Source organism: Paenibacillus sp. J22R3 (genome assembly GCF_056269305.1).
This window is the reverse complement of record NZ_JBWDNS010000002.1, coordinates 1,153,429-1,211,099: the sequence shown is the minus strand read 5'-3', so window position 1 is coordinate 1,211,099 and position 57,671 is coordinate 1,153,429. Positions and strand designations below refer to the sequence as shown.

54 protein-coding genes (1 of these 54 running past the window's edge) are annotated in these 57,671 nt (G+C 50.9%); 12 read left to right on the top strand and 42 right to left on the bottom strand.

Annotation, left to right across the window (positions count from 1 at the left end; all coding sequences use genetic code 11):
* The 3 genes in view from AC0YN4_RS13375 to AC0YN4_RS13365 are tightly spaced (at most 40 nt apart) and all read left to right on the top strand, a layout consistent with a single transcriptional unit that may run on beyond the window.
* Positions 1 to 396, top strand: partial view of a hypothetical protein gene (locus AC0YN4_RS13375; protein WP_475835988.1) — the 3' end only. It extends 1,350 nt beyond the left edge of the window; 396 of the gene's 1,746 nt are visible here — the last part of the coding sequence; its start codon lies beyond the left edge, outside the window; its stop codon occupies positions 394 to 396.
* Between the two features lie 18 nt (positions 397 to 414).
* Complete coding sequence (locus tag AC0YN4_RS13370; protein ID WP_475780206.1) at positions 415 to 939, top strand: hypothetical protein; 525 nt, start codon at positions 415 to 417, stop codon at positions 937 to 939.
* 40 nt (positions 940 to 979) lie between these two features.
* Positions 980 to 1,858, top strand: a complete 879-nt coding sequence (locus AC0YN4_RS13365; RefSeq protein ID WP_475780205.1) for an SDR family oxidoreductase — start codon at positions 980 to 982, stop codon at positions 1,856 to 1,858.
* A gap of 76 nt (positions 1,859 to 1,934) precedes the next feature.
* Here the strand turns inward: AC0YN4_RS13365 and AC0YN4_RS13360 are convergent, their stop codons facing one another.
* The 3 genes from AC0YN4_RS13360 to AC0YN4_RS13350 form a co-directional block, all read right to left on the bottom strand.
* Positions 1,935 to 3,269 (bottom strand): 5'-deoxyadenosine deaminase, encoded by a 1,335-nt coding sequence (locus AC0YN4_RS13360; RefSeq protein ID WP_475780204.1) that lies wholly within the window; start codon positions 3,267 to 3,269, stop codon positions 1,935 to 1,937.
* A gap of 113 nt (positions 3,270 to 3,382) precedes the next feature.
* Positions 3,383 to 3,730: a hypothetical protein gene (locus AC0YN4_RS13355; protein ID WP_475780203.1), complete on the bottom strand. Its 348-nt coding sequence runs from the start codon at positions 3,728 to 3,730 to the stop codon at positions 3,383 to 3,385.
* Positions 3,727 to 4,080 (bottom strand): hypothetical protein, encoded by a 354-nt coding sequence (locus AC0YN4_RS13350; protein ID WP_475835987.1) that lies wholly within the window; start codon positions 4,078 to 4,080, stop codon positions 3,727 to 3,729. The genes AC0YN4_RS13355 and AC0YN4_RS13350 overlap by 4 nt, the downstream gene beginning before the upstream one ends.
* A gap of 120 nt (positions 4,081 to 4,200) precedes the next feature.
* Between AC0YN4_RS13350 and asnB the strand changes: the two genes are divergently transcribed.
* Positions 4,201 to 6,045, top strand: coding sequence for an asparagine synthase (glutamine-hydrolyzing) (gene asnB, locus AC0YN4_RS13345; RefSeq protein WP_475780990.1), 1,845 nt, complete (start codon positions 4,201 to 4,203; stop codon positions 6,043 to 6,045).
* Positions 6,046 to 6,197: 152 nt separating this feature from the next.
* Here the strand turns inward: asnB and AC0YN4_RS13340 are convergent, their stop codons facing one another.
* The 10 genes from AC0YN4_RS13340 to AC0YN4_RS13295 all read right to left on the bottom strand — a co-directional run bounded on the left by AC0YN4_RS13340 (position 6,198) and on the right by AC0YN4_RS13295 (position 16,661).
* Complete coding sequence (locus AC0YN4_RS13340; RefSeq protein ID WP_475780989.1) at positions 6,198 to 7,652, bottom strand: S-layer homology domain-containing protein; 1,455 nt, start codon at positions 7,650 to 7,652, stop codon at positions 6,198 to 6,200.
* A gap of 30 nt (positions 7,653 to 7,682) precedes the next feature.
* Positions 7,683 to 8,387 carry a stalk domain-containing protein gene (locus tag AC0YN4_RS13335; protein ID WP_475780201.1) on the bottom strand — a complete coding sequence of 235 codons (705 nt, stop codon included), beginning with the start codon at positions 8,385 to 8,387 and terminating at the stop codon, positions 7,683 to 7,685.
* 117 nt (positions 8,388 to 8,504) lie between these two features.
* A complete protein-coding gene (locus tag AC0YN4_RS13330; protein WP_475780200.1) occupies positions 8,505 to 10,547 on the bottom strand; it encodes a LuxR C-terminal-related transcriptional regulator in 2,043 nt (680 codons plus the stop codon).
* Between the two features lie 170 nt (positions 10,548 to 10,717).
* Positions 10,718 to 11,365: an XTP/dITP diphosphatase gene (locus AC0YN4_RS13325; RefSeq protein ID WP_475780199.1), complete on the bottom strand. Its 648-nt coding sequence runs from the start codon at positions 11,363 to 11,365 to the stop codon at positions 10,718 to 10,720.
* On the bottom strand, positions 11,362 to 12,108 hold the full coding sequence (rph, locus tag AC0YN4_RS13320) for a ribonuclease PH (RefSeq protein WP_475780198.1): 747 nt from the start codon (positions 12,106 to 12,108) through the stop codon (positions 11,362 to 11,364). The genes AC0YN4_RS13325 and rph overlap by 4 nt, the downstream gene beginning before the upstream one ends.
* Before the next feature lie 209 nt (positions 12,109 to 12,317).
* Positions 12,318 to 13,085: an ABC transporter permease gene (locus tag AC0YN4_RS13315; protein WP_475780197.1), complete on the bottom strand. Its 768-nt coding sequence runs from the start codon at positions 13,083 to 13,085 to the stop codon at positions 12,318 to 12,320.
* Positions 13,086 to 13,847: an ABC transporter ATP-binding protein gene (locus tag AC0YN4_RS13310; protein ID WP_475835986.1), complete on the bottom strand. Its 762-nt coding sequence runs from the start codon at positions 13,845 to 13,847 to the stop codon at positions 13,086 to 13,088.
* A gap of 13 nt (positions 13,848 to 13,860) precedes the next feature.
* Positions 13,861 to 14,727 (bottom strand): pentapeptide repeat-containing protein, encoded by an 867-nt coding sequence (locus tag AC0YN4_RS13305; protein ID WP_475780195.1) that lies wholly within the window; start codon positions 14,725 to 14,727, stop codon positions 13,861 to 13,863.
* 13 nt (positions 14,728 to 14,740) lie between these two features.
* Positions 14,741 to 15,070: a PadR family transcriptional regulator gene (locus tag AC0YN4_RS13300; RefSeq protein WP_475780194.1), complete on the bottom strand. Its 330-nt coding sequence runs from the start codon at positions 15,068 to 15,070 to the stop codon at positions 14,741 to 14,743.
* A gap of 538 nt (positions 15,071 to 15,608) precedes the next feature.
* Entirely contained in the window at positions 15,609 to 16,661 is a 1,053-nt protein-coding gene (locus tag AC0YN4_RS13295) for a GerMN domain-containing protein (RefSeq protein ID WP_475780193.1), read from the bottom strand.
* 132 nt (positions 16,662 to 16,793) lie between these two features.
* Between AC0YN4_RS13295 and AC0YN4_RS13290 the strand changes: the two genes are divergently transcribed.
* Positions 16,794 to 17,333: a phosphatidylglycerophosphatase A family protein gene (locus AC0YN4_RS13290; protein ID WP_475780192.1), complete on the top strand. Its 540-nt coding sequence runs from the start codon at positions 16,794 to 16,796 to the stop codon at positions 17,331 to 17,333.
* 91 nt (positions 17,334 to 17,424) lie between these two features.
* Here AC0YN4_RS13290 and AC0YN4_RS13285 read toward each other — a convergent pair whose 3' ends face one another.
* The 6 genes from AC0YN4_RS13285 to hemE all read right to left on the bottom strand — a co-directional run bounded on the left by AC0YN4_RS13285 (position 17,425) and on the right by hemE (position 24,796).
* A complete protein-coding gene (locus AC0YN4_RS13285; RefSeq protein ID WP_475780988.1) occupies positions 17,425 to 18,561 on the bottom strand; it encodes a Ger(x)C family spore germination protein in 1,137 nt (378 codons plus the stop codon).
* Positions 18,562 to 18,584: 23 nt separating this feature from the next.
* Positions 18,585 to 20,036 carry a spore germination protein gene (locus AC0YN4_RS13280; protein WP_475780191.1) on the bottom strand — a complete coding sequence of 484 codons (1,452 nt, stop codon included), beginning with the start codon at positions 20,034 to 20,036 and terminating at the stop codon, positions 18,585 to 18,587.
* Positions 20,036 to 21,127: an endospore germination permease gene (locus tag AC0YN4_RS13275; RefSeq protein WP_475780190.1), complete on the bottom strand. Its 1,092-nt coding sequence runs from the start codon at positions 21,125 to 21,127 to the stop codon at positions 20,036 to 20,038. The genes AC0YN4_RS13280 and AC0YN4_RS13275 overlap by 1 nt, the downstream gene beginning before the upstream one ends.
* Before the next feature lie 162 nt (positions 21,128 to 21,289).
* Positions 21,290 to 22,765: a protoporphyrinogen oxidase gene (gene hemG, locus AC0YN4_RS13270; protein WP_475780189.1), complete on the bottom strand. Its 1,476-nt coding sequence runs from the start codon at positions 22,763 to 22,765 to the stop codon at positions 21,290 to 21,292.
* A gap of 32 nt (positions 22,766 to 22,797) precedes the next feature.
* The gene (hemH, locus tag AC0YN4_RS13265) at positions 22,798 to 23,727 is read right to left on the bottom strand and encodes a ferrochelatase (protein WP_475780188.1); all 930 of its coding nucleotides are present in this window, start codon (positions 23,725 to 23,727) and stop codon (positions 22,798 to 22,800) included.
* Positions 23,720 to 24,796: a uroporphyrinogen decarboxylase gene (hemE, locus tag AC0YN4_RS13260; protein ID WP_475780187.1), complete on the bottom strand. Its 1,077-nt coding sequence runs from the start codon at positions 24,794 to 24,796 to the stop codon at positions 23,720 to 23,722. The genes hemH and hemE overlap by 8 nt, the downstream gene beginning before the upstream one ends.
* A gap of 184 nt (positions 24,797 to 24,980) precedes the next feature.
* Between hemE and AC0YN4_RS13255 the strand changes: the two genes are divergently transcribed.
* Complete coding sequence (locus AC0YN4_RS13255; protein ID WP_475780186.1) at positions 24,981 to 26,201, top strand: MFS transporter; 1,221 nt, start codon at positions 24,981 to 24,983, stop codon at positions 26,199 to 26,201.
* A gap of 301 nt (positions 26,202 to 26,502) precedes the next feature.
* On the opposite strand, the gene AC0YN4_RS13250 is transcribed toward AC0YN4_RS13255, so the two are convergent.
* Positions 26,503 to 27,129: an O-methyltransferase gene (locus AC0YN4_RS13250; protein WP_475780185.1), complete on the bottom strand. Its 627-nt coding sequence runs from the start codon at positions 27,127 to 27,129 to the stop codon at positions 26,503 to 26,505.
* 141 nt (positions 27,130 to 27,270) lie between these two features.
* Between AC0YN4_RS13250 and AC0YN4_RS13245 the strand changes: the two genes are divergently transcribed.
* On the top strand, positions 27,271 to 28,434 hold the full coding sequence (locus AC0YN4_RS13245) for a THUMP domain-containing class I SAM-dependent RNA methyltransferase (protein WP_475780184.1): 1,164 nt from the start codon (positions 27,271 to 27,273) through the stop codon (positions 28,432 to 28,434).
* Positions 28,435 to 28,460: 26 nt separating this feature from the next.
* A complete protein-coding gene (locus tag AC0YN4_RS13240; protein WP_475835985.1) occupies positions 28,461 to 30,464 on the top strand; it encodes an LTA synthase family protein in 2,004 nt (667 codons plus the stop codon).
* A 65-nt stretch (positions 30,465 to 30,529) separates the two neighbouring features.
* Here the strand turns inward: AC0YN4_RS13240 and AC0YN4_RS13235 are convergent, their stop codons facing one another.
* The 6 genes from AC0YN4_RS13235 to melA form a co-directional block, all read right to left on the bottom strand.
* Positions 30,530 to 30,754, bottom strand: a complete 225-nt coding sequence (locus AC0YN4_RS13235; protein WP_090982961.1) for a YuzB family protein — start codon at positions 30,752 to 30,754, stop codon at positions 30,530 to 30,532.
* Between the two features lie 25 nt (positions 30,755 to 30,779).
* Positions 30,780 to 31,082 carry an iron-sulfur cluster assembly accessory protein gene (locus tag AC0YN4_RS13230; RefSeq protein WP_475780182.1) on the bottom strand — a complete coding sequence of 101 codons (303 nt, stop codon included), beginning with the start codon at positions 31,080 to 31,082 and terminating at the stop codon, positions 30,780 to 30,782.
* Positions 31,083 to 31,189: 107 nt separating this feature from the next.
* Entirely contained in the window at positions 31,190 to 31,429 is a 240-nt protein-coding gene (locus tag AC0YN4_RS13225) for a hypothetical protein (protein WP_090982957.1), read from the bottom strand.
* Positions 31,430 to 31,454: 25 nt separating this feature from the next.
* Positions 31,455 to 32,675, bottom strand: coding sequence for a M14 family zinc carboxypeptidase (locus AC0YN4_RS13220; RefSeq protein WP_475780181.1), 1,221 nt, complete (start codon positions 32,673 to 32,675; stop codon positions 31,455 to 31,457).
* Positions 32,676 to 32,803: 128 nt separating this feature from the next.
* A complete protein-coding gene (gene racE / locus AC0YN4_RS13215) occupies positions 32,804 to 33,613 on the bottom strand; it encodes a glutamate racemase (protein WP_475780180.1) in 810 nt (269 codons plus the stop codon).
* Between the two features lie 214 nt (positions 33,614 to 33,827).
* Positions 33,828 to 35,126 (bottom strand): alpha-galactosidase, encoded by a 1,299-nt coding sequence (gene melA, locus AC0YN4_RS13210; RefSeq protein ID WP_475780179.1) that lies wholly within the window; start codon positions 35,124 to 35,126, stop codon positions 33,828 to 33,830.
* 175 nt (positions 35,127 to 35,301) lie between these two features.
* Here melA and AC0YN4_RS13205 point away from each other — a divergent pair, with 175 nt between their 5' ends.
* Positions 35,302 to 36,207: an AraC family transcriptional regulator gene (locus tag AC0YN4_RS13205; protein WP_475780178.1), complete on the top strand. Its 906-nt coding sequence runs from the start codon at positions 35,302 to 35,304 to the stop codon at positions 36,205 to 36,207.
* A gap of 78 nt (positions 36,208 to 36,285) precedes the next feature.
* Here AC0YN4_RS13205 and AC0YN4_RS13200 read toward each other — a convergent pair whose 3' ends face one another.
* The 5 genes from AC0YN4_RS13200 to AC0YN4_RS13180 form a co-directional block, all read right to left on the bottom strand.
* Positions 36,286 to 36,705, bottom strand: a complete 420-nt coding sequence (locus tag AC0YN4_RS13200; protein WP_475835984.1) for a YtxH domain-containing protein — start codon at positions 36,703 to 36,705, stop codon at positions 36,286 to 36,288.
* Positions 36,706 to 36,775: 70 nt separating this feature from the next.
* Positions 36,776 to 37,261: a hypothetical protein gene (locus AC0YN4_RS13195; protein ID WP_475780176.1), complete on the bottom strand. Its 486-nt coding sequence runs from the start codon at positions 37,259 to 37,261 to the stop codon at positions 36,776 to 36,778.
* 139 nt (positions 37,262 to 37,400) lie between these two features.
* Positions 37,401 to 38,069, bottom strand: coding sequence for a helix-turn-helix transcriptional regulator (locus AC0YN4_RS13190; RefSeq protein WP_475835983.1), 669 nt, complete (start codon positions 38,067 to 38,069; stop codon positions 37,401 to 37,403).
* A gap of 91 nt (positions 38,070 to 38,160) precedes the next feature.
* On the bottom strand, positions 38,161 to 38,586 hold the full coding sequence (locus AC0YN4_RS13185) for a DUF86 domain-containing protein (protein WP_475835982.1): 426 nt from the start codon (positions 38,584 to 38,586) through the stop codon (positions 38,161 to 38,163).
* Positions 38,587 to 38,741: 155 nt separating this feature from the next.
* Complete coding sequence (locus AC0YN4_RS13180) at positions 38,742 to 39,029, bottom strand: Dabb family protein (protein WP_475780173.1); 288 nt, start codon at positions 39,027 to 39,029, stop codon at positions 38,742 to 38,744.
* Positions 39,030 to 39,126: 97 nt separating this feature from the next.
* On the opposite strand from AC0YN4_RS13180, the gene AC0YN4_RS13175 reads away from it, so the two are divergent.
* Positions 39,127 to 39,387, top strand: coding sequence for a hypothetical protein (locus AC0YN4_RS13175; protein ID WP_090982943.1), 261 nt, complete (start codon positions 39,127 to 39,129; stop codon positions 39,385 to 39,387).
* Positions 39,388 to 39,437: 50 nt separating this feature from the next.
* Here the strand turns inward: AC0YN4_RS13175 and AC0YN4_RS13170 are convergent, their stop codons facing one another.
* The 9 genes from AC0YN4_RS13170 to AC0YN4_RS13130 form a co-directional block, all read right to left on the bottom strand.
* Positions 39,438 to 39,821, bottom strand: coding sequence for a cupredoxin domain-containing protein (locus AC0YN4_RS13170; RefSeq protein ID WP_090982941.1), 384 nt, complete (start codon positions 39,819 to 39,821; stop codon positions 39,438 to 39,440).
* 124 nt (positions 39,822 to 39,945) lie between these two features.
* Positions 39,946 to 40,323, bottom strand: a complete 378-nt coding sequence (locus AC0YN4_RS13165; protein ID WP_090982939.1) for a YhjD family protein — start codon at positions 40,321 to 40,323, stop codon at positions 39,946 to 39,948.
* A 145-nt stretch (positions 40,324 to 40,468) separates the two neighbouring features.
* Complete coding sequence (locus tag AC0YN4_RS13160; RefSeq protein WP_091214630.1) at positions 40,469 to 40,858, bottom strand: phage holin family protein; 390 nt, start codon at positions 40,856 to 40,858, stop codon at positions 40,469 to 40,471.
* 135 nt (positions 40,859 to 40,993) lie between these two features.
* The gene (locus AC0YN4_RS13155; protein ID WP_475835981.1) at positions 40,994 to 43,183 is read right to left on the bottom strand and encodes an alpha-galactosidase; all 2,190 of its coding nucleotides are present in this window, start codon (positions 43,181 to 43,183) and stop codon (positions 40,994 to 40,996) included.
* A gap of 161 nt (positions 43,184 to 43,344) precedes the next feature.
* Positions 43,345 to 44,487 carry a Ger(x)C family spore germination protein gene (locus tag AC0YN4_RS13150; protein ID WP_475780170.1) on the bottom strand — a complete coding sequence of 381 codons (1,143 nt, stop codon included), beginning with the start codon at positions 44,485 to 44,487 and terminating at the stop codon, positions 43,345 to 43,347.
* Positions 44,484 to 45,908, bottom strand: coding sequence for a spore germination protein (locus tag AC0YN4_RS13145; protein ID WP_475780169.1), 1,425 nt, complete (start codon positions 45,906 to 45,908; stop codon positions 44,484 to 44,486). Before AC0YN4_RS13145 ends, AC0YN4_RS13150 begins: the two co-directional genes overlap by 4 nt.
* Complete coding sequence (locus AC0YN4_RS13140) at positions 45,859 to 46,995, bottom strand: GerAB/ArcD/ProY family transporter (RefSeq protein WP_475780168.1); 1,137 nt, start codon at positions 46,993 to 46,995, stop codon at positions 45,859 to 45,861. Before AC0YN4_RS13140 ends, AC0YN4_RS13145 begins: the two co-directional genes overlap by 50 nt.
* Positions 46,996 to 47,101: 106 nt before the next feature.
* Complete coding sequence (locus AC0YN4_RS13135) at positions 47,102 to 47,530, bottom strand: RbsD/FucU family protein (protein ID WP_090982927.1); 429 nt, start codon at positions 47,528 to 47,530, stop codon at positions 47,102 to 47,104.
* A 33-nt stretch (positions 47,531 to 47,563) separates the two neighbouring features.
* Positions 47,564 to 49,369, bottom strand: a complete 1,806-nt coding sequence (locus tag AC0YN4_RS13130; RefSeq protein WP_475835980.1) for an L-fucose isomerase — start codon at positions 49,367 to 49,369, stop codon at positions 47,564 to 47,566.
* Between the two features lie 119 nt (positions 49,370 to 49,488).
* Here AC0YN4_RS13130 and AC0YN4_RS13125 point away from each other — a divergent pair, with 119 nt between their 5' ends.
* Positions 49,489 to 50,508 (top strand): LacI family DNA-binding transcriptional regulator, encoded by a 1,020-nt coding sequence (locus tag AC0YN4_RS13125; protein WP_475835979.1) that lies wholly within the window; start codon positions 49,489 to 49,491, stop codon positions 50,506 to 50,508.
* 543 nt (positions 50,509 to 51,051) lie between these two features.
* Positions 51,052 to 53,730: a DUF5722 domain-containing protein gene (locus tag AC0YN4_RS13120; RefSeq protein ID WP_475835978.1), complete on the top strand. Its 2,679-nt coding sequence runs from the start codon at positions 51,052 to 51,054 to the stop codon at positions 53,728 to 53,730.
* Between the two features lie 415 nt (positions 53,731 to 54,145).
* Here AC0YN4_RS13120 and AC0YN4_RS13115 read toward each other — a convergent pair whose 3' ends face one another.
* Positions 54,146 to 56,449, bottom strand: coding sequence for an alpha/beta hydrolase (locus tag AC0YN4_RS13115; protein ID WP_475835977.1), 2,304 nt, complete (start codon positions 56,447 to 56,449; stop codon positions 54,146 to 54,148).
* A 69-nt stretch (positions 56,450 to 56,518) separates the two neighbouring features.
* Positions 56,519 to 57,658, bottom strand: a complete 1,140-nt coding sequence (locus AC0YN4_RS13110) for a metallophosphoesterase (RefSeq protein WP_475835976.1) — start codon at positions 57,656 to 57,658, stop codon at positions 56,519 to 56,521.
* Positions 57,659 to 57,671 lie beyond the last annotated feature (13 nt).

Below are 57,671 nucleotides of genomic sequence, written 5' to 3'. Positions count from 1 at the left end.
TTAATCGCAGCGGCCTCCCCTGCCGGCCCGATCCTGATCGCACTTGCTGCGATTCTTGGCGGCGTTGCGGCGATCGTGAAATTTTATAAGAAATACAAACGGAAAGAAGCGTTCGTCGATCGTGTCCTTAAGGTCGATGAAGCGATGAAGAAGCCTGAGAACGAGAAAACAGGCAAAGATAAAGTCAGGCAGCAGCTCATTGAAGAGAAAGGCTTTAACAGCGTAGGTCAGTGTTATGCCCAGATCGTGACGGATCTGGCAGGCATGCTGTTCGAATCCGGTGTACGCGGCGACGATGCGGACAGCAAAGCCATTATCGAGAGCATCGGGCTCAAAGTTGACAGCCCCAAACAGAAACCGACAAAAGAAATGATTGCAAAGAAACTGCACACCTAACAAAGGAGACTGAACCGCATGTCCTTGCAAGAAGACGTGATCAGTATCGATTACTTGAAGAGAACGCTTCGTTTCTACGAGAATATTGATATCGCTTCCCAATTAATGGAACCCACGGATGAAGCGCCTTACACGTCCCTCATCATCCGTTTTACCGAGATCGGTGAACGCGAAGCAACCATCGACTTAGAGATGAGCTTCCTGCCGGGCTTGCAGGAGCTGAATCAGGAAGGCGTGTATCTCTTCCAATCGTTCGCCGTGCTGGCTTCTCAAACGTCGAAAGAACATGAGATGGAGCTGCTCAAAGCGATTAGCATCCTCAACATCCAGCTTCCACTCGGCACATTCGGCGTCTTCCCAGATGGCGGCGCGCTGTACTTGAAGCAAACGGCGATGTTATCCCGCGAAGGCCTTGTCAGCGGAAACGCGGTTAAACTGCTGGATCAGCAGAACGGTGTGCTGCTGCATCAGCTGCATCAATTCACCGATTACTTGCTGGATGTCTCGGCAGGCAAGCAGAAAGCCGAATCAACGCTGCTGTAATGACGCAGACTACTCCTTGGAAAGGAGTGGTTTATACGATATGACATCCAACCAGCAAGCTTCACAAAGACCAACGTCATTCCCGCCGCAGCATCAGAATCGACAGCCCGGGCTTGAAAGCGAGATGACCCCTCGCCCGCAGTTTGAAGCACCCGCCTATAAGGCGGCAGGTAAACTATCGGGTAAGGTTGCCGTAATTACCGGAGGAGACAGCGGGATCGGCCGAGCCGTCGCGCTCATGTATGCCAAGGAAGGCGCAGATATTTCGATTGTCTATTTGGACGAAGACGGCGACGCCACTGAAATACAACGATTAATCCAAGGATTAGGTCGGAAATGCTTGGCCATCGCCGGTGATATCGGGGATCCCGAGTTTTGCAAGAAGGTCATCTATGATACGACCTCGCAATTGGGAGCCCTTGATATTGTCGTGAACAATGCCGCAGAACAACACCCGAAGGATTCGCTGGAGCTCATTACGCCGCAACAGCTTGAACGAACGTTCAAAACCAATGTTTTCGGCATGTTCTATCTGACTCAAGCCGCTTTGCCGCATCTATCCCAAGGCGCGACCATCATTAACACAACTTCGATCACGGCTTATCATGGCAGCGCGAATTTGCTGGACTACTCCTCCACCAAAGGAGCTCAGGTTGCTTTCACTCGCTCCCTCGCGATGAATCTCGCAGCTCAAGGCATTCGCGTTAACGCCGTAGCACCGGGGCCAATATGGACGCCGCTCATTCCATCGACGTTCGATGAGAAGACCGTTGCCAAGTTCGGTTCCGACACACCCATGAAACGTGCGGGACAACCTGAAGAGCTCGCACCTGCCTACGTCTATCTCGCTTGCGAGGACTCCTCGTACATGAGCGGACAAGTTCTCCACGTGAATGGCGGGGAGATTGTGAACGGATAAGCGATATCACTACAAACAAAGGCCGACCGCTAAGTTATCTCTCTCGAGTTAACTCAGTGGTCGGCCTTTACTTCGCTCAAATTCGTTTCAACAGTCGCGCTATGGATCGGTCCGCTTCGCGGAGCACCGTTCGTTTATCGATTGTTCTTACTTTGCCACGCTCCACAACCATCTTGCCGTCCACCCACACATCGGACACGTTGCCCCTTGAAGCCGCATAGACGATTCGTGAATACGGGTCCGCATCATAGGATGGAAAGGTATGATAATCATTCAAATCCAGCAGCACGAGATCTGCTTTCTTGCCTGGTTCAATACTGCCGATCAGATGATCAAGTCCAAGCGCCTCGGCCCCGCCCATTGTTGCCATACGCAGCACCGTTCGTGCATTCATAGACTCAGGGCCGCAACGCACCTTATGCAGCAGCGCCGTTAAGCGCATCTCCTGAAACATATCCAGCGTATTGTTGCAAGGTGCGCCATCGGCACCAATCCCCATGCCAATCCCCTGCTCCAATAGTTCAGGTACCGGGGCGATCCCGGATGACAGCTTAAGATTGGAGCCTGGGCAATGGGTCATTTTCGTTCCGGTGCGTCTGAGAATATCCTTCTCCTCATCGTCCAGCCAAATACAATGTGCAAGGACAAGTCGCGGCGAAGTCAGCCCGATATGATCCAAATACACGATGTTGCGCATACCGCGCTGGCGCATAACCAACTCGATTTCTTCGCGATTCTCTGCCGCATGCGTGTGGACGAGCACCTGATAGTGGAACGATAAATCCCGCACCTCTTTCAGCAGCTCTTCCGAACAGGAGACAACGAAACGCGGGCAGTAGGCGTATCCGATTCGGCCATTGTCATAGCCATGCCATTTCTCGAGCAGTGCCGTGCTCTCTTCAACCGAACGTTTCGTATCTTCCTGCAAACCAAGCGGCACATCACCGCCTGCATCCATCATCACTTTACCCGAGATCGCACGAATTCCGCTGCTTGCGATAGCCTGGAAAGCAAAATCGGTATGGCTCACCGTCTCCATATCGAGTATCGTCGTTGTGCCGCTGCGCAATAATTCTCCGATGCCAAGCATCGCGGAGTAATAAACCGATTCCTCGTCATGCGCCGCTTCAAGCGGCCAAACCCTCGTCCGAAGCCAGTCCATGAGCGCCATATCGTCTGCACGGCCGCGAAATAACGTCTGACACAAATGAATATGCGTTTGTACGAAACCCGGCAGCAGCAGCCTTCCTTTGGCTTCAACGACCGTCGTCGCGGCAGCATCATAGCCGCTCGTAATCTGACCGCCTACAGCGACAATGACATCGTCTTTGAACAGTACATCGCCAACTATAATTTCGTCCTGTTTATTCATGGTGACAATGGTTGCATTTCGTACCAAGGTGGTTCCCATAAGGCTGCCTCGCCTCCCTCACTCACTTGGACTACCTGATATGGTTTGTCAATTATGCTTATATTGTACCATGGGTACATGTGAAAGAGGCAGCATTTTACAGCGCAGCAGCATTAAGACCAGTCCACTAATCTTCCGATCTCCGCTCGAATCCCCGGGAACGACAGCACCTGTTCCTTGAACGACTCCCGCTCCCCCCAATCCGTCTTCATCGTCGGCGTGTCGAACAACTCGTCCGTGACGTTGGTAAAGGCGTTATGCATATTGTTGTCGTACCAATCGATTTCCGTCTTGGCATCGTTCTTCACGACCGCGATCATATCGTAATCGTTATCTCGCGAAGCTCCAAAATAAGCGAGCAGTTCAGGCGTGCCCGCGTCATCGGTATGAACTTCAACTTCACAGCTGGGATTCCCTTCGCTTCTCACCGCGCGTCTAACGCGTGCATCCGTCACGATCATCTCAGACTCCCCTCTGGAAACAACCCCATCGTGGCAATATGATTCTTCGTCTCTGCCGTGCCCAGCTCATATAATAGCCGGTAGACATCGAGAAGAATCTCATCGACACCTGCATTCATTTGCTTATCACTCGCCGAACTAAACGGCGTGGCGGCATATTCACCGACTTGCGCTTCATCCATAGTCGCATATTCTTCAAACAACTCTTGCAAACGGTTTAATTCTTCTTCATTTGCGGTGATGGCAAACTCAAACGCAGTTGCTTCTGGATCCTCTAATATTGAGCCTGCCTGTACGGACACATAATAAGGTTTGCGTGCGTAAAATGACTCATCGTGATCATTGACCATATCGAAAGCACCCTCCTTCATTGCTCTAGCATCCCCCCACGGACAGACATTTTATCCATATTTTTCGCATAACCATCATAGTATCGCTGTTTGAAGCTCTAAGAGAAAGGAATGAGCACCATGTGTGGATTCACGGGCTGGATCGACTGGACCGATGACCTGACTAAACAATCCGTTACCCTCGAGAAAATGACCGGAACGCTGGCTAACCGCGGCCCGGATGCATCGGGAACCTGGATCTCGCCGCATTGTGCGCTAGGCCACCGGAGACTATCCGTTATCGATCCTGCGAACGGTGCGCAACCGATGGTTCGTACGTCTGATGACGATGCGTATGTTCTTGTTTATAACGGAGAGCTGTATAATGCACCGGAGCTGAAGCGCGAGCTCGAAAGCCGGGGCAGACGGTTTACAACAACTTGCGACACGGAGGTATTGCTCGTTGCCTACATGGAATGGGGCCCATCATGCGTAGAGAAGTTTAACGGTATCTTTGCTTTTGCCTTATGGGATTCCAAGGAACAGCAGCTGTTCATCGCCAGAGACAGACTTGGTGTCAAACCGTTCTTCTATGCGAAACAGCTTGGACGATTCGTATTCGGATCGGAGCCGAAGGCGCTGCTCGCACATCCTTCCGTCAAACCGGAGGTTGGACCGGAAGGTTTGGCCGAAATCTTCATCGTCGGACCTGCGCGTACGCCGGGGGTCGGCGTTTACCGGGATCTCGGTGAGCTGCTGCCGGGACACTGCGCCATCTATAACCGCTCCGGGTTAAGTGTCCGTACTTATTGGAAATTAGAAAGCAAGCCTCATACCGAAACGGTGCAGGAGACGGCCAAAACAGTCGGTGATCTGCTCAAAGATACGGTGGAACGTCAGCTGGTCTCCGATGTACCGCTGTGTACGCTGCTCTCAGGCGGATTGGACTCCAGTGCACTTACATCACTTGCGGTTAATTACTACAATGAAACGGGGCAAGGTGTCGTTCATACCTTCTCCGTCGATTACGTAGATAACGATAAACATTTTAAAGCCCATGCGTTCCAGCCGAATGCCGATGCGCCTTGGATCGAACGGATGACCAATCATCTGGGCACGATTCATCATTCGATGGTTTTTGATACGCCTGAGCTTGTTGCGTCATTGCGTGAAGCCATGCACGCCCGTGATATGCCGGGGATGGCGGATGTCGACTCGTCCCTGCTGCTCTTCTGCCGCGAAATCAAGAAGGAAGCGACCGTTGCGATATCCGGTGAAGCGGCGGATGAAATCTTCGGCGGTTATCCATGGTTCCACCGCGAAGAAGCGCTGAATGCCGGCACGTTCCCTTGGTCGCTTGCAGCAGGCATGCGTGCCGATCTGCTCTCGCAGGACGTCGCTGCTTGGATTAGGCCGCTAGAATATCTTGGAGACCGTTATTCGGATGCGATTGCCGAGGTGCCTCATCTAGCCGGCGAAGATGCCGCAGCTCGCAAAATGCGTCAGATGTCGTATTTGAACATTACAAGGTTCATGCCGACATTACTTGACCGTAAAGACCGGATGAGTATGGCAGTTGGCCTTGAGGTACGCGTCCCCTATTGCGATCACAGACTCGTGGAGTATGTATACAACATTCCATGGGAGATCAAAACTGCGGGAGACCGGGAGAAAGGGATTCTCCGCATGGCGCTGGAAGGCGTATTGCCTCATGATGTGCTCTATCGGAAGAAAAGTCCTTATCCGAAAACGCATAACCCGAACTACCTCAATGCGGTGCGCAAGCAGGTACTGGAGATCATTCATGAAGGCACCTCCCCGCTGCTGCAGCTCATTAATGTGAAGAAGATCCGCGAGCTTGCCGAATCCGAAGCAGCAAGCAGCAACTTGCCATGGTTCGGTCAGTTAATGTCCGGACCGCAGCTGTTCGCTTACCTGCTGCAATTAGATATGTGGCTGAGGGAATACAAAGTGGTCATTCGCTAATCATCTAAATATGAGGCTGTCTCCAAAGGTTGCAATTCGACTTTTGAGACAGCCTTTCATTATGCTCTTCCTATTGGACATGCCAATAGACCGCCCTTACCGAAACTCGGTAATAGACGGTCTATCATCACCTGACCTGATGTATCCGACAATCAGCTCTTACTAAACGCCAAATACGCGCGCCTGATTAAGATAATCGCCTGCTCCCTTGTTGTCTTGCCAAGGGGATCGATGCGCCCGCCGCCTACGCCTCCCATAACGCCTGCATTAGCTGCGAAGTGCACGGAGTTTTTGGCCCAGGCTGCAATTTTGCCCTCGTCTGCGAATGTCGTTTTGACACTGGTATCGTATTTGCCGGAGGGTTTAGCCGCTTTAATCGCCCTAAGGAGCATCACGCACATTTCCTGCCTCGTAATCGTCGCATGCGGCGAGAACTCCGTTAACGTCGAGCCAAATACGATGCCCATTTTGTTCGCCTTCAGCACATCCTCGTTCGTCGTATCGGTGAACGGATTCGGGCTAATCGGGTCCGCTTTCTTACCGCTCAAGGATTCGTACAGCTTCACGGCAATGCTTGCGAATTCCTCGCGCGTAATCGGATCCTTGTACCGACTTAACACGGCGTCCGTTGTCAAATTGAGCTTAATCGCATCTTTCACATCGTGTTTCGCCCACTCGCTGGCACCTGACGCGAGTTTCTCCAGCATCTCTTCTGTCGGAGGCGAAGTCGGCGTTACTGGCGGTCCCGGGTCAGCAGGTATCGCCGGCGGCGTCGGTGTCGTCGTTCCGCCTCCTCCTATAGTAATGTCAGGAAGTTTAATGTTCGGGTTGAGTGAGCCTGTAATTAAGTCGTCATCCAGGAGCAACCCCACCGTGAATTTTTTTGTTTTCACAATAAGGCTTTTATCGCCGGGCTTCAAGAAATCGGGAAGCTCGAATTGGTCGATGACCGGCAGAACGGAATAGACATACACCGTATCCGAGCTCGTCTCTTTATCCACATACGTCAAGTTGCCGGTACGATCCATCGTATCGCGGACATAGAAGATTTTCTCCTTCCCTTTTCCTCCGACGCGTTTGATCTGATAATACGACTCCATGTTTGTGTTATCCGACCAGGACAAGGTAACAGAACCATTCGTATGCGAAATCGCTGTGAAATCGCTAATCCCGCCAGCCTGCCTGATCTTAAAGGGACCTAATATGTCTCGGTTGTAACTGTTCGAGCCGATCAGCGGAGAGTAATACGTTTCTAACATGATTTGAGCCGAAGTAAGACCTGGTTCCTCCGGCAAGCTAAAGGTGCCATACGTCCCGAATCCGGGGTCATCTACGTCCAGATCCAGAACAGGTTTCCAATTCAGCCCGTTGTCCGCTGAGTAAGAAATTTTGGCATATTCCAGACTGGTACCGAGCGCCCGGTCATCACCGAAACTAAAAAACACCTTTTCTCCAGCGAGCAAATAGGGCAATCCACTTGTCTCGAGTTCAAACGCAAGCACCTTCACAGTTGCATGTGCACGAGAAGGAGGAATCACAACAAACACAAGCATCACAGACAAAATCAAGAAAGCCAGCCTCTTGCCAAAAGAAAACCGAAATACCATCACATCCACCACTCCTCATCCCACTGCACGCTATTTGCCGTTGGACACATAGCTGTCTTTTAAGATGTATATGAAGGGTCCAATGATCTGATTAACATTGCCTCCGAAGCCGTAGACCATGATGCCATCGCTGCCTTGCAAATCAATATCCACTTCCGTAACCTGGTCCTTCACAAGATGGATATCTTCTGTGAGCTGCTGCTTCTTGCTGTTATAAACTCTGACCGTCAGATCATCTTTGCCGACCAGCATCAAATGCAGTTTATTGTACATCGAACCAAAATCCATCTTCACATTAAAGCTCGGACTATAGCTGCTTCGGAATGCAAATGCACCTTTATACGTTTGGCCGCCGAATACGAGCTGATTCTTGTCGATCACATCAATGAACTCCGCGCCATCATGCTGCGTCTTGACCTGCGAGGAATAGAACGTCAAACCCGGAACAGATGATCCGATTTGGATCGTTTTGGATTTCGGATCATACTTAACGGGAAGCTGGAAGCTGTTCGCCAGCACACGAAGAGGCAAATACGTAGTGCCCTTGTATGTAATGGGCAGCGCTTGGTTTCCATTCTCATCTGTCGGCCGCCAGTTTCCACCATCCTTCGAAAACTTCAGATCCCCGTTCAGCACCGCTTTGATCGTGGTCACATTCGTTGTGGCGTATGCGCCTCCTGCTGCAGAAAACATCGCTGTGGCTGCCAGCAGCGCCACGAGTTTCTTCTTCTTCATTCCATTCCCTCCCCGAACCATCCATAAAATAAATGCCATATTCACCATCATTTTATATGGGATTGTAAGTGGAAGGATATTGTCCGAAGGTAGTATATGCGGCAACAGCGGCAACCTCTAAGTGGAAATCATACGGCCCGCCTTGCTCATCAGCTGTTTACGGTTCCTGACCTCAAGCTTCTCGTAAATATGGGAGAGATGTTTCTTCACCGTCGTCTCGCTGAGGTACAGCTTCGCTGCTATTTCAAGATTAGATCGGCCGTCCATAAGCAGAGACAGCACTTCCTTCTCCCGGCTCGTCAGCAGGTTTACATCAATCGTTTCTTCCGTCGATCGATCTGAAATGCCGGATAATGCGGCCATGCGATCTAAGTAGGCCTGCCGTTTATGTCCTCGCAAGTCGACAACAAACACCGGTGCAGGCGCATCCTCATCATAATCATGATGGATGACCGGCTCCGTATCTCGCTCGCAGCCCAAGCTCTCGAAGATCGCCCTGGAAATCGGCAGTGGAGGCGGTGATGCCACTACATAACCCGATGAGATTAAATGATTGATGAGAATAAGTCCTGAGGCTTGCATCATGACAGGATCAGCGTAATCATAAGCATCCAGCGTCTTGACGAAGTAGCCTGCCATGAATGGGGATTCGACTCTTAATTTGCGAAGAGAACTCTCGGGAAGTCCGGAGAAAAATGCGGCTGAAAGCGGCTTGGTACATAAATAATCGAGGGTTTGCGAGTTGATTGGAACGATAGCGGTCAAGCCGATTATTGTACCGTTAGCTTTGCGAACAAGCTTCACGATAGAAGGGTCAAGCTGATACAGTTCTTCCAAATGAATATGCTTGAGTCCGTAAAGACTGTGCTGCTTGGTGAGCAGAAACTCCGTCTTCTCTCGGGTTTCCGGATGCAGGAGCGATATCTTGGTCGTCTTGGCCGTGATATAGCGATTCTCCATATAAGTTACTGCATCTGTCCAATTGGCAGGGCTCAGCTCTTCCAAACTATAAGAAGAAGGCTGATGGTAGAACAACGATCGGATGAGCTGATCGCCGAGGTAATAAAACCAATCTTCGGTTTCCCTTGTTAGAGGATCGTTGGATCGCTTAAGTGTTTGATAGTAGTAGCGAATGCATCTCTTCCAGAGCCTGTCGCAATAATCGGGAGCGCGCAGTCGCATCTGTCTATGTATGGCATCACGAAGCAAATCATGGAGCAGCCAGCCATGCCCCGATCGCTGCACGAAGGAGTAATTTATTAAGGCTTTAAACTGCGAAGCCGACACCTCACGCTGCAGTGCGAACGTAATCAGATCCTGATTGAAATGACGCAGCACCGCTACGGCTTCAACCAGCTCCCTCATCGGGGAATCCGGCACTTCCTTGAGCCAAATATCTACAACCTGGTCGAAAACATCCTCATCCACAAAATTCGTCTGCTGCTGCCGACTCGAATGAAGAGCAGATGCAAGCAGGGAAAGCGTCAACGGATGCCCCTTCGACATGGACCAGATGTAATGAATCGCCTCTTCCTGCAGCTCATGATCTAACCGTTTGAGGTAGTTGCGAATGTCTTCGTAATTCAGCTCTGTGATCGGAAGCCTTTCAATCAATTGATTCCAAGCCGGTGAAGACTGCCACTCACCGCGTAATGGGAATCGACCGGAAATAATAACGAGCACCGCCGGATCCGTACCGGCGATAAATTCGCGCATCCAATGTTCCAGCTCGCCGATCTCCTCGAAGGTGTCGAATGCGAGAATCAGCTTCTGCTTGGCCGCCGCCTCCCTGATCGCCTTCATGCAGTTGTCCTTCTGCAGACTCGGATCCGTCGAACGTCGGCGCGCTTTCCGTGAACTCGGCTCGATCAGACGGTGCAGGTAGAGACAGAATTCACCGGGGTTTCGCGGCATCGTGCGGCAGTCCATAAGGACGAACCTGGCATCTGCTCGTTCAGCAAGCCGGCGATATTCAGCGAGAAGGAAGCTTTTGCCCGCGCCGCCTGTTCCGTGGACATTCAAAATGCGGCCTTTCGGCGATCTCTCCTTCAATCTTCTGCGGAATAATCGGATCTCGTGTTTTCTGCCTACAAAATAATGACGCTCCAGCTGTTCAATGCTCCGGGATACTGCCGGAGGCAGCTCTTCTTGAATGGACATAACCCGATCCCCCTTTAACCGTGAATAAGGTTCCCGTACACGCCTCAGAAGTTTAATCAGTTATTCTGCAAAGAAAGATAATTTACCTCTTACCTGATAAAAGCCAATAAAAAAAAAGAGTTCGCAAATTTGCGAACTCTTTAAGCCGTGAATGATAGGTCTCGCCGCTGCTATTCGCTCACTGCTGCAATCTTCTTCAGCAGTTCAGCGAGTGCAGTGCCGCGGTGGCTGATTGCCTGCTTCTCTTCTGTCGTCAGCTCCGCCATGCCTTTGGATTGCGATTTCAAATAAAACAATGGATCATACCCAAAGCCGCCATTCCCTCTGGGACGGTCCATAATAGATCCGTTAACCAAGCCTTCACTTTCAATAAAGGTCTCTGTGGCCGGATCATATAAGGCCAACGTGCAAATGAAATTCGCTTCGCTTAGCAGCGTCGTTCCATCCGCAAGCCGCTCAAGTCTCGAATCATCGGCTGTGATGCGAGCCAGCTCCCGCAAGAGCTTCTCGTTATTGCGAGCATCTGTCGCACCTTCGCCGGAATACCGTGCGGAGTATACACCGGGTTCACCGCCAAGCCGCGCTACTTGAAGACCGGAATCGTCGGCAAGCACGGGCAGTCCCAGCGCTTCGGCAACCGTCTTCGCTTTCTTGCGTGCATTCTCCGCGAACGTCGCTCCGTCCTCTACCACATCCGGCAGATTCGGGTAATCGAACATGCTGACGACCTGCATGCCAAGCTTGCCGAAAGCATGAGCAAACTCACGCACCTTACCGGCATTTCTGGTCGCTACGACTACTGTATCGCCCTGCTTCATGCTTTGGGATTTCCGATCCGACTGCCCATTAAACCAAGCGCATCACGCTGTTTGGCAATCAAGCTCGCGATCCCTTCTTCAGCGCTAGCCAGAAGCTCGTTCAACTCCTCACGCGAGAACGGGGACTCCTCGCCTGTTCCTTGCACTTCGACGAATTTACCCGCTCCGGTCATGACCACATTCATGTCTACCTTTGCTTTGGAATCCTCTTCATAATTAAGGTCAAGCAGCGTGCGATCGCCGATCACGCCCACACTAACCGATGCAAGATAATCGGTCAGCGGGTATTTGGCAAACTCATGATTGCTGTTTATCTTATGTACAGCCAGCGCCAGAGCTACGAACGCCCCTGTGATCGACGTTGTACGTGTACCGCCATCTGCTTGAAGAACATCGCAATCCAGCGTAATCGTACGCTCACCAAGCGCATGTAAATCGACAACCGAACGCAGTGCGCGGCCGATCAAACGCTGGATTTCCATCGTGCGGCCCGTCAGCTTCCCTCTAGCCGATTCACGTTGATTTCGGACTTGTGTGGCGCGGGGCAGCATGGAATATTCCGCGTTGATCCACCCTTTGCCTTGTCCTTTCATGAATGGCGGAACGCGTTCTTCGATCGAAGCCGTGCAGAGCACTTTCGTATCGCCGAATTCAATCAGCACGGAGCCCTCAGCATATTTATTAGGATTCATCGTAATTGTAACCGGCCGCAGCTCGTTTGCCTGACGTCCATCTATTCTCATTATGTATAGCCTCCATCTTTCTGCAGCAATTTCATGTGCCATCTCTTGGCGCAAGCGCAATCTAACCCATTTTACCAAAATGGCGCTCGAAAAGCACCCGTCCCCGGAACAGATCATCCGGAGGCATACAGAATGAGTTCACAAAACAGAATAAGCTGCCGGTAGGTGCCGGCAGCTTATGTTCATCAGATGATTGTGATTCAACCGATTTAAAACCGGCTTCTATACACCTTCATCGCAAAGAAGTAGGCGACGAGCAGAATGCCAACGCACCATGCAAGCGCGGTCCAGATGTCATTCCCTACCGGCTGTCCGGATAACAAAGCGCGAATGGCCGATACGATCGAGGTTACGGGTTGGTTCTCGGCAAACACGCGAACGGCTTTGGGCATCGTTTCTGTCGGCACGAATGCGGAACTGATGAATGGCAGGAAGATGATCGGGTAGGAGAAGGCGCTGGCACCATCTACCGATTTAGCGGATAGTCCGGCAATGGCTGCGACCCAAGTTAAGGCTAGCGTAAACAGTGCTAGTATGCCGGCTACGGCAAGCCAGTCGAGTATCCCGGCCGAGGAACGAAAGCCCATGATTAATGCTACGAGGACGATGACTACAAGCGATATGGCGTTGGATACCAACGAAGTTAAAACATGACCCCAAAGCAGAGTAGAACGCGAAATCGGCATGGAGTGAAACCGCTCGAATATACCTCGCTGTACATCAATAAACAGGCGGTAAGACGTGTAGGCTATCCCGCTTGCAATCGCGATGAGCAGAATGCCGGGCAGCAGGTAATTGACATAATTATCGGCTCCGGTTTGAATCGCACCGCCAAACACGTAGACGAATAACAGCATGAGTGCAATCGGTGTGATCGTGACGGATATGATGGTGTCCAAACTGCGAGAAATATGGCGCATGGAGCGTCCCAGCATCACGCTCAGATCGCTGAAGAAATGTTTCTTTACCGTTTCCATTTATGCTCCCTCCTTCTTACCGATAATGTTCAGAAAGATCTCTTCCAATGAGGGCTGTTTCTCCACGTACTCCACTTTCGCCGACGGGAACAGTCTCTTCAGCTCCGCTAGCGTTCCGCTGGCGATAATTTTACCTTCATGCAAAATGGCGATTTGATCAGCAAGCTGTTCCGCTTCCTCCAAATACTGCGTAGTGAGGAATACAGTAGTTCCGCTGTTTGCAAGATCCTTCACAATTTTCCAAACCTCGATGCGCGCCTCAGGGTCAAGCCCCGTAGTCGGCTCGTCAAGAAAGATGATTTGAGGTTTCCCCACAAGGCTCAAGGAAATGTCAAGTCTGCGGCGCATGCCGCCCGAATACGTGGACACTTTGCGGTCGGCTGCCTCCGTTAAGCCGAAGCGCTTGAGCAAATCTTCCGCTACCTGACGCGGATTCGGGAGGTACCTTAGCTTGGCGATCATAATTATGTTTTCTCTTCCGGTCAATATTTCGTCTACCGCTGCGAATTGCCCGGTTAGACTGATTGCCTGCCGCACATGGTCAGGTTTGGAGCCAACATCGTGGCCGTTTATGGTGGCGGTCCCGCTGTCTTGTTTAAGCAGCGTAGTGAGGATTTTGACAACTGTTGTTTTGCCTGCGCCGTTGGAACCGAGCAGCGCAAAGATACTGCCCTTCTCCACCGCGAAATCAACGCCTTTCAGAACTTGAAGCTGCTTATAAGATTTCTGCAGTCCCTTTACCTGGATGGCATGGTTTTGCATCCAATTCCCCTCCTTAGTTAACCGAAACTTTGGACAAATCGGCTCCCATTCCTTTGAGCGCAGCGAAGGTTAGCTTATCCATCGTTGCACCGTCAAAGCAGATGGTTTTGATCATTTTATAGTACTTATTCGTGAGAACAAACCCCGGCTGGAATGAAACATTTTTGAATGTAGCACCTCTGAAGGACGTTTCCGTTAATGCCCCTTTGTCAAACTTAACACCGATAAACGTTTGCCCGTCAAAACGCATCCTGCTCATATCCGTGTACTTGAAATCAACCCCATCAAATACGCAGCCTTCAAAAACTGTTTTCCTGAGATCGGCCATCGATAACGTGACATCGATCATTCTAACTCCGGTGAATTTGACGCCGTCCAGTCCGGACTTGCTGAAGTTGGTTCGTACAAGAATCGACTTATTGAAGCTTGCATTCGTAAGGTCAAGCGTAGAGAAGTTGCAGTCGGTTAGATTCGCGCCGTCAAAATTAGCTTCGCGTACGTCGCTGCTCTTAAACGTGCTGCCGGTCAAGTCTGCTCCTGCAAAGTCGGAGCCGCGTAACGCGCTGGCATTAAATTGTCCTTTACGCGCCGTAACGCCTGCAAAATCGCTGTCAACCAGATTGCTCGCGCTAAAGTTCGTCAGCAGCTGCCGTTCGAGCGAGCGGGAGAGGTTGGAAACTTCCAGAATCGTTTGCTCGATGTCGCCAATGCTCTCAATCGTCAACTTGTATGCCGTTTCTTCGTCTTTCCCTTCTGCTCTAAGCTCGTTATACCGTTCTTGTAGATCAGCGTGCAGATCAGCCTTTAATTCACCGACGCTCTTCACGCCTTCATAGGGTGTAAATACACCGTTTAGGTAGCTCGTTAATTTCGAATTCATAGATCATCTCTCCTTATAATAAGTTTTCTAGTACGCGCTGCGCATACTGCCAATTGCTTTTGTTGTGAACGTAGGTGTCTTTACCCTTCTCGGTAATTCGAAAATATTTGCGTCTTCCACCTTGCGATTCATCGCCCCAGTACCACTCGATATCGCCGTCCGTCTCAAGCCTCCGGACACTGGAGTACATCGTCGCTTCTTTCAATTCATATTCGCCGCCTGAACGCTCGGCAATCAGCTTGACGATTTCGTACCCATAACGATCCGATTCGGACAAGAGCCGTAAAATCATCGTATCTGTATGTCCCCGCAGGAGATCTGATGTAATTTTGTTCTCGCTCATTTGATCACCTCTCATATTCACATCATACAGCACACTACCTTGACTGTCAAGGTACTATTTTTATTATAATACCCAATTTGTAAATGTTGTATACTTGCCCAAGATGTGTGGCTCGTAGAGCTACACATCTGCGGAAATAAGGCGATGACGCCGCATGTGTGGTTCGTATGCCACACATCTGCGAGAATTCGGCGATGACGCCGCATGTGTAGTTCGTAGTGCCACACATCTGCGAGAATTCGGCGATGACGCCGCATGTGTAGTTCGTAGTGCTACACATCTCGCTCCCATGTAGACCTCCTGGTACGCTACTTTGGCTCATTTCGCCGAATTCGCTCCCATGTAGACCTCCTGGTACGCTACATAAGCTCACTTCGCCGATTTCGCTCCCATGTAGACCTCCTGGTACGCTTCATCCGCCGCCCCCTCCTACTTCGCTCCCATGTAGATCCCCAGGCATACTCCCGCTTCAAAACAAAAAGACCTGCCGCGCACGCCATTGGCGCATCACGGCAGGTCTTCTAATCAAGCAGCTTGATTACGATTTAAAGGCGTTCACATGCTCAGGTCGGCTGACCGGCTCGCTGTAGGTCTGGTTGTTCGTATCCACGAAGTCTGTTTTGCCATTGAGCTTGATCTGAACCTTACTCATTCCCGTATTCTCGGTCAGAGCGAGTACGACGGCCTGCAGCATTTCGGCCGGCTCTTGCTGACCTTGCTGGTAGCTGTCATCCTGCAGCTCGACGGTCACGACATCATTCTTCTTCGTGACATTCTTGACCAGTACATCCGGCGTCATAACGGCCTTCAGAGGCAGATCGTTAAGCGGGCCGCTGATTAACTGCTCGATTGCTGTTTTCGCTTTGTTGTTCGAGCGCGTCACGAGTCTTGTTACAGGGACATAGTATTGCACGTTATCCGGTGTTATTGCGGAGAAGTAGATCGTAACCGGCGTCGATTGGCTGTAGTCCACATTATCGGCTGCTTCAAGGTTAATACCCACCGCGCGAGTCAACTGATCGTCGATCGGCAATCCATCCTGCGGCATTTCGCTCAGCTTCTGCCCCTCTAGATCGATTTCGACATTCTGCACGCCTTCTAGGCTTGTCAGCGTCCAAGTAATCGCTTCGACGATCTTACGCTCGTCCGATACATTGTAATCGGTAAACGATTTGGAGAAGTCAACAACGGCAAGCTTCTGATCCGGAACGAGACTCAGCCCCTTCACAGTTGTCCCTTTCGGCAGCACTGCTTCGAAACCATCCGGAATTTCGCTTTCGTACGCGCCGCCTTCCACCATCATCTCAAGCGCCTTCTGACCCAGCTTCTCATCCGGGCCGAGCGTTGCCAATACCGTGACCGGTGCCAGCAAGCCGTTGCGGTCCTTCAGGTACAGCGTCATCTGCGATTGATCGCCCTCGGTTACAGTTTGTCCGGGATTAATGTCGGCGTCCACGTTTTGAGTGCTGTTTTGCGGTGGATCGATCGATTCACTGGCAGGCTGTGAGAATAATCCGCAGCCGGTCGTCAAAATGGGCAAAGCAAGCACTCCCGCGAGCGCAGCCCGGCGAAACAGTCGATTGTAAGTCATTGTTCATTTTCCTCCCTATTTGAATAATTCGATTGCTTTGGTACAAGTTCTGCTTTTGTAGTACTATATATACGAGCCCTCCAAATCAATTAGACCAGTTTTGTCCACCATTTTGAGACAAGGGGTGTAGCGATGACGAAGTCCAGTGATTACCGCCTAAATAGTACGAAAATCGCAGAAGCGACGCGGGAATGGCTCACTAAACGCGGTGTCGAGGTGCCGCAAATCGCAGAGCTGGTTCTGTTTCTGCAGAAGGATTATTATCCGGAGCTCACGATGCAGGAATGCGAAATGTATGTAGAAGCTGTGCTAACGAAGCGCGAGGTACAGAACGCCATCTTGACCGGCATCCAGCTGGATCTGCTTGCTGAGGAAGGCAAGCTGCTGTCGCCGCTTCAAGAAATGATAGAAAATGACGAGGGCCTCTACGGGTGTGATGAAATTCTCGCCCTGTCCATCGTGAACGTTTACGGAAGTATCGGATTTACGAATTTCGGTTACGTCGATAAATTAAAGCCAGGCATACTGAAGCATCTGAACGATAAAGAAGATGCACAGTGCCACACGTTCCTCGATGATATCGTGGGTGCAATAGCCGCTGCAGCAAGCAGCCGTGTCGCTCACCGAAAGCAGGCGGAGCGTGAGGGGAGAGTCGGACCCCCGATCGATTAAGCGCACCCGATACCGCACAAAGAAAGAAGAAGCTTACCGCGCACCGACCATAATCGGTGATGCTGTAAACTTCTTCTTTTACCCTGTCATTCTAATGCGGCTTCATGTCATTCATTCCGGAATGGAGAATATTCACGTGAACGTTCACCCTCTTCAATGAATCCTCCGTCAACATCAGTTCTCTATTGACACCCGATGCTCTAAGCCTTTTCCACTCTTTATTTTTATTCCGATATAAGAGTTGCTCCAAGCCATACAGATCTACATGTTTTGCGATCCCGATCTTAAAGGTGTTTAGCACTTCGTTACGTATTCCCATTTCGGCGTTTTCCCTAATGAGCTCGACCGGTGAATCATCCAATATTTCCTCTATAATACCCGTAAACATCAAATCCATCACAAATACCGGTTTATCGGCCTCAACGGTAATATGGATTTTCTTCTTCGGATTGAATAGCGTCACCATTCCGAATGATTTATGATTCCGTACCACGGGGATAACGGCTCGTTTCATCTGCGGCTGGATCCACTTCACGCCATTTAATTGTTTTTCGGTGAAGCTATGCTGCGCTTTGCCGTTATTTAATGCAAATGCACCGTTCATGAATAATACAGGCTGCGGCTTATCTTTATCCTCCCAACCCTTCGTATCCATGCTTAATGTAGGAATAAGATCCGTTTCTCCGGGCTCCCCTAAGTTGGCCAACACTTTATTGAGGCGAATCGGTGCGATAACCGACAATTGCTTATGAAGCACCAATGGATTGTGTAATAGATTGGAGATGGGAGAAAAGTTAAAAAAAGTGGAATGCTTAAATACCTCATCAATAGACTCATTCGTCCCGAAAATCCATGAATTATACCGGATCTGCGGAAAGCGGGGAATGGAATCAATAAATCGGTTAATGTCTTTCTGCAGCACGCGCTTGCTTAAAACAATCGCCATCAAATGATCCCAGTACAAGCTTTGCTGCCCCGTTTTATATAATTCATTTATCGCTGCATACAGCGTCTCTCCTTCACTCCTGCCTACCCAGACCGTCGCCCGTTCACTCCCGCCATCTCCGCCCTCATCTTGATTGCTAATCGAACCGAAATCCATTAATTCCGTGTAAATCTTATATTTGCCGTCCGCATAATCAATACCGAGTGCGGTTACGAAATTATAGTCGGAGATCGTCTTCACATCCCAACATCCTGTAAGCATTATACCGGCACATAGGGTCATACACAGAACTCCGACCAATCTGTTCAATTTCTTTTCTCCTTTCTAACGCGGTCTCCAGTCCTGTAAATGAGGGGCCTTGTGCGGTTAAGCACTCTCGGTTTGGTCATGACAGCCATAAGCAAATCTTTAAATACTGGCGGCGACATAGGTGCCAAATACGGGACGCCAAAGGATTCGAGCGTTGATAGATACAAAAGAATCGCGAACATCCCCAGAAAAAAACCATACATGCCCAAAAATGCAGCGCAACCTAAAACAAATAATCGCAGCGCTGTAACGAGCCCGCCAAGCGATTGATTGACTAATGTATAGGTAGCGACCATCGACATCGCGGTAACGACCAGCATAGCCGGAGAGGTCAAGCCTGCCTCGATAGCAGCTTGTCCGATAAACAGTCCTCCCACGACGGTTACCGTTTGTCCGACCCCTTTCGGAAGTCTGATGCCCGCTTCGCGAAACAATTCAAACGTGATTTGCATGAGGAAAGCTTCCAAAGGCGCCGGAATCGGCAGGCCTCTTCGAACGTTGATTACGCTTGCCAAGGTCGTAATCGGGATTTGATCCATGTGAAACGTAGTCAGTGCTATATAAAAACCGGGAACAAAAATTCCCAAGAACAGTCCTATATACCTCAGCAGAGATTCGAAGGCTACATATAGATAGGAGGCATGAATATCTTCAGGCGTCTTAAGCAGCGATGACAGCGTAGTCGGAGCAATTAATACCATTGGTGTGCCATCCACGATGACGATGAATCTTCCCCGCAGCAATGCCTCCACCGCAAAATCCGGACGTCCGATATAATCGACCAAGGGGAACAAGCCAAATGGCGAATCCGAAATCGCCTCGGCAAGCTCCTCGCTGCTGACCAGCGCATCCACATCTATGCGTTGTATCCGCTGGCGCGCCATCTCAATAATAGCCGGATTCATAATATCGTCTTCATAGAGAAGTGCCACCTTCGTCCGAGACCTTCGGCCAATCACATAACTCTCGCAGCACAACGATTCCGTACGAAGCCGTTTACGGATAAGGGCGATATTCGTAGAAATCTGTTCCGTGAAACCGTCCCTCGGACCTTTTACCGATACTTCCGTATTGGATTCCTCCGGCTGGCGCTGAGGAGGATTGGAGATATCAAGCATAAATAAGGAGCTGTTGGTATCGAACAATAGCAGGAGTTTGCCCGAGAATACTGCATCAACAATGGCCTGCGCGTTATTTTCCAGTGGCTGGAAGGATAAGTTTCCGATCTTGCCTTCTTTCACTTGATCCGCCGTTAGCTTCTCAAGCTGCGGCATCACGATTTGATCGATCCGTTTGCTGTCCGATAACCCCTCGCAGTGAATCAACAGCACTTCCCAACTTACATCTTCGCTCAATAAACGAACACGCTGGAAGATGACATCCGAGCTTCGATTGAACAATGCTCGTAATGTTTCTTCGATAGATTTGTGGTCTGGAACAGCCGTCATTAACTCGGACTCACCCTTTCCTTCACGCGTACGATTATCGAGAACAGGAACAATATCGACAAAACGCCCACAATAAGGAGCAATAACACTGAATAATAGAACTCACGCAAAAACCATACGAACAATGCATCGCTTATCGGCAGCAGCGGAACGATGAACATAATGATCGTAATGATATAAAGGATCAGTTTGCGAATGGCAGACTTCTTCAGTTGAAGGAGCTCAACCATCACATACATACATAAGGAGATTCGGATAAAAGAGCCGCTTAGCCATTCGAAGATCGATAAGAAATCTAAATGAGCGACATTTTTGCCCAAGGTGACTAGACCCCACTGTTCAAAGGTAGGAAATCGCTGTCTGGATGCTTCAGCGGGTCCGAAATCCACGATGGATTCCAGCAGAGGACCGAGGATCATGCCAACGGTGATAATCAACAGAATCATTAATGAGCTATAGCGCACCTTCTCCTTTAAGTGCTGCTGAATCAAGAGGAGAAGCAGGATCTCAAGAACCCCATTGGTTGAATAAATAAGTCCATCTGATAGGGGCGAAAATCCGTTCGCCAACATCGGCGTAATATAATGAAAATTTTTGAATTGAATATTCGCGGTGACCATGAAGCCTTCGAATACAAAGACAAATGGCAGCAAAATACCAGCGCAAACCGTGATGGACCAAAGTCCGGCATAAGCGGCAAAAAAACATATGACGGTCAATGCGGCGGCGATTACGAAACCCGGCGTCTCCGGCAGAAACGTCACATCAACCCAATTGGTCGTATCCTTTAATGCAATGACACAACTCGAGAATAAATAAAGGAAAAGGATCAAACCCAGAAGTGTACTCGCGAAAGCACCGAATTTACGTTTTACCCAAGGAATGATGGCTTCTTGTCCGGTCGTAGTCATAATATGTTTCATTACGCCTAACAAGAGAATACCCGGGACAAAGGCCAAAAGGACGCTAAACCACGCATCTCTTCCGGCAGAGTCCAGAAGCAGCGGAACGATAATATTTTGATTCGTTATCACTGTGGTAGTAAGAAGGAGAAGAACGACTTGTAAAACCGAGAGCTTTCTTTGACGCATCGTACGCTTCACACCTTAACGATAGTTGTGCTTATCATTTCCTCTTTTCCCAAATTAATCCGAAGCCTGTATCGAAGCGTACAAAAAGAGAGTGCCGACAATGTCGACACTCTCTCTTATTTAGACGTTTGCTTAAGATCGTCAAGCCGTATTCGGCGTGACTTATTTATACTCGCCGAGCAGCGACTTATAGACGCCGGAGGCGGCTTCCTTCCCTTGGCGGATGCAGTCCGGCAGCCCGACACCATCGAATGCAGCACCGGTTAACCATACACCGGGCATCTCTGCACGCAGCTTCGTACGAAGCTGCGCGGTCTTCTGAAGATGGCCGACCGGATATTGCGGCATGGAACGATGCAGGCGGGTAATTTCAGTGAACAGCGGCTCTGCCGTGATCCCCATCACCAGTCGAATGTCGCTCCGAACGGCTTCTCTTAGGACATCGTCCGGTAAATCAACAACCGCTTCATCGCCGGCGCGACCGACATAGCAGCGCAGCAGCACTTTATTGCTTGGGCTGGAATGCAGCCATTTGGCCGATGTCCATGTACAAGCTGTAATCGTAGTTCCCTCTGAACGAGGGACGACGAACCCTGATCCATCAAAATTCACGCCTAGCGAGGCTTTATCGAAAGCCATGACGACGTTAGCTACCGATACGTAACGAATGTCACGAAGCGCATCAACGTTCATGTGCGGCTCCAGTAAATCTGCGGCATCATAAGCAGGCGCTGTAATTACGATGCCATCTGCCTCCAGAATCTCACCGTCGCTCAGCAGTACTTCATACGGCGCTGAATCTTCACCATACTCATCGGGATCATTTTGGCGGAAAGCGACTGCCTTCCGTCCCATTCGCCGCTCCACATTGGACAGGGCAGAATCCAGCGCTTCCAGCATCGTGGTTAGACCGCCTTTAAACGTCAGGAACATGCTGTTCTTGACGGCTGCAGGCACTCTGCTCACACTTGGCGCTGCTGAAGCAGCCTTCCGCTTATTGGCGCGCATCCCTCTAATCAAGCTGCCATGCTTACGTTCAGCATCTCGAAACTGAGGAAATGTCGCCGCCAGGCTCAAATTCCGCAGCTCTCCGGCATAAATACCCGCGAGCAGCGGCTCCGCAACCCGCTCCATGACTTCGCTTCCCAATCGACGAGACAGGAAGTCTCCGATGGATTCGTCGCCTGTTTCTTTGCTTGCCGGCAGTATGAAATCCATCGCGGCGCGAAGCTTGCCTTTCCATGTCAGCAGGCTCGTCTTGGCAAAAGGTGCAATTTCCGTTGGTATTCCAAGTACGAGACCCGGAGGCATCGCATGCAGCTTGCCATGATGAAGGATATATGTTTTCTTGGCAGCCGGGTTGGTGCCGGTCAATTCATGCTCGATGCCAAGATCATAGGCCAAATCAATAATCGGCGTCTTGCGTGCCAGGAAGGAATCCGGACCGCGCTCAATAACGAAGCCGTCACGCCGAAGCGTGTTGATTTTGCCGCCGATTCTCTCCGATGGATCCACGAGCGTAATGACCGCTTCCCGGCCGCGCTGCTTCGCTTCCTTGAGCAAATAAAAAGCGGAGCTGAGTCCGCTGATACCGCCTCCGATAACGACGAAGCGATCAAGCTTACCGTTCCCCCGCATGCGAGTCATCTCCTCTGTAGTAACGCTATCTGCTAAACGAATTCCGCTCTTGCTGCGTCTTGAACGGAATCGGCCAATGTTTCCATATAGAGCGGATCTGTGCCCAGCATCTCGATACGCTGCAGTTTAATGCCGAGTTCGCGGGCTTCTGCTTGCGCTTCAATATCAACATCATACAGCACTTCCAAATGCTCGGATACGAAACCGATCGGAGCAACCAGCACGCCTTTATAGCCAGCCGCCGCGGTTTCCTTCATCGTTTCGAGGATGTCCGGCCCAAGCCACGGCTCACGGGTACGGCCCGCGCTCTGCCATGTAAACTGCCAGTCCGTTACACCCGCTCCATCCGCTACAAGTTTGGATGTCTCTAGCAGCTGCTGCTCGTAAGGATCATCCATCTCGCGAATTTTGACCGGCAAACTGTGCGCGCTGAAGAGTACTTGTACAGGCTGAGCGTCTTGAAGGGCTTCACGTGCCGCTTTAACGCGCGTCACGAGCGCTTCAACCAGCTTCGGATGCGTATGATAGCTTTCTACCGTTGCAAATTGAATGCCCAGCTCTTCCGCCTTCTCTTGCGCACGTTTCATATAACTGCCGACGCTCATCGTGGAGTAGTGCGGCGCCAGCACAATGCCTACCGCATGCTTAATGCCATCTGCAGCCATTGCCGAAACGCCGTCTTCGATATAAGGGCGAGCATGCTTCAAGCCTTGATAGCAGCTATAGCGGCCTGGTGCTGCAGCGTCAAGAGCGGCCTGCAGGCCTGCCACTTGACGGTTTGTATTCTCACGCAGCGGGAACACGCCGCCGACAATTGCTTCGTAACGGCTGCTCAGTTCAGCCAACTGTTCCGGTGTCGGCGCATGACCTCTGCGGATATGCGTGTAATATTCTTCAATCCCGTCCATGCTCTCCGGCGTTCCGTAAGACATAACAAGTACGCCAATTTTACCTTTAGCCATGGAGAAGCTCCTCCTGCTTACCGCCTAACGCCTTCATTGCTTCAGCGGAGTAATCATGAACAAACTCGGTAAGCTCACGCAGCTTGTCGAGTGATGCTTCCGGGAACAAGCCGTGACCTAGGTTGAATACAAAACCCGGCTGCTTGATGCCTTCGTCAATGATGGCTTTCGCATGTTCTTTGATGACTTCCATTGGTGCGGTGAGTACATACGGATCAAGATTCCCTTGTACAGCGAAAGAACCGCCAAGTCTACGACGACCTTCTGCAATCGGCACGCGCCAGTCTAAGCCGATGACATCAGCTTTAACATTCTTTAGGGTAGGAAGCAGCTCGCCGGACGCTACGCCCGGGAAATAAATTTTTGGCTGCGGCAGGTCCGAAAGCTCGCTGAAAATCCGTTCAATGGTCGGCAATACAAACGTCTTGAAATCATGCGGAGCAAGCGCGCCAACCCAGCTGTCGAACAGTTGGAACGCCTTGCCGCCTGCGTTTACATGCGCCCGAAGATAAGCAATAACCATGTCACCTAGTTTATCCATCAGTTGGAACCAAACTGCCGGTTCTGAGTACATCAGCGACTTTGTTCGAATGTACGACTTCGATGGACGGCCTTCAATCAAGTAGCTTGCAATCGTAAATGGTGCACCCGCGAACGTAATAAGCGGTACATCAAGCTCGCGGTCCAAGATGCGAATCGTCTCTAATACGTGGGACAAATCGCCTTCCACATCGATCGGCTTAAGCTTAGCAACATCCGCTGCCGAGCGGATCGGATTCGCTATGACCGGGCCAACATTAGCCACAATGTCAAAATCGATGCCGATCGACGCGACCGGATTCATAATATCGGAATACAAGATCGCTGCATCCACACCGAGTTTCTTTATTGGCATCATCGTAACCTCTGCAGCCAATTCCGGTCTCTTGCAAATTTCGAGCAGCGAGTAATTTTCTTTTATTTTACGGTAATCGGGATCGTAACGTCCCGCTTGTCGCATATACCAGACGGGTAAGCGATCGACTTGTTCTCCTCTGCACGCGCGGAGGAATAGGTCGTTGTAGCTCATTGAAGTTCCCCATTTCTATCGTTTTCCCTACGTTTCCATTATGCCCTTTTTGCCCAAGTGTAACAACCGCCCGTCCCCTGCTATCATTGACAAACATATGACAATGTTAGGTTTCGGCTATGTTATACTGTCGTTACGATGTTTACAGCGTGTCAAATCTGAGTCTTGTGATTGGAGAATCGAAATGGAACAGTGGAAGAAAAATCTGGCCGTCCTCTGGTTCGGTCAATTTCTCGTCATGGGCGGAATGACGATGATTATCCCTTTTATGTCGCTTTATTTGCAGTCGGAACGCATTGGATTAACCAATAAGCATGAAATCGCGACATGGGCCGGCGTGATTTTTGCGGGCAACTTCGTGACCGCCTTCCTCTTTCAACCGTTGTGGGGAAAACTATCAGACCGCTACGGGCGCAAAATGATGCTGCTCCGTTCCGGCTTCGGCATGGCCATCGTTATGATCCTGATGGGCTTTGCCACATCCCCATGGCATTTGCTGCTGCTGCGAATGGTCAATGGCACCATCTCCGGCTTCAATCCGGCGGCTGTCTCGCTCATCTCGGTTTCGACGCCCAAGGAACGGATGGGCTTCGCAATGGGGACGCTGCAGTCCGGCGGAATTGCGGGCAGCATTCTGGGGCCGTTCATCGGCGGATTGCTCGCGGATGCCGTCGGGTATCGACCGATATTCTATTTAACCGGAAGCTTGCTGTTCTTAGCTTCCCTATTGGCTTATTTCATCGTTCGAGAGAGCTTCAATCGACAGGAAGCGGCCGCCCGTCCGAACCTGTCGGTCATGGACGGCTTCCGCCGGCTCTCACGCGTGCCGCAGCTGATGTCGCTCTTCGCCGTTACGTTCCTGCTGCAGTTCGCGATTATCGGACCGATGCCTCTCATGCCGCTCTATGTGCAGGATTTGCACGGTACAGTCGTGAATCTGGCATTCTGGGCCGGATTCGTCGGCTCCGCGGCTGGCCTTTCTAACATGGTCGCCTCGCCTTTACTTGGAAGGCTGAGTGACCGAATTGGCCAAGAGCGCATACTCGGCATCTCGCTGATCGGAGCGGCGATGATGTTCATTCCGCAGGCTTTTGCCGATTCGGTGTGGCAGCTCCTGCTGTTCCGATTGCTGCAAGGCTGCTTCTTAGGCGGGCTCATTCCATCGGTCAATTCGCTCGTCCGCCGGTTTACCCCGGATGGCATGGAAAGCCGCGCGTTCAGCATTAACAGCAGCATGCTGTCGCTCGGCAACATGATTGGCCCGATCGTCGGCGGCATCATCTCGGGCTGGACGGGAATACGCGGCGTGTTTCTCATCTCTTCGGCGCTGTTTGTGATCAATGCCGTCTGGGTCAGGCAGACACTTGTATCCAAGCGAGCGATACCTAGTGAAGCAAAGCGGTAGTCGCGCCCGTCATTATCACGCAGGTTTATCTCCCCGTCTGCTTACCGCGAAACTCTAACGAACCGTACGGGGCTTATTTGATCCAAAATAGCTCTCATAAAATTCTAACGAACCACGGAGGTCTTATTCTACGGTTGTGGGAGGGTTTGGAGCCGAATTTCCCACAATAAGACCTCTACGGTTCGTTAGATTCTCGATGCCTCGAATTTCGAGCTCATAAGACCTCTACGGTTCGTTAGAGCATCCCCGCACTAAAAAAAAAAGCAGCTGAGCATCTTCATGCTCAGCTGCTTCAACAAGTTTACTTCACAACCGCAACAGCGAGGCCGTCGTACGCCGGCAGCAGCGTGCCAATGAGCCGCTCGTCGCTGACCATCGATTCATTGAACTCGCGCATCGCGAGAACCGATGGACCGTTCTTCTCGGGATCAATCGTTCTTCCGTGCAGCAGCGCGTTGTCTCCCGTGATCACCGCGCCAGGGTTCGCGAGCTTGATCGCCCACTCCAGATAGAGCGGGTAGCTCTCTTTGTCCGCGTCGATGAAGAAGAAGTCAAATTTGCGGCCTTCTTCTGCGAGCACAGCCAAACTCTCCTTTGCGTCTCCGACTCGGTATTCCACGCGATCGCCAAGACCTGCTGCTTCCAAGCTACCGCGCGCTACATCCGCATAGTTCTGCAGCAGCTCAAGCGAAGTCAATCGTCCGCCATCGGTTAAGCCTCTTGCAAGGCAAATCCCGCTGTAACCGCCAAGCGCGCCGATCTCAAGTACATTCTTCGCACCGGACATGCGCACTAACATCGTAAGCAGACGACCATAACCGGCTGCAATCGAAATCTCCGGCATACCTAATTGCTGGATCGTCTGATGCACCCGAGCCAAATCCGCATCTTCCCCAAGCAGCCGTTCTACGTACTGTTCCGTCGACATCGTTTCCTGCTCCTCTCCATAATAAAGAATGTAATGTTTGTAATTAATCCCTTGGATGACCTATACTTGATTGTATGATTTTTATGAAAGATAAGAAAGTATAAGTTTCCTTATATGATGCTTAGGCGGAGTGATACACGAATGGACAAACTGCAGTTGATTGCAACGGCTCCTATGGGGCTTGAGGCAGTCGTCGCACGCGAATTGATGGATCTTGGCTACACCGATCAGAGAGTGGAGAACGGACGCGTTATTTTTACGGGTGGTCTGGCTGATATTTGCCGCGCCAATCTATGGCTCCGCACCTCTGATCGCGTATTGATCAAGATGGCGGAGTTTCCCGCCAGAACGTTTGAAGAATTATTCGAAGGCACCAAAGCGGTCAATTGGCCGGATTGGATTCCCGAGGATGCTGAATTTCCGGTGGAAGGGCGCTCGCATAAGTCACAGCTGACCAGCGTGCCCGCCTGCCAAAGTATCGTGAAGAAAGCAATCGTGGAGAAAATGAAGTCTGTCTATGGCACAGAGTGGTTCCACGAGGACAACGGACAGCGTTATGTCATCGAAGTCTGGCTGCTGAATGACGTGGCGATGCTGACACTGGATACGACCGGCCCCGGGTTGCATAAGCGCGGTTACCGCAAGCTGGTAACGGAAGCGCCGCTCAAAGAAACGATGGCAGCAGCAATGATACTCCTCAGCAGATGGCGCCCTGAACGACCGCTGTATGATCCGTTCTGCGGATCCGGCACGATTCCGATTGAAGCCGCGATGATCGGCTGGAACATCGCACCGGGACTTCGTCGCACATTTAACAGCGAAGGCTGGTCTATCATCCCTGAGGAGCTCTGGGAGCAAGCACGCGAGGAAGCATTCGATTCCGTGAAGGATAACGTCCCGCTTCACATTACGGGCTCCGACCTCGACCCGCGCGCACTCGAAATCGCTGAGGCTGCCGTGAAGAAAGCCGGCTTCGCGAAGGAAATAAAGCTGCAGCAAATGGCGGTTTCCCGTGTGAAGCCGGAAGGCGACTACGGCTGCATCATCACTAACCCGCCTTATGGAACAAGACTTGGCGACGAGGATGAAGCAGAGAAAGCGATCAGACAGCTCGGACTAAGCTCCCTCTATATCCCGACTTGGTCGATGTTCGCATTAACGCAGTCTCGCACGTTTGAAGATACGATCGGCCGCAAAGCGGACAAGAAACGGAAGCTGTTCAACGGCCGCATTGAATGTACGTATTATCAGTATTTTGGACCGCTCCCTCCGCGCAACAAAACGGACAGCCCTTCCAAATCGTAAGCTGCTGCGAAAGGAAAACTTGATCGATGCCTATACCTTCTCGAAGCATAAAACGGCGCCGGCAACGGACGTCGTTTTATGCTATTCCCCTCCTTCTCGCGCTGGAGCCGCTGCTCTTCATCGGACTCATGCTCGTTAAGGCCATGTTGTTCGACCGGCTTATCCATGTGCCGAACATGGCTATGAACCGTGATGATTGGATGACCGCAGCCGGAACACTGGCCTTAATCTCCTTCTGGACCTTATGGCTGCCGCCACAAGGAAGAAGAATCGCGCTCATTATGCTAAACATCATCCTGACAGTCATCGTCTACGCCGATCTTATCTACTTCCGCTACTTTCAGGATCTCATCTCGGTACCGGTGCTCTTGCAGGCCGGACAGGTTGGAGCGCTGGGGGAAAGCATCGGTTCCCTGCTGAACGTCGTAGACCTGTGGTTTTTTGCCGACTGGCTGCTGTTGCTTCCACTTGCCGTGTTCACTATCTTCCGGATACGCAGCAGAAACCGAAGAACCCGCGTACAGCTGTCTTACCTTAAGCCGAAACGGCTCAGAATCGCCATTCTTCGTTTGACCGCCGGAATTGCCTTGTTCATTATGGGCTTCACGCTCGTCTATGTGCCGGTGCATAATGCCAAACAAACCTGGGCAGCCGAGCTATTCACGGGCAATTGGTGGAATCTATCCCTCTACAATGTGACCGGCGTCCTCGGCTTCCATGGCTATGATCTGTATCGGTATGCGAATGAGCACTGGTTTCAAGACAGCACTGTCACTCCCGAGCAAATCGCCCAAGCGAAACAATGGTTTGAAACTCGTGCAGCACAGCGCAAAGCGCTCGAATCCGATGCTCTGTTCGGCAAATACAAAGGGAAGAATGTCATCCTGCTTCAACTGGAAGCTTTTCAAAGCTTCGTCATTAACCAGCGGATTAATGGCGTCGAGGTCACGCCGAACATCAATAAGCTGATCGGATCATCCATCTACTTCAGCAATTTCTATCACCAAACCGCACAAGGACGCACCTCGGATGCCGATCTGGCTGCCAACGTGTCGCTGCAGCCGCTGCCTTCCGGCTCCGTCTTCATCCGTTATGCACAGCATGACTACGACAGCATGCCGCAAACGTTGAAAGACCATGGCTATACCGCCAACGTCTTTCACGCTTATGACGGAGGCTTCTGGAACCGCAATATGATGTACGACCGCTTAGGATACGATACCTTCTTTAGCAAGAATTCGTACCACATCGATGAGCCTATCGGATGGTCCTTAGGAGACAAATCCTTCTTTAAACAATCCGTCGATCGAATGGTGAACGAGAAGCAGCCTTTCTACTCCTTCCTCATTTCGCTCTCCAGCCATCATCCCTACCAACTGCCGAAATCCGCGCAGAACCTGGATGTCGGCGCCTTCAAGAACACCATGTTCGGCGATTATCTGGAGGCGGTTCATTATGTGGATGCTGCGATTGGCAGCTTGGTTGAAGAGCTCAAGGCAACCGGATTATGGGATCAATCGCTCTTCATGTTCTACGGCGACCACGATAATTCCATCCGGGAACGGGAGCCCTTCGAAGCTTTCCTCGGTCATCCTTTAAACGAGACCGAACAATTCCGGATTCTGAAAGGAATTCCTTTCGTCATGCATTTGCCCAATGACGAGAGGGCCGGTACGTACGAGCAGGTAGGCGGGCAGGTGGATATTACGCCAACGGTGCTCCATCTTCTCGGAATCTCCAGCGCTGACCAAACGATGATCGGAACACCGCTTATTACTGCGCAGCCTGATAAGCAGCAGCATCAGAAACGGATTGTGTTCCGAAACGGAGCATTCACGGACGGAGCCGTCCTCTATCTGCCGGCTGAGGACGGGCTGCCTCAGCACAGCAAGTGCTACGCCTTCTCTACAGGCGAAGAGGTCACTGACCCTACCGCCTGCACCGCAGGAGCAGCGGCCGGTCGGCTTGAGCTTGAAGCATCGGATCTCGTGATCGAGCATGACCTTGTCAAGTCGATGTTCGATCGATAACCAGCGCAATCGCAAGAAGAACCCCCGGCAAGCTTCACATCGAAGCCTTCCGGGGGTTCTCCACTTTATTTCTTTACATATTTGCGTGCCTTCTCGATGACTTCATCCTCGGTCGGCGCCGTAATATAGCGGCCGTTAATGAAGACGAAAGCAAATCTCGAGCATGGTCCGCAGTAAGATTTACACGCGACTTTGATTTCCGTGCCAGGTGCCATCTGCTCGAGTTTCGGCAGCATGGATTTCGTACGCATATGTTTGCATTTATCGCAAATCAGAATATCGTTAGCCATGTTTCTCTCCCTAACCGTTTACGAATTAATGGTCGCCGTGGTTGCCTTTAGTCGGGTTGGAAATCATGAAGCCCTCTTGAGGTACATAGAAGTAATCGATTCTGACACCATCCAGCAGTTCTACACCTTTCTCCAGAACAACCTTGATATCTTTATCTGTCTCAATGATTTCGTCATTGTCCGTAGCATCGTCCATCTTCATACCGTAGTGGGCATGATCACCGTGCGATTGCGTAATGAAAATACGCAAAAACTTGCCTTCGTTCTCAGGGTTGTCCACTTCTTCGCGAAGCACTTTCGCAGCGTTACGGGTAATTTTGCAATTCATCGTCGATTCATCTCCTTATTTATGGATGCAGCCGTAACATGGATATCCGGCGTTCCTTCTTTCTTCATCTCTCCTATTGTAAAGAAACGAGGAGCATTGTTCAACCGCTATCTCAATCGATTGCTGTATTTGCGTTCCATATAGCGCGTGTACCATTCAGCGGCAATCATCGTTACCGCGATATCATCGATAGGCAGAAATGGCAACACATCCGGCATTACCCAGTACAGCAGTACCGGAATAACATAGAGCAGCTTGTCCATCAGCCGAACTTCCCTTGCGATCAGCAAGCGGTAGATTCGGACAAACACCGTCCGCCAGTGGCGGAGCGAAAGCAATTTCCTCATGGGAACCGCCTCCTTCTTCCGTCTATTATAGCATATCCGGAATGACCGCCTCCAAAGCAGTCAGGAGCAGTGGTTTTATCTCGTCGTACAGCTCGTGAAACGAAGATATCGGCAAAGGATTAACCCCATATCCGACCTCCACGGTATAACCCGGCTTCCGGTAGTCCTGGATAAACCAATCCTTATACCCGGCGTCGCTTCCTGACAGCTTCACCGCTTTATAGCCGCTGGCTTTGGCTAGTTTCGCGGCAATCAGCTCCGATTCCGGCGGTTCATAGCCGCGGTAGTTCCAATAAATCTCCTGTCCCTGCGTATGCAGCGCAACGACAAGATCAAATTGCTCCTCCTCGGTAAAAGCAGCAAGCGCCTGTGCCTCCGGCTCCGATAACGGCTTGAGCCCCGGGTAATCCCGCGGACCGGGACCTGCCACGTCGCGCCGCTCTGCTTCAACATCCCAGAAAGCCGGGAATTGATCATTCAAATCTACGCCGCGGATGTTCGCCTTCCACTTTGAGAACCTTGTTGAACCGTTATTCCAGTCCAGCAGCTCATGGTAAAAGGGATGTTCCTCACTCATGCCTTCTTGGACGAGCTCTGCCCCATCGGGATTAACCAGCGGCACGAGCCACAGCGTCACCTTACGCAACAACGACCTAATATCAGCGCCGCAAATCCGAGTCCCAGTCGCTGCCGCCTGTGCCAAATCCTCCGCGAATGTCATTAACAGTGGCGTTGTAATCCATTCGTTAGCATGCATGCCTGCATTGATATGCACTTTGGACGGTCCTTCCCCGAGACTGAGCGCGGTAATCGGTTTGCCCATAACGCTCTGCCCGATTCGTCTGCACAGCAGAAACGGATAGCTGTCCTGAAGCAGTTCGATATCTGTCATCAGCTCCCTCGCGCCATACTCAGCGCTTCCATTTACGATGCGACCGGAACCCCCGACCGGAATGCAAATGAGCTGGCCCAGCTGTAACTGGGTGAGATCGATATGACTGTTCACCGCAATCAGTGCATGTGTGGAAACAGCAAAAAGAGCTGCAATACGCAGCAGCGTATCGCCAGCGTTTACCCGATAAGTAAAGGTTGGCTGTGCGGGTACAGCAAGCAGCAGCCCCGGCTTCAATCGTTCGCCGGCAAGAAGCCGCGGATTGGCGGCTAACAGAGCTTCAGGATTAATGCTGAAGCTGCGGGCAATTCGCAGCAGCGTATCACCGGTCTGAACAACATAAGGATGCAGCATGTGATCACCTCTGAATAGGTCTAGTCACATGCTATGCCGCTTCGCTGCCCCGCATGCCAAAACACAGAAAAGAGCCACCCCTGTCATATACGACTGAGGGAGGCGGCTCCGGTTTGCTCACGGAACATCTATACGATATTGGGCACCTGCCACACGACAGGCGTTAGTTCGATTTGCTCACCTAACCATTGTTGGGCAATCTTCCTAAACATGCGCGGGTCTCCGCTGCAGAAGAATTGATGCACGGGAATATTACCATCACGCGTCAAACGATTGCGGTCATGCAGAATCGTGCTGATTTCGCGAGCGGTTTCATCTGCCGAATTGATGAGTGTCACATCACTGCCCATTACGGAAGCGATCGTATCCGATAAATAGGGGTAGTGGGTACACCCTAAGATTAACGTGTCAATATCGCGTTTCTTCAGCGGAGCCAGTGACGATTCCACCACTTCTTGTGTTTCCTTCGAGCGAAAATTACCCTGTTCGACAAGCGGAACAAAACGCGGACAAGCGAGGCTGATGACTTCAATGTTCGGAGATAGCTGCTTCAGCGCAAGTTCGTAGGCGCTGCTGCGAATCGTCCCTTCCGTACCGATGACACCGACAATCCCTGTTTGCGTACGACCGTTCGCCGCGCGAGCGCCGGGATAAATCACACCGACTACCGGAATCGCGACACGGGAGCGGATATCTTCAAGCGCGACTGCCGTTGCCGTGTTACAGGCGATAACAATCATTTTCGGGCGATATTGGATTAAATAATCAACGATTTGCCTAGTAAACCGAGTCACCTCTTCAGCTGGCCGCGGACCGTACGGAGTACGAGCGGTATCGCCGAAATACATGATTTTTTCCCGGGGAAGCTGGCGCATGACTTCTTTGACGACTGTCAAACCGCCTACACCAGAATCCAATATTGCGATCGGTTGTTGCACAGACACACCGCTTTCTTGAACGTTTTGGCTGGACTTCAATAGAATATGAATACGATGAAGAAAAGGTACCTACATCTTAGCGCAATTCCAGACAAGGTTCAACAAACCTCAACATGCTTGGCGCGCTTCCGGAAAAAGAAGAAAAAGCCGTCCCAACTGCCAGAGCATCTAAATCTGCTCGAGCAGCCGGAGCGGCTTTATCTATGGTTTCGACTTATTTGTAAGCTGGAAGCCAGTCGCCATGCGCTACGATCAGGTCATCGCACATTGCTTTGATATCATCCATCGACAGCTCTGCACTTGTGTGCGGATCAAGCATCGCAGCATGGTAGATATGCTCGCGTTTGCCTGTCATTGCAGCTTCGATTGTGAGCAGCTGCGTATTGATATTCGTGCGGTTAAGCGCAGCGCATTGCGGCGGCAGATCGCCAACGAATGTCGGCGTTACGCCATTGCGGTCAACGAGGCAGGAAACTTCTACGCAAGCTTCTTTCGGCAAGTTGGTGATCAGGCCTGTATTCATGACGTTACCGCCGATTTTGAACGGAACGTTCGTTTCGATCGCTTCGAAGATGTACGATGCATACTCATGCGTACGTTTATGCTTCAGCTCCGGATTGCTTACCAGCTCTTCCTTCAGCTTCTTCCAGTTGCCGATTTGCTCGATGCAGCGGCGCGGGTACTCATCGAGTGGAATATTGAAGCGCTCGATCAGCTCCGGATAATTGCGCTTGATGAAGTACGGGTGGTACTCGGCGTTGTGCTCGGACGATTCGGTAATGTAGTAACCGAAGTTGAGCATCATTTCGAAACGCACCATATCCCAGTGCTTCTCGTTCTGTTTCTCGCGAGCGCGGCGCTTGATTTCCGGATACAGGTCTACGCCGTCCTTGGATACTTCAAGCAGCCAAGCCATGTGGTTGATACCGGCGATTTTGGACTTTACGCCCGTCATATCCATGCCGAGGTTATCGAAGAGGTGATCTACGCAAACTTGAACGCTATGGCAGAGACCTACCGTATTGATGCCGCCGTACGTGTTCATCACGTTGGTCAGTACCGCCATCGGATTCGTGTAGTTCAGGAACAACGCGTCCGGACATACTTCTTGCATATCCTTAGCAAAATCCAGCATTACCGGAATTGTACGCAGGTTACGGAAAATACCGCCGATGCCTACAGTGTCCGCGATCGTTTGACGCAAGCCGTATTTCTTCGGAATTTCGAAGTCTGTAATCGTACAAGGATCGTAGCCGCCAACTTGAATGGCATTTACGACATATTTGGCACCGCGAAGTGCTTCCTTGCGATCCGTGTACGCTTTAATAGTGGAAGTGCTTCCGCACGTATTCTTGATATGGTTGAGCATCGTTTCGGAGTCGGACAAGCGTTCTAGGTTAATGTCAAACAATGCGATTTCGAATCCTTGGAGTGCTGGTGTGTGCAATACATCACCCAGTACGTTTTTTGCAAACACAGTGCTTCCTGCACCAATAAAAGTAATTTTCGGCATTGTATCCTCCTTGAAAATGGTCCGCCATGTAAGCGGATTAATGTCTTCTTCTATTCTCTACTATAGTGCAGGGAATAGCGGATTGAGTAGGAAAAAAAGCATGTTTTATATGTACATTTGTAGTTTTTTGATCTACAATTATCCTACTGAATTGATGAGGATTGGGGCCTTAAAAATGCCGAATACAGGCAACAAGCAGTCTAGCCTGCACCGCACATTAGATCATCATAAATTTACAGACTACAACAATACTCAGCCGGCTCAAGGTGAATTGTCGCTGCTCTTCAGCGGGGAAGGCAAGCCGGTTGCCGGTCATTTCATTGGACCAGCCGTTCATAACTATTACCTCGTGCACACCGTGCTATCGGGCCGTGGAACCTTCGAAATCAACGGGGTCCGCTATTCGTGCGTGAAAGGCGATACCTTTATTATTTTTCCGGATGAGCTGTTTACCTATAGAGCCGATGAGAAAGAACCCTGGCATTATATGTGGGTTGCCTTCAAAGGACATATCTCTGAGCATCTGCTGCTGACGCTTGGTTTCTCCCCATCACGACCCATCGTTCATACGGACGATGTTCGTCCGCTTGCAGCGCTATATCGCAAAATTCGAGGTACGCTGGAGTCCACTCCGTTTCCCGAACTCGCCGATTTGGAAGCAAACGGGCTGCTGCGCATCTTCCTGAAGGAGCTTGGACTATTGAATGCAGGCAATCTGGCCTTTAATTCCATTGCTATCGTTTCAGACATTGACAGGCAGATTAAACAGGCGGTTCGGTGGCTGTCTTATCAATATGCACAGCAAATTTCGATCGAGGATTTATCGCGAAGCTTAGGCTATCATCGCACGCATTTATCCAAGATGTTCAAGCAAGTGACAGGCGTGTCACCGATGCAATTTCTGCTCAAGGTACGGATGGAGCGAGCGAAGGAGCTGCTCAATGGCCAGTATCACCTGTCGATCGACCATGTCGCTTCTTCTGTCGGCTACACGGATGCTCTCTATTTCTCCAAGCAGTTCCGCAAAACATTCGGTTACTCACCGTCCGAGTACCGGCTGCATGCTCGAAATTTCAAATAGGATGCAGGCAACAAAAAGGCTTCGCGCATAACTCATGCAGCGAAGCCTTTTTGTTCATTCACAATGTAATGCGATTGATTAACTGATCGTTTGAAGCTCTTCTTTGCTCTCTTGAGTCAGTTCTTCCACTTTATCTTGAACCGCTTCTCCTGCTTCGTGCACGAGCTCGCCGGCGTCATCCAGCACTTCTTCTACTTCTTCTTTGCCGGCTTGGCGCCAGCTGCGAACATTGTCCAGAACAGTGCTTGCTGTTTCTTTCGCTTTGCTTGCAGCTACCGTTACGCCGCTGCCCACTTGTTTCGCGATACGGGTTGACGATTCGCCTACTTGGCCGGCAATACGAACGGTATTCTCGGTAACAACCTGTGTTCCGTCTGCGATATCTTTACGAAGTTCACGGCCTGATTTAGGTGCAAGCAACAGAGCGGTTACGGAACCGATTACGCCACCTGCAATCGCACCAACTAAGAAACTTTTCTTTCCACTGACTTTTGCCATCTTCAATACACTCCTTTGGTACAGCGGCTTGCGCTGCTTTGGTTCGCGCAGCAGCATAGCGACTGTATAATTAGTTAGTAGTATCCTGCCCTTGGTTATAGCTCGAGCATGCAGAGGATCGGCTATCTTTCCGTTTGTTCTGCCAAAACTGCCACACCGCATAACTGACCTCAGCCCAATCAAGCGCTTCTGTGATACCATGCTTCACTTTCTCGCCTGACCTTGCAGCATGTCGTTCAACCGTTTCGTTCAGGTCTGTGGAAACGCGGTTCACGGTAAAAGACAATTGATTCGCTGCATCGCCAATTCGTTTCGTTGCTTCTGCCACTTTGGACATGCCGTCCAGCTGCTTCTGCACGGTTCTGACAGTTGCGGTCACCGGATCCATCAGCGCAGTCACCTGAGCTGCCGCATGCTGCGTATACTGCTCCATCGCTTCAGCTGTTTGAATTAGCTTCCCCAGCTTGCGATCCGCTGATCGCAGCCAGAGCAAAATCCCAATTACCAATGCGATGAAAGCAGCAACCGCTGCTCCCTCAAGCCATATTCGATCCATGAGCGGACACCTCCTAACGTACTGCCTTGCGGGCTATTGCCCATTTACTTACTGACATAATACCCAGCATGGGCTTGTTTTGACACAACACTCGCAAAAAAAAGAGGCATTAGGACCATCTCCTAATACCTCTTTATGCTTATAAACCTGCAATTCGGTAGCTGCACTTGCCGCCGCCCTTAGCCAAGCATTCCGTTCGTTCCACGTCCGTTCCAAGCAGCTGTTGAAATAATGACAGCTCACATTGGCAGGCCTGCTGATAGCGATTGGCCACCTGTGCAATGGGACAATTGTATTCGTGCATCACAAGTCCGTTCTCGTCGTTCTCGAGTGATACCATGTAACCGCCCTCGTTCTGGATCGAAGCAAGCTCGGTTACTTTCTCCTCCAGCGACTTCCCATCCATGCGATAAGCATAGCGTTCGATCAGCTTGCGTTTACGGCCTTCAAACAACCGGTCAACGATAATGGCCGTCTCCGGATCATCCTCCAGCTCTTCCAGCAAGTCCAGTGCGAGAACATGGTAGTTCTTCGGGAATAACAGCTCCGCTTGCTCCGTTAGGCTGAACATATGGGTCGGTCGCCCCATTGCCTGACGCACAATGGTCGGCGCAATAAGACCGTCCCGCTCAAGCGTGCCAAGATGGCGTCGCACAGCCATTTCCGTAATTTGCAGATGCTTCGCGAGCTCACCGGCATTCATCTGTCCATTTGTCTTGAGCAGCCTGAGCACGGTCTGCCTTGTCGAACCTTCCAGCCTGAATAGCGGCTCCTTCTGCATATTCGTCGGAGTTCCATCCTGTTTCATTCCCTCACCACCTTCGGCACTACAGCGCGTTCTAATGTCGTCATTGTAACGCATTTTCGCTGATTCGTAAATCGACAACAGCCTCCGGCAGCTAGCTGCCCAGCTCTTGGACGAGGTACGCTTCAACAGCGGATTTAAATGCGATTAACGTTGCCGGCAGCTGCGTCGTTAAGGGATGAAGCTCGGCCCGGTTCCATTCAAAATAATCTTGAACGAGCGGTTTGCGCAGCCGAACAAGCTCAAGCAGCGTTTCCTGCAGCTCTGCCGGATACACGCGCTCTCCTTCAATAATCGCAACAATGTCTTCATAGCTGCTCGCATCGCGCATAATAAATCCGTCAATCAGATAGCTTCCTATATCTGTGACGGTTTCGATCGCCAAATGCAATGCACGCTCCTGAGCAAGACCTTGCAGCAAGCTGCCATTCCAATTCTTCTCAAGCTGCGTTAGCGCAATTGTGACTTCCGGGATGACGGACAGCCGCACTGCCAGCTGCTCGCGGTTTACATAATACATACCTGCAAAACCCCTGTTCCGTAATTACCTCTTGTTCTTGCGTGCTTTGCGTTTCAGCCAGACCGTCATGACAATCGCACTGATGATCACGACGATCAGGTAAGTCATCATTTCAAATACGTCACCCATGATTTAAATCGCCCTTTACCCTTTTCTTAGCTCTCGAAATCTACAGATACGGATGCTTCGCGAACCTCCGTTATATGCGCAATAACTTCTTTATGTACCGGATGAACCTGATAAGCCGCCAGCGTGTCCATGGATTCGAATTTCGTAATCAGCGCGATGTCATACGAACGTTCCGAGTGCAGAACGTCAGTCCCTACTTCAATGGATAGCAGCTCATCGATCTTGCCTTCCATATTCTTAAGCACTTGAACGGTGCGCGCAACGCTCTCCGGGCTGCCGTCCTTCAATTTGAACAATACGATATGCGTTATCATAATAAGTTCGCTCCTTCGACAATGTTTGTTGGATGCTGAACATCCTTTTGTCACATAATAACCCAAGGTCAATCTTCCAGTAAAGGAGATTCAACGCATGCGCTATCCGGTAACGATTGCCGCAACGCTTATCGGCGTCGCTTTATGCCTTTATAACTCGACAGGCTACGATCCACATAATCTGGTGTTCTTCATGTTCAGCGTTCCGGCTTGGATTACAGACATGATCGTGGACATTCATGAGGTCAATGTGTACTTGATGTATGTGCTAACGATCGCCAGCTGGGCACTGCTCGGCTTCATCTGCGATTACGCGGTTGCCAGAAGCCGCAGAGGCCGTCGCCGCTCGTATGACTAATGGAGTGATAATGATAAAAAAGGAGCCGTTTGCGGGCTCCTTTTTGCTTGTTATTCAACGATTAGAACGGACTTCATCTCTAGATGGCCTGTTCCGCAAGCAACGGCACAGTGCATCTCGTATTTACCCGGTTTATCGAATACCACTTCTTGCTCCATCTTGTCGCCTTGAAGATCAATACCCAGATCAGGAATGGCAAGACCGTGCACGCCGCTCTTATTGATCAATTTGAGTTTTACTTTATCGCCTGCTTTAACTTTGTACTCTTCTTTGTCGAATACGAAGTCAGATGAGGCTTCCACTTTCAATAATGTAACGCCCGGCGGCAATGACGCTGCCTCGTCAACCGGCTTACCCGGAAGCTGAGTCGTCAGCAAGTATACGCCCAAAACCGAAGCTGCTGCGAAAACGATGAACATAATCCACTTATGCATTGCTTCTTGCTCCCCTTTTCATCAAATGTCTACTCCCTATATTACATAAGATCGTCCGTTCTTCTCAACCTTAAACCGCTTCTGTAAATAAACTTTTTTCGGCTTTTTGACAAAATGATGAACGTCACCTCGTCAAGTAGCTCTTCAGCAGCCGCTCGGATTCAGCCTTCACGAAGGTCCATGGCATAGAGAACGAATGCCGGTAGCCCATGCAGCTGTATTCTGCACAGAGTCCTGCCGTGCTCCGCTTCTCCTTGTCAACGCCGATGCCGCTGTCCCGAAACTGTCTGCGCATGGCAGCCAGCTCAAGCAGCACCCGATCTTGGAGCCCTCTAATCATCGATTCGTAAAGCCTCGGCAGCTTCGTAGCAGTCGCGCCAATGATTCGAATATCATGGTCGAGAATTTGATTCACGATACCAAGCAGCACGTAGCGTTTCACTAATTCCAGCTCCTTGCCGATCTGAACGGGCGTTGAAGACCCCGCCATATCTACAGCCATACTGACCCCTCCAAGCACTGCGCATAAGAACATTTGTTCTCATTATAACAAGTGCAATTTGAAGTTGCAAGGCGTGTAGGCGGTGTTCGGATAAGAAAAAAAGACCATCCCAAACAGGATGGCCTCAAAACAAGCGAGCTATACTTTACTTTTTGTTCTTGAGCACTTCTATAAGTTGACGAAGGCGGTCCGGCATGGGAACGCCGATTCTTCCTAGATTTTCGGTAATCGAAATTAGTTCATTCGCCAAATAGAAGTATATGGCTCCGCCCATTGCTATGCTGCTAAGCTCCAGTAAGATGTCAATGCGGTGCGCCAGCAGTATGACAACGAGCATAATGCCTTTTCTGGCAATGCCCCATGAACCTATGGAACTGTTTAGTTTCTTCTCCTTAATAGCAGCCGTAATACCTGTGATATAATCCGTTCCCATCGCAACGAGAAGGAGCGTTAAGGATTCCGGCCACATTCCGAAAGAGAAGGTTACAAGTGATCCAAACAAAGCTGTGATGGTGCAGACGATCGTATGCGGCACAACCTCACTCTCCCTTCGTATTGCGCTTACAAATCTATCATATGCAGGAGAATATGAGGTTGTCCGTCAAATAGCCCTAGAAACGTATATCGTTTGTATATGTTTTGGAGGAATAGCAGTAGATCTTCATGGAATCTATTCTCGTGCCGCGAATCGATAGACCGTGCTGAAATAATCGCTATGCGGGATGGATTTGGCTACACCGGCATACATCAGCTCGTCGCCGCCTACCACCTCGTCCGTTCCGATCCATTCATAGCTATAGTCACTGCGCAGTCCTTTGAGCTTCAGTCTGTTAAGCGGCGCGTTCGGCTCATTAAGCTCGACAACATGGACGACCAGCACTTCCCGCTGATCCGGCGACACGAACATCCACGCCGTCTCATTGCCCTCAAATGGGCTTAGCAGCCTGTAGAAGGTACCGTATTGCACCAGCTCACGAACTTCCTTCACCAGCTCAACTTGGCGTTTGACCTCTTCCTTCTCCGCTTCCGTAAATGCAGTCAAATCAAGCTCATAGCCGAAATTGCCGGACATCGCCACATCCCCGCGCGTCTTCAGCGGTGTTACACGGCCAACCTGATGATTAGGAGATGCCGATACGTGGGCGCCCATCGAGCTGATCGGGTAAACGATGCTGGTGCCGTATTGAATCTTCAGCCTGCTGATCGCATCGGAGTTGTCGCTTGTCCATATTTGCGGCATATAGTACAGCATCCCGGGATCGAAGCGGCCTCCACCGCCGGAGCAGCTCTCGAACAAAACATGCGGGAATGCGGTCGTAATTTGTTCCAGTACGTTATACAGCCCAAGCATGTAACGGTGTGCCGTTTCACGCTGGCGTTCCGCCGGCAGCAACGCCGAGCCGATCTCCGACATATTGCGGTTCATATCCCATTTCACATACGTAATCGGCGCGCTCTTCAGGATCGAGCCGATTGCCTCAATAATGTAAGCTTGAACATCCGCGCGTGAGAGATCGAGAATGAGCTGCTTTCTTCCCTCAGAGCGGCGACGCCCAGGCACGTGCAAACACCAGTCAGGATGCGCACGATAAAGATCGCTGTCCGGCGAGACCATCTCCGGCTCAAACCACAGACCGAATTGCAGACCGTGGCTGCGTACCCGCTCAGCCAAATCTTCCAAGCCCTGCGGAAGCTTCTTCGGATCGACGATCCAATCTCCGAGCGAACAATTGTCACTATCGCGCTTGCCAAACCAGCCGTCATCCAGCACGAACAGTTCAAGTCCGAGCTCGCTGCCTGCTTTCGCAATGGATTCGATCTTGTCGGCATTAAACTTAAAGTACGTTGCTTCCCAATTGTTGACCAGGATAGGTCTTATCGCATCGCGGAAATCACCGCGGCACAGCCGCGTACGGTACAACTCGTGATACGTGTGGGACATCGTGCCAAGTCCGGCCGAGGAGAAGACCATAACAGCCTCCGGTGTCTGGAACGCTTCGCCCGGCTCGAGCCGCCAGGAGAAATCGAACGGATTAATCCCCATATAAGCGCGTGCCGTGTGGTATTGATCCACCTCGACGCCAGCCGTGAAGCTGCCGCTGTAAACCAGACTGAAACCATACACGTCCCCCTGATCCTCGGTCGCCCCTTCGCCAAGAAGCGCGAAGAACGGATTGTTGGCGTGGCTGCTTGATCCGCGGCGGCTCTCGATAGCCTGAACGCCGGGCGTAAGCGCGCGTTTATGAATATAACGCTCACGTGCCCAAGTGCCGGAGAGCTGCAGAAGCTCGAATCCATCATGCGGCAGATCGACGCTAACACTCAGCGCTCTGGTCAACTGCATAACAGATGGGCTGTCATTCACAATACGAGCCGAGCGAATGACCGCATCAAACGCTTCAAAGACCGTATAGGATAGCTCTACCGTAAGTCCTGCAAGCTTGTCCGCCAATGTGACGATCAGCGTCTGTGCTTCATCAGCCGATTCCGCGTAAACAGCAGGCAGACCTTCAAGCGCCGGTTTGCCGTTTACGATGCGGTGCGAGACATAGAGCAGCTCCGTTACGGTTGTCCCGTTGGCAAGCTGCACCGCATAGGCCGGGTTTCTCAGATCGCTTGAACCATAGCCGGGGTATTCCTGCGGTAGTGTATCGAGTGAAATTGTACGATCCTCCGGAATTGGATTCGGACTAAACGAACACCGTTCCATGCGCTGCAATAGGCGCGAAGCATCCGGATTATTGAGCTTGCGACCCCAATAGAGATGTGTCGGGAATCCTTCCAACGCTTGGAAAATATAACTCATGGAGCGGGTCTGAAGGTGAAAGAGATTGGTAGCGGAATTGAAAATAATCGACATATGCAGCTCTCCCCAATATGGAATAAACGACTCTCCTTAGAGTTCGTTCGAAACGACTAAACCGTAGTCGTCTACCAGTATAGGGCCTTATGATCCCGTACTACATGGATGCTTTTAGCCGTCATATGGATGAATGTAGGATTCTAACTCCCCCCTTACGCCTACTTCATCTCAAAAACGCCTGCATGCACGATTTTGAAAGCTACACTTACCTTGAGATCTGCCTCGCCTGGATGCCAACTCTCGGCTGACGCTGTCTTCTTCCACTGACGGAGATGGTACCGATACAGCACCTCCTCTAAATTCAGCAGGTCTGCGCCTTGTTTAACTCCGGCCAAGTAAGTCTGCTTAATCTCAGCCCGGATGATCTCGCGAATCTGTCCTTCAAGCTGCGGAATCGACAGCGAATTGCCCATTTCACTCAATTCACCTTTTGCTTTTACCTGCAGCTCGAACGTCGGTCGCCCATTCATCATCTTTACTTTTTTCTTCACTTTCATTTTCCTGATCGTAACGACGTCAGTGCCATCCCCTTTGTTCTGCACCGCATAAATGGCTCGTTTAAAACTATTACTCGACCACCGAACACCTAACGATTGCTTTAAGGGCAAGTAGAGCGGCTTCTTCTTGCCTTTGAACGCAAACACGCCATCGAGCTCCTGCACGGTTATCGGTTTAGCATTCTCGTGCCAAGTATCCTGCGTCACACCGATGCTGGGCAGCAGTGCCGTAACCGCCTTCTCGTTATAATCCGCAACGAAAGTCTGCATCGTAACCGGAGGCACGGAACTGCTCTGTTTCGCCTGAGTCTGAGGACTGTACATAAGGCTGTACAACTGAGACAGATTAAAGAAAGCACTCGAGGTCAGCAATTCCATCATGTCGCCTCGCGTTCCAAAGATCCATGAGGTATATCTGGTGACGCGAACGCGATTCACGGCATCCAAGATCTCATTCATCTTAACCATCGCCGGTTCACGAACGATAACGACTTTCACTTGCTCGAAATTAAGCGTGCTTTGCGTTGATATGGCAATTTGATTGGTTGCGGTGTGGACACTCTTCCCGCGGCCAACTCCTACCCAAACGGAAGGCTTCATGGATTTGGGACTCTCTGACTTTGCTATCGAAGAGAAGTCCAGCGTTTGCACATGTACCACATACTGCCCATCCTGATAATCAATTCCCATTGCCGTGACAAAAGCTTGCGCGCTTAGATCGGTCGTGTCTCCGCAACCGCTCAGCATGCAGGTCAGCAACAGCGTTGACAGCAACTGCAGCAGCGCCTTGCTTAGCCTAGTCATGGCAGATTTCGCTTGGCGCGGTATTTCCAAGGCAACTGCCAGATCGCGGAGAGCATCTTCTTAAACTGGAAAGGGGCAATCGGCTTCATGAACGGCATCCCAAACGACTCCAGCGTGCAATAATAGAGCATCACCGAAAACAGCGAAATAAAGAAACCGAACAGCCCCAGAAACGCGGAGGCCACAATGATATAAAAACGAATGACGGTGACTGACCCGTTCAGTGATTGGTTTACGAGCGTAAACGTCGAAACGGCCGTTACAGCTGTAATGACCAGCATGGTTGGTGACGTTAAACCAGCTCGTATGGCAGCATCACCCACAATGAGCCCTCCAACAACCGTAACCGTCTGACCGACCGCCCTCGGCAGTCGTACACCGGCTTCACGGAACATTTCAAACATCAGCATCATCATAATCAACTCCATCTGCGGACTGAGAGGCAATCCAATTCTGGACATCGTTACCGTGGCAAGCAGCGCAAACGGTATTTGATCATTATTGAAGGCAAGCAATCCCAGCCAGAAGCCGGGAAGCGTGCCGGCTATGAAAAAGCTGATAAATCGCAATGTTCTTTCAAAGGCGACGAAGTAGAACGGCTGATACGCATCCTCCGGGGATTTGACCAATAAGGAAACATTAACCGGGGCGATCAATGCTGCCGGGCTGCCATCCACAAGAATAGCCACGCGTCCGTTCATCAAGGACTGGACGACGAAGTCCGGTCTGCCTACGTATTCGATAAGCGGCACGAGCGCGATGGATCGGTCTGAGATAATATCTTCCAGCTCTCCGGCTCCATGCAAGGCGGCGATATGAATTCCCTTCAATCTCGTTCTGGCCTCATTAATGACGCTCTGCGAAGTGACGCCTTGCATGGATAGCAAACAAATTTTCGTCTGCGTCTCCGTTCCTATGGTGAACCACTCTACATGCATCTTCGGTGTGCGCAGTCGTTTGCGAATCAGTGCCAAATTAGTTACGATCTCTTCGACGAACCCATCGCGTGGTCCCTTCACCGACAATTCCAGCGTGGACTCTTCCGGGCTTCGTCCAGGCTGATGCGAACAATTGATGGCATAGAATTGTCCGCTTTCCTGCTTCCAAATAATCACGTGTCCGGAGAACAAACGATCGAACAGCTTCATTCCCTCCGGGCCCGGTTCTAATTTCATGATTAGCGGGCTCTTCTCCGGATCTAATTGCAGGCGGCTTCCGTCTGAGCCCAGCAGGTCCTGCAAAAGATGAGTATCAATCAACCCGCCGGAATACATCATTGTAAAATGTTCGGGCTCCCCGGTCATGCCCAGCTCGCGCTGCAAATGGTGGATTTCCACATCTCCGCAGCTGCTGATTGCCTCAACCAGCCATTCAGAGGTTATTTGCCGCTCCTGCTTCAGCTGGTTGTTTTGGGTTTTCATCAAGGCCGCCCTCCTTCGGAACTCCTTTGAACGATAACAACCATAATCCCGTGGTCACGAATACAGCAATGCCAATATCCATGATAAAAGTAAGCTGGATGATCGACTGTGCAGCGTTTAAATGTCCTAAGAGGATTTTGCCGAGCACGATATAGATCAAAATTAACGTTACTATGAAGGTCAACCGAGCCTTCGGCTTACGCAGCGGGATTAACTCTATTACAAGTGCCATACCAAGCGAGATCCGTACGAATGCCCCGGAAATCCACTGATAAATCGCGAAGAAATCCACATGCTCGACATACTTCCCTATAGATACGAGCCTCCACTGCGCGAATGCGGGGTAAAGCAGTTTATCTGCTTCTTCAGGGCCAAACTCGGTAATGGCACCTATAGAGGGACCAAGCATGAGCAGCATAATAAAGCCAAGCTGCAGGAGCAGCTGCCAATTCTTCATGACGCCGCTGAAGAAATGTTGAAGAAACAACAGCATGAACAGTTCCATCAAGCAGCTGGCGGCGTAAACGGCTCCGTGCAGCGGAGCACCCCACCCCTTCTCCACCATCGGAAGCAGGAGCGCATAGTTCTTGTTCGGCATATTGACGCTCATGACAAAATCGCCCAGAATGACGACTCCCGGCAGCAGCAAGCACGACATGTAGGCAATGGCTCGCAATCCGTTCCAAACCGCAAAACCAATGAGTGTCATGAAACAAATCATCACGACAAGCTGCGGCGTTTCCGGTAAATACGTGGAGGAAGTCCAAGAGGTCGTTTGAAGAAACGATTGAAAACTGGTATGCAGGAGAAGGAGAATAACGGGCGAAATAAGTACCCACGCTCCGAATGGGGATAATCGCGTTCGCAGCCATTTCCGTAAATTAATTTGTTTGGTTCGCTTCATCGTTCCGGTAATGAAAACCGTTGCCCATGGTACGAGAACAACGAAAGCGATAATGCCGCACATCCATGCATCCCTGCTGGAAACTTCAAGCACCGTAGGCAGCAGGATAACATGAGATGAAAGCCCGACCGATAAGGTCAGCATCATGAATACCGGCCAGAAGCCGAGTGATTTCTCCTTCATGTGGTATCGGAGCCTCCTTCCATTTCGGCATAGTTTTACCAAATTGCGCACAAAAAAACCGACCGCCGCCGATTAAACATCGGGGCGATCGGTTGGTTCAGGCAAGCTAGGCGATAACGCCTTTCTTGAGAATGAGATTGGCATATAAGGCACTTTCGCTTGTAGCAACGATCGCATAGGCTTTGCGCGCGCGATCGTAGAACTCGAAGCGTTCGATCATTTCGAACGTCTCGCTTTTGCCTGTGCGCTCACGAATGATGGTTTCGAAGGTACCCCAGATCGGCGTTTCCGCTTTGTCGCCCGGCACCACCTGCATGAGCGTCACCGGCTTCTCGACGTATTGATCGAGCGGGAACAACTGCAGAATAGCGTTCAGCACTTCCGGCACATTATGGCCGTCACAGCGTACCAAGCGCTGTGCGTTGCTGGCTGCAGGGTAGTTGCCGTCCCCGATGACGATTTCGTCGCCGTGTCCCATTTCCATTAAGATCTTGAGCAATTCAGGTGAGATGATGTTAGGGATTCCGTGTAGCATGAGTGATCCTCCTAAGGTAGGGTAGTGGATGTCTTATTTGTATAGCGCTCCGAAATTGTTGCAAGCACGGTAGTCCGCGCTCTCCGGATTGTCCGTACCAAACAGCGACCAAGCGCGCGGACGGAATATGTTCTCTTCAGGCACATTGTGCATATTGACCGGAATACGGAGCATGGAAGCAAGTGTAATCAGGTCCGCGCCGATATGGCCATAGCTGATAGAGCCATGGTTTGCGCCCCAGTTGTCCATCACGTCGTAAACGCTGCGGAACGCGCCTTTGCCTGTCAAGGATGGTGCAAACCAAGTTGTCGGCCACGTCGGGTCCGTCCGTTTGTCGAGCGTATCATGCACATGCTCAGGCAGGTCTACGGAATATCCTTCGGCGATTTGGAGAACCGGTCCGATCCCCTTCACCAGATTGATGCGGGACATCGTCATCGGCATGCCGCCGCGAGTCAAATAATCCGACGAATAGCCGCCGCCTCTGAAGTATTCCAAGGAAGCCGGACGCCATGAGGTTGCATCCAAGCAGCGCTGTGCTTCCTCCTCGCTGATTTCCCAGAAAGGCTTCATCACCGGCTTGCCGCCTCGTTCTTGCTGCCCCGTACCGTCAAGCGTTGCCGGTCCGGAATTAATCAGATGCAGAATGCCGTTCTCGGCATGGCCTTCCAGACGGTGGCCTGTCACGCGTTCAACGGAATCCGGACTCCAGAATGTACGCACATCGGCGAAGATTTGAGCCGTATTCGTGAGGAGGGTTCCGAACAGCATCACTGCGCCGTTCAAGCTGTCATTCTCTGTAGCGACGATGTAAGGTGCCCTGATGCCGTTCCAGTCGAAGGAGGAATTCAGGATTGCCTCCATGAAATCACCATTCGGGAAGTGGTCCGTCCACGCCCGCTGCCCTTGGAATCCTGAAACAATCGCATTATGTCCAAGCGCTTCCTCGCCATACCCGAGCTCATCGAGGCGCGGATTGCCGACCATGAGGTCACGGGCAATCTGCGTCATTTTGACAACCGTTTCCCAATCCTTATCCTTCTGTTCACGGGTAGTTCGGATGGAATCCGGATTGTTGTCCGGGCCTTCCACGCAGTTCTTCTTCACCCATTCCAGCGCTTGCTCGTATTCGGCAGGATCATAGATGCCTTGCTCCATGCGGCGGACAAACTCTGTCATATCCACATAGTCGGTACGCATGCCGAGATATTCCTGGAAGAACGCATCGTTGACGATGGAGCCTGCAATCCCCATGGAAACCGAGCCCATCGACAGATAGGTCTTTCCTTTCATGTAAGCAACTACAAGTCCTGCACGTGCAAATCCGAGCAATTTATCGCGTACATCTGAAGGAATCGAGGTATCGCCGGTATCTTGCACTTCATTGCCGTAAATGCCGAACGCGGGGAGTCCTTTCTGTGCGTAACCGGACAACACGGCTGCGAGATATACCGCACCTGGACGCTCTGTCCCATTAAAGCCCCAAACCGCTTTCGGAATCGAGGGGTCCAAATCGATGGTTTCCGTGCCATAACACCAGCAAGGTGTTACCGTGATGGAAACCCCGACATTCTCACGTGCAAACTTGGTGCCGCAAGCCGCAGCTTCCGCCACACCGCCGATACATGTATCTGCAATTACGCATTCCACCGGTTCCCCGTTCGGGTAGCGCAGATTCTCCAAGAATAGTCTTGCTACCGATCTCGCCATCTCCATCGTTTGCTCTTCAAGCGACTCGCGGATCCCTTTGCGTCTGCCGTCAATTGCGGGTCTAATCCCGATCTTGGGAAATGAGGATTCAAATCGAGTGCGGATATCTGCCACAGCTAACCCCTCCATTGTCCATGAATGATAAATAATGTTACCGATAACATTAAAATAACAATGAAACCGCTTGCTGTCAATCCGTTTCTTGTATACTATTAGTGCATGATTTGTCGATAAGGAGTACGTCCAGCATGGTTACAATCTATGATATTGCGGCACAAGCGAATGTGTCGGCGATGACTGTTTCGAGAGTTATCAATAACACTGGCAAGATCAGCGAGAAAACCCGTTTGAAGGTGAAGAAGGTGATGGAAGAGCTGGGGTATGTGCCTAATCAAATGGCGCGAAGCCTCGTATTGCAACAAACCCGCATCTTGTTTCTGCTCATAACGGATATTATGAACCCCTTCTATACGACGCTCGCACGCGGCGCAGAAGATGCTGCGCGCAAACACGGTTACCGCCTGCTGTTTGGCAACAGCGACGAGAGCATGGATAAGGAAGGGGACTATATCAACACCATTCTGACAACACGGGTAGATGGGGCATTGCTTGCGCCGACAGGCGATCCATCGCTCCCTCACTTGGAGCAGCTGCGCAAGCACAATGTGCCGTTCGTTCTTCTAGATCGCGAGGTTCCCGGCATCGCCTGCGATATCGTGCTCGGCGACAGCAGGGATGGAGCCCGTTCGTTGGTAGAACATCTGGTGGAGCAAGGTCATCGTCGTATCGCACTCGTGAACGGTTCCCCTTCCATCTCGAGCGCTCGGCTCCGGTTGCAAGGTTTTCAAGAAGCGATAAAGCTGAACGATCTGACGCTGCGCGAACAGGATGTCCATGAAACAACCTTCGGACCGCATCTGGATGTCGAGGCCATGGGGCAATGGATAGACAGTATGGCCGGTGAATCGATGCCCACTGCCATTATGGCGGGCAACAATGTCCTGGCAGTCGTCCTCATTCGGCTGCTGCGCGCCAGGGGACTGCGCATACCGGAGGATATATCGGTTGTCTGCTTCGATGATTTCGGATTGAACTCCGAAATGGATCCGTTCATCACCGTGGCTGCGCAGCAAGCTTATCAATTCGGTTTTCTTGGGATGCAGATGCTTATTGAGCGTATTCAAGAGCGCAGCAGTGCGCCACCGTGGAAGCGGGTCATGCTGCCGGCGGAGCTAATTGTGCGGCGGTCCGTGAGGAAACAGGATTAGAGTTTGCCATAGTAACATGGCGACCGTGCGCGCGAGAAGCCGACGTTGGTTACAGCGTCGGCTTTTTGGGCTTCCGGAACGGATAATGTGCTGTTCCTCCTCGTTGAGCGCATGCGTTTGTCGCATTGCCGATGCTTACGGTTGTGACAGCGCTTATTTAGCATAAATTCACCCATTTTCATTTCTAACGGTTGCCACTGAGCTTATTGAACGTTTTCCACTAGGAACCGCCCCATTTGCTGCAAATAACGTCTGCCACAACCGTTAGAGTTTCAAACAGGCTGATTCTCATGAAATAGCCACCCTGACAACCGTTAGACTTTATTCATGTGGGAAAGGCCAACCAACGGCTCTCGAGACTTGCGCAAATCAACATTTGCTGCTGGATGCTGCGAAAAACCGTCGATTATCTCCAAAGTATACTTTTATCAAACCTTCGTTATATCTTGAATAAACTCTTCAAATCGTTGAATTCATCATTGAAAACCCCTCCTTTAAAGTATATATTAGTATATGCAAGTATACCTATAAAGGAGGTTAATTATGAAGAGAGTTAAACGTTGGATGATTTGGATGACTTGCTTGGCGGTTCTTATTCCGTTCATTCCGGGTCCCAAGACGGCCGAGGCGGCCGTGCTGCAGACGGATATCGGAAGCTTCGAATCCGGGACCGATGGCTGGCAATGGGGCAGTAACGTCACCGGGTTATCGAATGTAACAAGCAGCCTGAATGGTCCGCAAACACCATACGGCGGCAACCGTATGGGCGAGCTGACAACCGCATCCGCAGCGGGAACGACGTGGCGATCGACCTACAAGAACTTCTCCCCTGCCATCAACGTATCCGCAACTCCGTACTTCCACGGCGCTTTCAACACCTACGGCATTAATCCATCGCATACTCAGTTTGAAGTAAGGATTACGTTCACTAGCGGCACTCAAACCTTAGTCTCCACGCAAGCCATCGCCGGTGACACCTGGAATGAGCTCAGCGTCGACCTCAGTGATTGGGCCTACCGAACGAGCATTTCGAAAATCGAAGTTGCCTACCGCTCTGTAACCTACACATCCGCTTGGACCGGCAAACATCAGCTGGATAATATCGGCTTCTCTGCTTACCCTGCTGCTTATCCGGGCTCCATAAGTTCACTATCCGCTAGTTCTACGCAGATCACAGCTGCCGGAACCTACAACACCGCTTCCTCCGTTCAACTTGACCTCATCGAGCTCCAGACCTACGAACAATACAATATCAATACAACTTACACGGCTGATGCCACACAAACCGTAACGCCAAGCGGCGGGGTTGCCAGCTTTTCACTTTCCACCGCACGATATGCCTCCTCCCGCGACAAAGCCTACTCCAAGTTCGTCGTCATCAACCACACCACCAAGAAACTCGTAGCCAGTCCTACTTATGTCACGCAGCAGACAGCCTCCGTCAACACCTTTGCTTTTCCAACGGCAAGCTCGATCAAAGGACTGCAGGTGCAAACGGTCGATGACGCGCAGAAGCTTGGCATCAGCCATGCGGCACTGAACGTGTCTTTTAACGAGCTGTTCCTAGACAACGCAACAGGTGCCATTCCGTTCGTGATGGACGGCACTACTTATTATTTCAAGCAATCTTACATTAATGGGCTTGACCATGACATCAAGACATTGTCGGATGATGATGTCATCGTCAGCCTCATTCTCATCATGTACAACGCAGCGGGGACGATTAACTCGAAGCTCCTTCATCCCGATTATGCCGGCGGCACTGTCGCGGCAATCAATACGACCAATGCGGATGGCGTCCGATATTGGAAAGCAGGCGCCGAGTTCCTCGCGAGCCGATATACCAGAAGTGACGAGTTATACGGCAGAGCTGTTAACTATATCGTCGGGAACGAAGTTAACTCTCAAGCCTATTGGTACGACATGGGCAACAAGCAGCTGCAAGACTTCGTAGAGCAGTACGCCCGGGCTTATCGTATTGCGGAGACTGCAGTGAAGAAGTACTATTCCAATGCCAGAACCTACATCTCCCTCGATCATTTCTGGAACGGAAGCGTTGGATCTGATGCACTTCGCACTTACAAAGGCAAAGGGATCATGGATGAATTCAATAAACGAATTACTGCGGAGGGGAACATCCCTTGGAATATCGCGTACCATCCTTATCCGGAGGATTTGTTCGATCCGACGATCTGGAACGATACGAGCGTGACGAACAGTTCAGACTCCGTTCGAATCAACTTCAAGAACCTGCAAGTGTTGACCAATTACATCGGAGCGGCGAACTATTTGTATGGCGGGAATAAGCGGAGAATTATTTTGTCCGAGCAAGGCTTCCACTCCCTCAGCAACTCATTGGCGGATCAGAAAACGCAAGCTGCCGCTTACGCCTACTCCTACTACAAAGCGAAATTCCTTGGCGGCATCGACTCCTTCATCCTGCATCGCCATGTCGATCATGGCGGCGAAGGCGGCTTGAACCTCGGATTATGGAAACGAGATACGGCCAAATCGGTGTTATATGCGCCGAAGGATCAGAAGTACATCTACAATGTGTTCCAGAAGATCGATACGAGTGATTCTGCGACGGTAACCGATTTTGCAAAAGCGATTATCGGCATTACGGACTGGGCTACTGTTATCCCGGGCTACAACGCCTCCTTGCTGGCCGATCGGACGCCTCCTGCAGTCGGTACGCTCTCGTCTGTGGGTTCAATCACGCCGACTGCTAACGTGTCTACCTTCGAATCCTCTGCCGATGGCTGGGCCATCTCTGAATATTCACAATCGGCGGCAACCGTATCCAGCTTCGCCAACAGCCCGGGTACTCCGTTTAGCGGTTCAAAAGCTTTCGAGATTAACCTCAACAACGCGACGACCGGCGATGGTGAAGGCGGAGCTCGGGCAGAGAAAGGCATCACGAAAGTGTTCTCTTCGCCTATCAATGTGACGAGCACACCTAAGTTCCAATTTGCTTTAGATTCATATGGAGCTTGCCCAGGGGCCACGCAGTATAATGTGACCGTTCGGATTTACAGCGGCGGCAACATTATAGAAGGGAAAGCGACAATGACGCCCGATACTTGGAACAAGTATTCGATGGATCTCAGCGGCTGGGCATACAAAGGCAGCATCGACAAAATCAAAATCTGGTACAGCGCCAATTCTACTTCGATTTGGAATGCGTACTACCAGGTGGATCAGATTGGTTTTAGCTCTTAGGATTAGGGTTAGATAACAAAAGGTCACCCGGTAGGTACTGGGTGACCTTTTGTTGTCACGAGGGGCGAGGGGCAATCTGCTTTATGTTCCGTACTTTCGCGAGCGATGACGCACATGCTTTGCCGCATTCCAACTTTAACGGTTGTGAGAGTGGTTAATCGGCATTAATCTACCCATTATTTTTTCTAACGGTTGCCAGCGAACTTATTTGCACGTTTTCCACTAGGAATCGACCATTTTACTGCAGATAACGTCTGTCACAACCGTTAGCCGTTCTAAGGGGCTCATTTTCATGAAATAGCCACGCTGACAACCGTTAAAGTTTTTTGTTCATGTTGTATCGACGAAGAAGTGGCTGTCGAGACTATCTCGACAGCCTGAGGTCACCCAGTAGATGTACGGGATGACCTTTTCCTTACTCAACCGACACTTCATCGCTGATCCCGATATCATCCATCATCACTTTCCCTTGATCGCTCGTGAAATAGAAAGTAACTTGCGTCAGCTCCTCAGGGTCGAAATCCGGATTCGCTTCCTCGAAGCGTTCGAATGGCAAATTGTACGTCTGAAATACCGCTTCGGTAGGCACTTTGTATTTGCCGTTCTTAATCGTCTTCTCGAGCCAAGGAAACCGCGTAAATATCGTATAAGGCAGCGGTGTAACCGGCTTGAATTCATCCAGCGGCAGGCGAACCGTTGCGCCATCCTCGCTCTTCAGCTCGACATCGATGTCAGGAAGCGGGATATCGAGACCTTCATCTCCATCCGTCAAGTCTTGCTCCAGATTCGTCATGGAGAAGATAAGCTGCTTGTCCTCGCCCGCTTCACCGACCTGCTCCCCGACTGTATCCGGCAGCTCAAGCGTAAAGCTTCCGTCCTCTTCTTTCCACTGAAGCACGACGCCGCGGGAGCCTTTCTTATTACCGTCTCGATCCTCTGCCCCTTCTTCGGACCACTGCAGATTGTCCGCTTTGGCCTTCACTCCACCGCTCATCTTGGACTTGTCATAGTCTTCATCCATTCGAGCGAGCGGTAAGAAGCTGCTGTCTTCGTATCGATTGATATACGTCGCTTGCGGAAGCCACTCTAATCCTGTGCGATAATCGCTGAACAGCGGCTCATATTCCTTCTTCCCATACAGCGCTGCTTCCAGAAAAGAGCTAATATAGACTTTGGCGATTTCTCGCTGATCTTCTGCCGGAATCATCCCGCTTCTGCGCAGCAGCAGGCCGCCGGGCAGGCTGTCGTCCATCGTTCCCCAGTCCGTATTAAACCGGCTGTGGTTTGCCTCCCCGATATAGAGCGTCGCCTTGAAGCGATCCGAACCAGGAGAGAACGATGTTCGAATATATTGTCGTTCGCCGTTAAAGGTGTCCACGTCACCGTCACTCGCTCCCTGCAGGGACAGATAATATTTATCCTTCAACTCAGCCTTCATCTTATCCACATTCGTATCTGTCGGCGCTACGCCAACAACGGCCTGAATGTTGATGTTCTTCATGCTGGCCAACGTTTTGTCATCCTTAAACCACTTGTTGCGGTCAGCCGCCATGGCAACGGCCTGTCCGCCCCTGGAATGTCCGATTAGCGCCACTTGCTGCAAGTTAACCGCTTGATAGAACGGATTATCCTTCTGCTCGCTAAACGTCGCAATTTGCTGCAGGTGCTTGAGCAGAATCCATGCCCGAACCTTCATATCATTGTTTGGAATATTGCCCCAGAAGGAGTAATTCAGAAAATTCTCATCAACCGAGACTGCGATAAATCCTCTGCTCGCAAGCATTTCACCGAGATATTCATATCCGCCATCCGAGAATTGCTCCATCAGATGATTACCGTGAACGATGAGTACGAGCGGATAATTCCCCTTCTCCTCAGGCATCCATACGCGGCCATTCAGGGGCAGCTCTTGCTGATCGAATCCCCAGAAGAAATGGCGCAGCCAATTCCAGCGTTTGATATATGGGGATGCATCTACGGATTGCGATGTCAGATCAACGCCTGAGCCGAATTCGTCGCGATGTGTATCATTCCCGCTGCCATAGGTGAAACTACGGACACGGTAAAGTCCGGTCTCCGCCGGATTGTCGGCCTGCAGCAGTTCTAATCCGGCATTAGGTGAACCTGAATCGTCAGCTGGCAAGGCAGTTACAGGCAGTGCAGCAGACTGTACATTCATCGGCCACTTATCGAAGGTCAATCCGGCCAGCGTAATGGCAATAACCAACGTTACTTTCACCAGCACCGCGATCCGGCGGCTTGCAAGCACACCGATAAACAGTCCGCCTAACACGCCGATCAAGGCAAAGCTGACACTCATAATAATGGATAACGGATCCCCGATATCCGCTTCATCACAGATCTTATACATGATCGTACCCGTAGCCGCGAACACGGCCAGCGTCAGTCGCGGAACCGGTACATAGCAAAGTGTCAGCAAATAAGCGCCTATCACACCTGCTGCGCCTATAACGATGACGCCGAGCAGTACGATAAGCACGCAGTCGAAGAGGACGCCAATCCCTGTCGGCATCCCTAGTGCTGCAATAATAAGTAATGTACTGCAAACGATCCAAACGCCAACTAGCGCGTACCGCCAAATTGTAGTGTCATAAGAAAAGGTATGTTTAGCCCGATCCAGCAGCCAACTCGCAAGTCTCTTCAAGAAGCTCTCTCTCGCTGGAGGCGCCGGCATCGGCGTTATGAGTTCAAGTTCCATAGATGGCTGGCTCCTCGGATTCATAGATTATATCTCGATTATACGCCGCATTTGAGCCTCAACCAACAGCTATTTGTTGTCATTGCCGGGACTCTCGAAATTCACCTTGATCGATAAAATCTCGCTCCGACTGCCAATTCGAATTGGCGGCCCCCACGTTCCGAAACCCGAAGAAACAAATGCATGCAGCTGACCTTTAAGCAAATAACCGTAATCCAGCTCAAAAATCCGTCTGGTCACCAAATGGTTCGGTGCCATCTGACCACGATGCGTATGTCCATGCACAGAGAGGTCTACTACTCCTGTTTTGGCTAGATCACCGATTGAGCTTGGCTGATGATCCATAACAATAACCGGCAATGCGTGATCCAATCCCTCTATCAGCTCTGCCACAGGCTTTCGATTATGATCGGATTTATCCTTGCGCCCGATAAGGTAGAATCGATTGTCAATGAGCTGTGCTTCATCAAGCAGCACCGGGATGCCAACATCCTTCATTTCTTTGACATAGACGGGCACGCCGCCGCCATAATTCTCATGATTGCCCAGAATAGCGAATATGCCGTATCGGGTTTTGATTTCCGCCAGTTTGCGTCCATATTTATGTTTAACGAACGGCTCTACAGCATCATCCAGCACATCGCCGGGCAGCAGCATAATATCCGGCTTTAGCGCATTCGCTTGATCCACAAGACGCTGCAAATGCCTTCCGCGTACTGTCGACCCGAGATGAAGGTCCGAAGCAACAGCAATATGAAGCGGTTGTCCATTCCCTGCCTCCTTCGGAATTGTAACCTCATAACGCCGAACAATCGGACTCCATGCGTGGAAAGAGCCCACTGCCAGAATGACCAAAACAATCACAATCACTGCCCCACCGGTTATGAGAATCGAATCTCTATTCGAGAATGAAGCTGCGCGAAGTCCCCATGCAGCCAAATCGGCGAAGGGGAGCAACAGAACACTGTATTGCATCACTGCAATCCAATAGGAACCGATCCATTTCAGACCTTCTCCCATAAATCCGGGTAACGCTTTGCGAAGCAGCCTCGCGAGGATATAAGAGAATGCGATAATACCAAATACCGGCCAAAACAACCCCCCCGGTACATTCCCGCCTGCTACTGAAATAAATAACTGCAAATGCCATCCAATGTAAACCTGCAAGCCTAGAAATATGGATAAAATAATGGTCAATCTGACTGCCATAATGCCTCCCCCG

Bases quoted from the DNA above. Each gene is read 5' to 3' on its own strand.
- AC0YN4_RS13370 (WP_475780206.1), top strand. From the start codon at position 415: ATGTCCTTGCAAGAAGACGTGATCAGTATCGATTACTTGAAGAGAACG.
- AC0YN4_RS13365 (WP_475780205.1), top strand. From the start codon at position 980: ATGACATCCAACCAGCAAGCTTCACAAAGACCAACGTCATTCCCGCCG.
- AC0YN4_RS13360 (WP_475780204.1), bottom strand. From the start codon at position 3,269: ATGGGAACCACCTTGGTACGAAATGCAACCATTGTCACCATGAATAAA.
- AC0YN4_RS13355 (WP_475780203.1), bottom strand. From the start codon at position 3,730: ATGATCGTGACGGATGCACGCGTTAGACGCGCGGTGAGAAGCGAAGGG.
- AC0YN4_RS13350 (WP_475835987.1), bottom strand. From the start codon at position 4,080: ATGGTCAATGATCACGATGAGTCATTTTACGCACGCAAACCTTATTAT.
- asnB (WP_475780990.1), top strand. From the start codon at position 4,201: ATGTGTGGATTCACGGGCTGGATCGACTGGACCGATGACCTGACTAAA.
- AC0YN4_RS13340 (WP_475780989.1), bottom strand. From the start codon at position 7,652: ATGGTATTTCGGTTTTCTTTTGGCAAGAGGCTGGCTTTCTTGATTTTG.
- AC0YN4_RS13335 (WP_475780201.1), bottom strand. From the start codon at position 8,387: ATGAAGAAGAAGAAACTCGTGGCGCTGCTGGCAGCCACAGCGATGTTT.
- AC0YN4_RS13330 (WP_475780200.1), bottom strand. From the start codon at position 10,547: ATGTCCATTCAAGAAGAGCTGCCTCCGGCAGTATCCCGGAGCATTGAA.
- AC0YN4_RS13325 (WP_475780199.1), bottom strand. From the start codon at position 11,365: ATGAAGCAGGGCGATACAGTAGTCGTAGCGACCAGAAATGCCGGTAAG.
- rph (WP_475780198.1), bottom strand. From the start codon at position 12,108: ATGAGAATAGATGGACGTCAGGCAAACGAGCTGCGGCCGGTTACAATT.
- AC0YN4_RS13315 (WP_475780197.1), bottom strand. From the start codon at position 13,085: ATGGAAACGGTAAAGAAACATTTCTTCAGCGATCTGAGCGTGATGCTG.
- AC0YN4_RS13310 (WP_475835986.1), bottom strand. From the start codon at position 13,847: ATGCAAAACCATGCCATCCAGGTAAAGGGACTGCAGAAATCTTATAAG.
- AC0YN4_RS13305 (WP_475780195.1), bottom strand. From the start codon at position 14,727: ATGAATTCGAAATTAACGAGCTACCTAAACGGTGTATTTACACCCTAT.
- AC0YN4_RS13300 (WP_475780194.1), bottom strand. From the start codon at position 15,070: ATGAGCGAGAACAAAATTACATCAGATCTCCTGCGGGGACATACAGAT.
- AC0YN4_RS13295 (WP_475780193.1), bottom strand. From the start codon at position 16,661: ATGACTTACAATCGACTGTTTCGCCGGGCTGCGCTCGCGGGAGTGCTT.
- AC0YN4_RS13290 (WP_475780192.1), top strand. From the start codon at position 16,794: ATGACGAAGTCCAGTGATTACCGCCTAAATAGTACGAAAATCGCAGAA.
- AC0YN4_RS13285 (WP_475780988.1), bottom strand. From the start codon at position 18,561: ATGACCCTATGTGCCGGTATAATGCTTACAGGATGTTGGGATGTGAAG.
- AC0YN4_RS13280 (WP_475780191.1), bottom strand. From the start codon at position 20,036: ATGACGGCTGTTCCAGACCACAAATCTATCGAAGAAACATTACGAGCA.
- AC0YN4_RS13275 (WP_475780190.1), bottom strand. From the start codon at position 21,127: ATGCGTCAAAGAAAGCTCTCGGTTTTACAAGTCGTTCTTCTCCTTCTT.
- hemG (WP_475780189.1), bottom strand. From the start codon at position 22,765: ATGCGGGGGAACGGTAAGCTTGATCGCTTCGTCGTTATCGGAGGCGGT.
- hemH (WP_475780188.1), bottom strand. From the start codon at position 23,727: ATGGCTAAAGGTAAAATTGGCGTACTTGTTATGTCTTACGGAACGCCG.
- hemE (WP_475780187.1), bottom strand. From the start codon at position 24,796: ATGAGCTACAACGACCTATTCCTCCGCGCGTGCAGAGGAGAACAAGTC.
- AC0YN4_RS13255 (WP_475780186.1), top strand. From the start codon at position 24,981: ATGGAACAGTGGAAGAAAAATCTGGCCGTCCTCTGGTTCGGTCAATTT.
- AC0YN4_RS13250 (WP_475780185.1), bottom strand. From the start codon at position 27,129: ATGTCGACGGAACAGTACGTAGAACGGCTGCTTGGGGAAGATGCGGAT.
- AC0YN4_RS13245 (WP_475780184.1), top strand. From the start codon at position 27,271: ATGGACAAACTGCAGTTGATTGCAACGGCTCCTATGGGGCTTGAGGCA.
- AC0YN4_RS13240 (WP_475835985.1), top strand. From the start codon at position 28,461: ATGCCTATACCTTCTCGAAGCATAAAACGGCGCCGGCAACGGACGTCG.
- AC0YN4_RS13235 (WP_090982961.1), bottom strand. From the start codon at position 30,754: ATGGCTAACGATATTCTGATTTGCGATAAATGCAAACATATGCGTACG.
- AC0YN4_RS13230 (WP_475780182.1), bottom strand. From the start codon at position 31,082: ATGAATTGCAAAATTACCCGTAACGCTGCGAAAGTGCTTCGCGAAGAA.
- AC0YN4_RS13225 (WP_090982957.1), bottom strand. From the start codon at position 31,429: ATGAGGAAATTGCTTTCGCTCCGCCACTGGCGGACGGTGTTTGTCCGA.
- AC0YN4_RS13220 (WP_475780181.1), bottom strand. From the start codon at position 32,675: ATGCTGCATCCTTATGTTGTTCAGACCGGTGATACGCTGCTGCGAATT.
- melA (WP_475780179.1), bottom strand. From the start codon at position 35,126: ATGCCGAAAATTACTTTTATTGGTGCAGGAAGCACTGTGTTTGCAAAA.
- AC0YN4_RS13205 (WP_475780178.1), top strand. From the start codon at position 35,302: ATGCCGAATACAGGCAACAAGCAGTCTAGCCTGCACCGCACATTAGAT.
- AC0YN4_RS13200 (WP_475835984.1), bottom strand. From the start codon at position 36,705: ATGGCAAAAGTCAGTGGAAAGAAAAGTTTCTTAGTTGGTGCGATTGCA.
- AC0YN4_RS13195 (WP_475780176.1), bottom strand. From the start codon at position 37,261: ATGGATCGAATATGGCTTGAGGGAGCAGCGGTTGCTGCTTTCATCGCA.
- AC0YN4_RS13190 (WP_475835983.1), bottom strand. From the start codon at position 38,069: ATGAAACAGGATGGAACTCCGACGAATATGCAGAAGGAGCCGCTATTC.
- AC0YN4_RS13185 (WP_475835982.1), bottom strand. From the start codon at position 38,586: ATGTATTATGTAAACCGCGAGCAGCTGGCAGTGCGGCTGTCCGTCATC.
- AC0YN4_RS13180 (WP_475780173.1), bottom strand. From the start codon at position 39,029: ATGATAACGCATATCGTATTGTTCAAATTGAAGGACGGCAGCCCGGAG.
- AC0YN4_RS13175 (WP_090982943.1), top strand. From the start codon at position 39,127: ATGCGCTATCCGGTAACGATTGCCGCAACGCTTATCGGCGTCGCTTTA.
- AC0YN4_RS13170 (WP_090982941.1), bottom strand. From the start codon at position 39,821: ATGCATAAGTGGATTATGTTCATCGTTTTCGCAGCAGCTTCGGTTTTG.
- AC0YN4_RS13165 (WP_090982939.1), bottom strand. From the start codon at position 40,323: ATGGCTGTAGATATGGCGGGGTCTTCAACGCCCGTTCAGATCGGCAAG.
- AC0YN4_RS13155 (WP_475835981.1), bottom strand. From the start codon at position 43,183: ATGTCGATTATTTTCAATTCCGCTACCAATCTCTTTCACCTTCAGACC.
- AC0YN4_RS13150 (WP_475780170.1), bottom strand. From the start codon at position 44,487: ATGACTAGGCTAAGCAAGGCGCTGCTGCAGTTGCTGTCAACGCTGTTG.
- AC0YN4_RS13145 (WP_475780169.1), bottom strand. From the start codon at position 45,908: ATGAAAACCCAAAACAACCAGCTGAAGCAGGAGCGGCAAATAACCTCT.
- AC0YN4_RS13140 (WP_475780168.1), bottom strand. From the start codon at position 46,995: ATGAAGGAGAAATCACTCGGCTTCTGGCCGGTATTCATGATGCTGACC.
- AC0YN4_RS13135 (WP_090982927.1), bottom strand. From the start codon at position 47,530: ATGCTACACGGAATCCCTAACATCATCTCACCTGAATTGCTCAAGATC.
- AC0YN4_RS13130 (WP_475835980.1), bottom strand. From the start codon at position 49,369: ATGGAGGGGTTAGCTGTGGCAGATATCCGCACTCGATTTGAATCCTCA.
- AC0YN4_RS13125 (WP_475835979.1), top strand. From the start codon at position 49,489: ATGGTTACAATCTATGATATTGCGGCACAAGCGAATGTGTCGGCGATG.
- AC0YN4_RS13120 (WP_475835978.1), top strand. From the start codon at position 51,052: ATGAAGAGAGTTAAACGTTGGATGATTTGGATGACTTGCTTGGCGGTT.
- AC0YN4_RS13115 (WP_475835977.1), bottom strand. From the start codon at position 56,449: ATGGAACTTGAACTCATAACGCCGATGCCGGCGCCTCCAGCGAGAGAG.
- AC0YN4_RS13110 (WP_475835976.1), bottom strand. From the start codon at position 57,658: ATGGCAGTCAGATTGACCATTATTTTATCCATATTTCTAGGCTTGCAG.